Raw genomic sequence first — 57,671 nt, 5'->3', positions numbered from 1 at the left:
TCGCCGATCAGGTCCGTACCGGGGCGGGCCGCATCGATCAGGGCCAATAGCCGGTAGGCACAGTTTTCATCGAAAAAGTAATAATCGAAATTACGGTTGCGGATTTCCCAGGTGTGGGCTAACAGGCGCGCCACTTCCGCGGGGCGCAGGTTGAGCCGGTACTCCCACAGATCCCGGTGTTCGATATCGGAATACAGCCGGATCTTTTCATAGTAAGGCTCGACGGACGTCACCCCGGGGTAGCCACCGAAGATGCCTTTGTAGGCAAACAGCAACTCGTTGTCGTGGGCAGCGGCGTCGGCGGCGTAGGAGATGGTATTGGCCAGCAGCAGATTGGTGCTGGCATCGTCCTGCGGGGGGTCCAGCCGCAGAAAGGTGTGGCCGAACATGGAGGACGGGCTGTTCAGGTAAGACGCGGCAAACACCAGGGTGACATGTTCGGCGTTAAGGGTAGCGGTCCACTGATCAAAGGCCGGACAGGCCATGGGGGGCAGTTCGAGCTGAAACTGCTGTTGCAGCCACGCCGCCCGGGCCGGAAACTGGCAGCGGGCATGGCTGTCCCCCTCGCCGTCGGCCTGGATGGCTCGCAGGGTAGCGTCCAGTTCGTCCTTGGGGGAGTGTTTGCCAGCGGGGCTCAGGAAAAAATCAGGGTCATCGGCCTGACTGGTATAACCACCGGTCATTGCCTGCTGATAATGGCCCAGCGTCAGCCACACAGGATCGGTGTGCAGGGGCTGAATTGGTGATTCGGCAAAACAGTGGGTAGCAAACAGCAAACCGGGGGCAAGCAGCCCCGGGCGAAGCAGTGGGAGCATGAGCGGCCATCGTAAGCAGGTGGAGAGGAGCCGTGCCATCCTTGGCTGCTTGCCCGTCCGTAGTTAGCGCTTAGGCTGCGACGTACTTGCTCAGCACTTCATCTTGCAGCATCAGTGCGACAATGCTGTCCACGGCTTCACCGGAGGTGGTGTCGGCCGAGGGTACGATGGTGGCGAAGTTGTTTTGGAGCAAGCTGCGGAAGGCCTCACGGTCAGCTTGCTCGACCCCCAGAAGGACCGCCATGGTGTCCAGATTCTCACCGTTGCCGCGGGACATGTCGCGGGCGATCTTGTCGAAGTTGTTGTCCATGTACAGCGCCAGCGACTGGACCGACTCGTTGGTGTTACAACCCAGTGTGCCGGTGGTCATGCCAAAGGTCTGGTTACCGAAGGTGGCGTTGGTGGTGGCTGCCAGAATATGCGGCGCCGCGCCGGACTGACCCTTCCAGATCATGGCACCCACACCACAACCCGGCTGCGCGAACGCCATGGTAGAGACACCCAGAAGAATTGCACCTGCGATCAGTTTTTTCATTGTCCACTCCATCGAATTTTTGTTTTTCGTCGCTTAAGCACCGTGTGTTGATGCATTGTCTATCAGTGCGTTGACGGTCCTGACGGCTCTGCCCAGGGGGCAAAAATGACCGTAGTCCTGAGTATAGTGCACAACCGCGCCGTGTCACCTTAAGGTTTCGGCCCGGTGGTCAGCCCCCCAGATAGGCCTTGCGCACCTCCGGATTGGCCAGCAGGTTCTTGCCGGTATCGTGCAAACGGATTTTGCCGGTTTCCAGCACATAACCGCGGTCGGCCAGGGCCAGGGCCTGGTTGGCGTTCTGTTCCACCAGGAACACGGTGATGCCCTCGTCCCTCAGTTGGCCGATGATTTCAAAAATCTGTTTGATCACCAGCGGGGCAAGGCCCAGAGACGGCTCGTCCAGTATGATCATCTGGGGTTTGCTCATCAGTGCCCGGCCAATGGCGAGCATTTGCTGCTCACCCCCTGACATGGTGCCCGCCCGCTGATCCTCGCGCTCCTTCAACCGCGGGAACAGCTCGAACACGTGTGCCTGGCTTTTGCTGATTTCGGCTTTGGTGTTAAAAAAACCACCCATGTGCAGGTTTTCAGTCACCGTCAGCCCCGGAAACACCCGCCGGCCTTCGGGCACAATGGCGATTCCGGAGCGCATGATGCTGGCGGTGGGCTGGTGGGTAATGTCACGCCCCTGAAAGGTAATCCGGCCCGCGGACGCCTGCGGGGTGCCGCAGACCGTCATCAGCATGGTGGTCTTGCCAGCGCCATTGGCACCGATCAGGGAAACGATCTCACCCTTCTTGATTTCGACCGAGACCCCATGGAGAGCTTCAATCTTGCCGTAATGGGTGTGAATGTTGTCGAGTACTAGCATAGCAGTTCCTTAGGTCTCACCCAGATAGGCCTTGATAACGTCGTCATTGTTGCGCACCTCATCCGGGGTGCCCGCCGCCAGCGGTCGCCCCTGATTGATGACCGTTATCCGGTCGGAGATTTCCATGACCAGACTCATGTCGTGTTCAATCAGGACCACCGACACGTTGTAATCTTCTTTCAGGCTGTTGATGAGCTGGTTCAGCTCGCGGGTTTCGGCCGGGTTCAATCCGGCCGCCGGTTCGTCGAGCATCAGCAGCCTGGGTTCGGTGACCATGCAGCGGGCGATCTCCAGGCGCCGTTGCTGGCCATAGGCCAGGTTGCCGGCTTCCCGGTTGGCGAGATCCATCAGGCCGACCCGCTCCAGCCAGTAGGCGGCGCGGTCGAGGGCTTTGCGCTCCCGCTCCCGGTAGTCCGGCGTTTTCAGCAGTCCGGCCATAAAGTTGGTATTCAGGTGGCGGTGTTGGGCGACCAACAGATTCTCCACCACCGTCATCTTGGTAAACAGGCGCACATGCTGAAAGGTACGGACCATGCCCATGAGGGATATTTTATGGTCCGATTTGCCCTGAATCTCCTTGCCGTCAAAAATGATCTGGCCGCCACTGGGCTTGTAAAAGCCGCTCATGCAGTTGAATACCGTGGTTTTACCCGCTCCGTTAGGGCCGATAATGGAAACGATTTCCTGTTCCTGTACATCCAGCGAAACCTGGTCGACAGCGAGTAGCCCGCCAAAACGCATGGATAGATTGCGTACTTCAAGCATGGGTTGTTACTCCGCCTTCTTGAGTTTGATGGGGATGCGGCGCACGGGCATCAAACCCTGCGGACGCCAGACCATCATGGTGACCATGGCCGCGCCGAAGATCAGCATCCGGTACTCGGAAAATTCCCGGGCCAGTTCGGGCAGAATGGTGACCGCAATCGCGGCCAGAATAACGCCCAGTTGCGAACCCATGCCGCCCAGCACCACGATGGCCAGAATGATCGCCGACTCGAGGAAGACAAACGATTCCGGGCTGATAAAGCCTTGCTTGGACGCAAACACAGTGCCGGCAAAACCGGCGAAAAAAGCACCGATGGTAAAGGCAGACAATTTAATCGAAGTGCGATTCAGGCCGAGGGAACGGGCGGCGATTTCATCTTCACGCAAGGCTTCCCAGGCCCGACCGACCGGCATTTTCATGAACCGGCGAATGACCAGGGCAGTGAAGGTGGCCAGCACCAGGGCGATCAGGTACAGGAAGATGATTTTGTGGTTGCTGTCGTACGGGATATTAAAGAACTCGTGGAACGAGATATTGCCTTCTTCCTTCACCCGGCGCCCGAACTCCATGCCAAACAGCGTCGGATCGGGAATGCCCCCAATGCCGTTCGGACCACCGGTCAGCTGGGTCCAGTTGTTCAGCAAAATACGGATGATCTCACCAAATCCGAGGGTTACGATGGCCAGATAATCCCCCCGTAACCGCAGTACCGGAAAACCCAGCAGCATACCCGTAAAAGCCGCGAGACCGGAGCCGACAAACAGGGCTTGCCAGAACGTAAAGTCAAAATACTGGTGCAGCAGGGCGAAGGTGTAGGCGCCGACGGCGTAAAACGCCACATAGCCCAGGTCCAGGAGTCCGGCCAGGCCGACCACCACGTTCAGGCCCAAAGCCAGCATGACGTATATGAGCACCAGGGTGGCCAGGTCGACCGAGCCCCGGGAGGCAAAGAATGGCCAGGTCAGCGCCGCCATCAGCAGCAGGATCAGCGCAATGGATTCGACCCGTGCGCGTTTTTCCTGGGACATGGGTTCCCGGTTCGCCAGCGGGGAGAAGCTAGGCAGACGGCCGAGCCCTTTGAAAATAGTGTCCCGAAACAGCTGGAACACGAACACCGCCACAGCCGCCGCCACTATCGCGACCAGAGTGCTGGCGTCGGCGCCGGTCAGCACCACCCGGATGCCCGCGGCTTCCAGTTTCAGCCCGAGAATGGGGTAGGAGATGACGAGCGTAATAATTGCACAAAAAAGTGCATGCTTGACGTTTTGAGCGGCCATCATATTTTCTCAACCTCCGGTTTGCCCAGCAGCCCTGTGGGCTTGAACAGCAGAATCAGAATCAGCAAACCAAACGAGACCACGTCCTTGTATTCACCGCTCAGGTAGCCCGACGTCATACTTTCGGATACACCCAGGATCAACCCGCCCAGCATGGCCCCCGGGATGCTGCCGATGCCTCCGAGGACGGCGGCGGTAAAGGCCTTCAGCCCCGCAATAAATCCGAACAGTGGGTCGACCGAGCCGTAATACATGCCCAGCAGCAGGCCGGCCACAGCCGCCAGTGAAGCGCCAATCACGAAGGTGGCCGAGATAATCCGGTTGGTCTCGATGCCCAACAGGTTGGCCATGCCCAGATCTTGGGAAACCGCCCGACAGGCGCGGCCGATGCGGGAATGGGAGATGAACAGGGTCAGGGCCGACATGCAGACCAGGGTGGCCACAAATATGGTGATCTGCATATAGGAGATGGAGGTCTGGAACGAATCCGGGTCACCAAACTGGAAGCCGCCCTGGATCAGGGCGGGAAAACCCACGTTGCGCGAGCCCTGTGCAAGGTGCACGTAGTTTTGCAGGAAAATGGACATGCCGATGGCGGATATCAGCGGGATCAGCCGGTGGCGGCCCCGCACCGGTCGGTAGGCGACCCGCTCCACCGCCCAGCCCATCGAGCTGGACACCAGCACCGCGCACACCAGCGCCACCACCAGGATCAGCGGCAGCCAGGCAATCCCGAGGGTTGCGAGGCCGGTAATCGCAATCAGCGCGGTATAGGCGCCGATCATGTATATCTCACCGTGGGCAAAGTTGATCATGCCGATGATGCCATAAACCATTGTGTAGCCAATGGCGATTAAGGCATAGGCACTTCCGATGGCGAGACCGTTAATGAGTTGCTGAAGAAAATACAGAAAATCTGGCATAAGTTATAACTCCGACAGCATGACTGCGGCCCTGTCAGTTCAGAGGCTTCTGGTTAAGCCCGGAAAAACACCTTCCCCCGGATCGCGGTGGGAAGGTGTCTTCATGGTTATCGGTCAGTAGGGTTTACTGCTCAGTTTTGCGGAGTTTTACTGCCGTCGGAGTGCCATTCGTAGACCACGAACTCAAACGACGTCATGTCGCCCTTGTCGTCGTACTGAACAGGACCGATGGGGGTTTCAAAGGAGTGGCTGCGCAGCGCTTCGGCCACCGCCATCGGGTCGGCGGAGCCGGCTTTTTCGATGCCCTCGGCGATCAGCTGTACGGCCGCGTAGGAGGTAAGGACAAACGGCCCGGAGGGGTCTTCGTTCTTGCTGGCAAAAGCATCGACCAGGTCTTTGTTTCTGCTTTTTCGTCAAAGCTGGGGGGCAGGGTGACCAGCAGGCCCTCCGCCGCCTCGCCGGCGATGGTGTTGATGTCGTTGTTACCGACCCCTTCAGGGCCCATGAAAACCGCGTCCAGGTTGGCCTGGCGGGCCTGACGGAGAATCAGTCCCAGCTCCGGGTGGTAGCCGCCGAAGTAGACGTAATCGACATCGGCCTGTTTGAGCTTGGTGATCAGCGATGAGAAATCCTTGTCACCGGCGGTAATCCCTTCAAACAGGGCCACCTCGACGCCTGCTTCCTTGAGGGTGTCGCGCACTGCGGTGGCGATGCCTTCACCGTACTGTTGCTTGTCGTGGATTACGGCCACGGCGTCGGGGTTCTTGCTGGCAATGTGGTTGCCGGCAACGGGCCCTTGCATGCTGTCCAGGCCGATGGTGCGGAACACCAGTTCGTAGCCGCGCTCGGTGATTTCCGGGCTGGTGGACGCGGGCGTGATCATCAGTATGCCTTCGTCTTCATAAATATCCGACGCTGGCTGGGTGGAACTGGAGCACAAGTGGCCCACCACAAACTGCACCCCCTGGTTGACCAGCCGGTTGGCGACGGTCACCGCTTGCTTGGGGTCGCACACATCGTCGACTTCGACGCCGACCAGTTTCTCTCCCAACACGCCGCCTGCCGCGTTGATGCGTTCAATCGCCATGCGGGTGCCGGAAAACTGCATGTCACCGTATTGGGCAACGGGACCGGTCATGGGTCCGGCGATGCCAATTTTGATATCAGCAGAGGCGTAGCCAGCTCCCATCAGGGCGGTGGACACAGCAATTGCGGAAGCGAGTGATTTAATAGTTGTTTTCATTGAGTCTGTCCTACATTGGGTCAGGGTTATTTTTGGTATTCTCAGACCACTGCAGTCTGGGTCTCCTCAGTGTAGACCAGACTGCAAAAGCGATCATGCTCATGAAGTTGCGCAAAGCTTTGATCTGTAGAAGCATCATCCCTATATGCTTCGGAAATATCAATTGCCATGGCAAGATTGTTGACGGCATCTTCCCAACGGCCTATTTCGGCGTAGGCACACGCCAGCTGATAAAGGGCATGGCCATTGTCGGGCGCCAGTTTGAGCGCCCGCAAGCACAGGCTGATGGCCCACAGGGGTTCCTGCAATTCCAGCACCGCGTCGGCCTTGTAACTCAGGGCCTCCACATCGTCGGGACGAAGCTCGAGAATCTGGTCATAGACCGTTATCTTGTTTTGTTGTGAGGGCTCCTGGCTGGCCTTCAGCCACAGCGAGTGGACTTCGTTGGTGCGCTCGATGTCGGCCTGGTTCTGGTGAATGATGTCGGATTTTTGCTTCAGTTGTTCCTCGATATCTTTGAGACGCTGCTCATACACCACCACCAGTTCGTTGACCCGATCTTCCGCCAGATTTGTCAGCTGCTGACGCATATCTCTGATAGAATTCCAGCCGATCAACACGAGAATGGAAGTGGCTGCCGCGATCAGGTAAAAAAAGTAGGTCACGGTGTCGGTGGCATAAGACATGCTCTTGTCGGCGACGGACAGTTCTTTGTTAACGACCTTTTCAATCAATTCCGCACGGGTGTTGAGCAGGTCTGTACGCAACGACCTGACCTCATCGAGCAGGTAGCGCTCGATAAAGGGGTTGTAGAGGGGTTCGTCCAGCTCGGCGACCCGTTCGGCTACGTCAGCCTCGCGAGCCTCTTCGGGCGGCTCCTCAGACAACGCGGGTGTCGACAGCAACAGCGCACCGGCCAACAGCCAGGCCAGTAGCGGGGTGGTCAGCAAATGGGACCATTGCGCTAACAGAGGCGCCGGGTTACTCATTGAATACATCGTCCAGTCTGGGGGCATCAGAGCCGTGGTTTTGGCGCAGCGACCGGCGGCCGGTCCTATTTGCCTTTCTGTTGTTCAGAGATTCTAATTGTAGAAGTCATCTATAATGTTTATACCTGTTAATTTCGCGAATTCAAGAGCATATGCCGGAGTGGTCTATTGAATAATTACGAATTGGTACTTGTGTCCTTACGGCGTGTCATCCGGGCCACGGACCTTCATTCCAAGCGCCTGAGTAAGCACGTAGGCCTGACGGGACCCCAGTTGCTGATCATGCGGTCGATCCGGGATCTGGGGGAGGTGACCATCGGCACCATCGCCAATAAAGTCAGCTTGAGTCAGGCGACCGTGACCACGATTCTGGACCGCCTGGAATTACGCAACCTGGTCTATCGGGTGCGCAGTACCCGGGACCGGCGCAAGGTGCACGCCCACCTCACCGAAGAAGGCGAAAAAATTCTGGCGCGGGCTCCGCAACCCCTGCAGGAAGAGTTTACCAAGAAGTTCCAGGCCCTTGAGGAGTGGGAGCAAAGCATGATAGTTGCGTCTTTGCAGCGGGTGGCTCACATGATGGACGCCGACGATATCGATGCCTCCCCGGTGCTGGAGGTGGGCTCGGTGTTGCAGGAAGATGATTGGAAAGCACAGGACAAATGACTCGCCGTGCGCGGCGCCCGGGTGGAAACCGGGGCCGCGCAACCGCCGTGCTGATGCTCAGTGCACACTGGGGCGCTTTGGGGTTTTGTTGACGAAACACACCTGATACACGTCGCCATAATGCTTGGCAAAGTGCACCGTCAGCCCTTTTTTCAGGTAGTCCGGCAACTCATCGTAATCCCCCCGGTTGGCGTCGGGCAGAATCAGCGTCATTATTTTCTGCCGGCGGGCAGCAATCACTTTCTCGCGAATCCCTCCCACGGCCAGCACCTGCCCGGTCAGGGTCAGCTCACCCGTCATGGCCACCTCGGTGTGCGGCGCTTCCTGCCGGGCAATGGACAGCAGGGCCGTGGCCATGGTCACGCCGGCACTGGGGCCGTCTTTGGGGGTGGCGCCTTCCGGCACATGAATGTGCACAAACGACTTGTCGAAGAAGGCCGGGTCGCCTTTGTAGCGCTTCAGGTTGGAAGACACATAGCTGTAGGCAATCTCGGCCGACTCCCGCATGACTTCGCCCAGCTGGCCGGTGAGTTTGAAGCCACGCTGATTGGTATGAATGCGCGAGGCTTCCACACTCAACGTGGCGCCGCCCATGGCGGTCCAGGCCAGACCGGTGACTACGCCCACCCCTTTGAGGGCGTGTTCTTTGCGGAACGAGGGCTGCCCCAGGTACTCCACCACATCCGCCACGCCGACCCGTACCGGTACCTCGGGTGCTTCCAGCAGCTTGACGATTCCCTTGCGCACAATCCGGTGCAGCAGCTTCTCCAGATTCCGCACCCCGGCTTCCCGGGCGTAGCCGTCAATAATGTGTCGCAGCGCGGCGTCGCTGATGTTTAGTTGCTTTTTCAGCAGCTTGCTGCGTTTCAACAGGCGTGGCAGCAAGTGGTGCTTGGCAATGGCCAGTTTTTCTTCGGCGATGTAACCCGACAGGCGCACCACATCCATGCGGTCGAGTAATGGCCGCGGAATGGTGTCCAGCTGGTTGGCGGTACAGATGAACAGCACATTGGACAGGTCCATGCGCACATCCAGGTAATGGTCCAGAAACTCCCGGTTTTGTTCGGGGTCGAGGGTTTCCAGCAGGGCCGAGGCCGGGTCGCCCTGGAAGGAGGAGCCAATCTTGTCGATCTCATCCAGCATGATCACCGGGTTCGAAACCTTGGCGTCTTTCAGGGCCTGCACAAATTTGCCCGGCATGGCCCCGATATAGGTGCGACGGTGGCCTTTAATCTCGGCTTCGTCCCGCATGCCGCCGACGCTGAAACGATAAAATTCACGCCCTAACGCCTCTGCAATGGAATGGCCGATGGAGGTTTTACCCACCCCTGGCGGGCCGACCAGCAGCAGGATGGAACCCGATACTTCACCCTTAAAGCTGCCTTCTGCCAGGAACTCGATCATCCGGTCCTTCACTTCATCCAGGCCGTCGTGGTCCTTGTCGAGGATGCGGCGGGCTTCTTGCAGGTTAAAATGATCTTCGGAGTGCCGGCCCCAGGGCACCAGAGTCAGCCAGTCCAGGTAGTTACGGGTCACTCCGTACTCCGGGGAGCCCTGTTCCAGCATCTGCAGCTTTTGGACTTCTTCGTCAAACCGCTCAACCACATGGGCGGGTGGGTCCAGGTCGGCCATACGCGCCTCGAAGCGCTCAACGTCCGCGGTTTTGTCGTCTTTGGCGATACCGAGTTCCCGTTGAATCACCTTCAGTTGTTCCCGCAGGAAGAAATCACGCTGGTGCTTCTGCACCTTGTCGTTAACCTCATCGCTGATTTCGGTCTGCAAACGGGCCACTTCCTGCTCTTTGCGCAGCAACAGCAGTACCTTCTCCATCCGCCGCAGCAGGGGCACGGTGTCGAGAATATCCTGCAACTCCGTCCCGGGGGCGCTGGTCATGGAGGCACCGAAGTCGGTCAGCGGCGAACTGTCCTCCGGACCGAACCGCGACAGGTACTGTTTCACCTCTTCGCCGTACAGCGGGTTGGTGCGCAGCAGTTCTTTAATGGCACTGATGATGGCCAGGGTGTAAGCCTTCAGCTCATCGGCGTCTTCTTCCGGGGCGTCGGGGTATTCCACCTCGACCAGATAGGGTGGTTTGCGCCGCAGCCACTGCACAATCTTGATGCGTTGCAGGCCCTGGGCGACAAACTGGATTTTGCCGCTCTCCTGCTGTGCATGGTGTACCCGAACCGCACAGCCGATGGTTTCCAGCTGGTCGCTGGAGGGAATGCGCTGGTCAGGGCCGAGGTCTTCGCTGAAACAGATCCCCAGCACCCGGTGATCGGTTTCGCCGACCCGTTTAAGGGTCTCCTGCCACGGGTCTTCATTCACCATGACCGGTTGCACCTGGGCGGGGAAAAAAGGGCGATTGGACACCGGCAGGATGTACATCCGGCGGGGCAATGCCTGTTGCGGCAAAATCAGGCTTTTGCTGTTTTCGCCTTTACCAATGTATTCCGTAATATCGTCATCGTTAGTGTTACGGTTCTCGTCAGTCATACCCTCTCAACTTCCATCAGTAATGGATTGGGCGCATCACTCATGCAGAAGCGCATACATGGCTATATATCTGGCGGCGAAAGTCGGTAATTCAAGGACAAAGGCAATAATCGTGTTCACTTGCGGCGGATATAACCATCGGGCAGGCTTGAAATTTCGTAACTTGCCTTCACTATCAAAGTAATGCACAAGTCTGTGAATCAATCAGCTATCTCACTAGGAATGTACCATGAGCGACTCCCCCTATATATTCGACGCGACGGCAGAAAATTTTCAGGAATCGGTTATGGATGCGTCGTCCCGGACACCGGTTCTGGTCGACGTCTGGGCCGACTGGTGCGCGCCTTGCAAGCAGTTGCTGCCGATCCTTGAAAAGCTGGCGCGCGAATACAAGGGGCAGTTTCTGCTCGCCAAGGTAAATGCGGACGAACAGCAACAGCTGACCGCCAGTCTGGGGGTGCGCAGTCTGCCCACGGTGATACTGGTGAAAGACGGTCAGGCAGTGGATGGCTTCAACGGTGCCCTGCCGGAAGGTGAAGTCCGGGCGGTGTTGGACAAACACGTGGAGGCGCCTGTTGAAGACCCCTACGAAACCGCGCACAAACGTTGGCAGGAGGGGGATCTGGATGGTGCCCAGACGATCCTGGCCGAGCTGAATCAGGCCGACCCGGACAACATAAAAGTGTTGATTGATCTGGCGCAGCTGAAAGCCGAGCAGGGCGATCTGGAGACCGCCGAGCAGGTGTACGACAGCCTGCCCCCGGAAGACAAGCTGCAGCACCAGGCCAAGCAGCTGGCGGCGCGTATCAAGTTTCTGAAGCAGTCTGCCGAACTGGCACCGGTCAGCGAGCTGGAAGCCACCCTGGCCGCCAGCCCTGACGACGCCGACGCCCTGCACCAGCTGGCCCTGCACCATGTGCTGCAGGAGAACAACGCGCAAGCCATGGATCTGTTGATCCGCTTGATGCAGGCGGACAGCAAGTACAAGAACGAGGTGGCCAAAACCACCTTGATCGAATTGTTCGACAAGCTGGGCAGCGCCAACCCCGATGTGCGCACCTACCGGCGCAAGCTGTACACGTTAATGCATTGATGGTGCTCTTGAGGGGGGCAGACTGGCGTCAGCCCCCCAGACCCGTCCGGCCTCAGCCGTTGCCTTTCCGCATCGCGTCATACTCGTCTTCAAAAAAGAACTTCTCTTCGCCAAACGCCGGCTTCAGATCGGGCAGCCAGGTAGCGGTTTCGCTGTATTTGGCGAAGAACGGGCGCTGCACCCAGTCCGGGTTGCGGCCTTGCAGGAAGCGCAGTACGAACACCTTCTCGCCGTGGATTTCGGTGATGCCCTGAATCTCCACTTTGCCGGGACCGGCGCTCATACTCGGGCCGCGGGCGGTGCGGGCCAGACCGCTGACTTTTTTCATGGCCTCGCGGTAGATGTGGAACGCTTGGGCCAGGGGTACTTCAAAGTAGGCCTTGGCGCCGGTGTCCCGTTCTACAAACATGTAGTAGGGGATGATGCCCAGCTGCACTTCCTTGTTCCACAGTTTGGCCCAGTCGTCGGCGTTGTCGTTGACGTGCTTGATCAGTGGGCCCTGGGCGCGGATTTCGGCTCCGGTGGCGCGGATGCGGCGGATGGCTTCTTCGGCGATGTCGGTGCTGATTTCCTGCCAGTGGTTGTAGTGGGCCATGATGGCCAGGTGCTTGCCCGCATCCACCAGGCGGGCGAACAGCTCGATCAGCTCATCCGCGTCTTTGTCGGTGACAAAGCGATAGGGCCAGAAGGTCAGGGCCTTGGTGCCGATGCGGATGGTCTGGATGTGATCAAACTCCGGTGCCAGCAGCGGTTCCAGGTATTGCGCCAGACTGCGGGTTTTCATCACCATCGGGTCGCCGCCGGTCACCAGCAGATCGGTCACCTCTTTGTGTTCCTGCAGGTAGCCGTGCAGCTTGTCGGCTTCGGTGCTGGACATCTTCAGGTCTTTGTCACCGACAAATTGCGCCCAGCGGAAGCAGAAGGTGCAGTAGGAGTGACAGGTCTGCCCCTGGGCCGGGAAAAACAGCACGGTTTCGCGGTATTTGTGCTGGATGCCGTCCAGCACTTCGCCGCCCAGCGTGGGCATGTTCATGTCCATCTGGCCGGCGGGGTGGGGGTTCAGCTCGTCGCGGATATCTTTGGCGAGCGCCTGAATGGCCTTGCGGTCAGCGCCTTCCCGGTGCAGGGCGGCCATGCGGTCAAAGTGCTCGTCTTTGAGCATGCCCTTTTGCGGAAACACCAGCTGATAGATGGGGTCGTTGGGTACCCGGTCCCAGTTGATCAGTTCGTTGATGACGTATTCATTGACCCGGAAGGGCAGCACGCTGGCCACCACCTTCATTTCAAACAGCGTTTCGGCGGGCAGTTGCTGGATGACGTCGATTTTGTCGAACTGACGGTCGGTGTACACGGTGAAGCGCCTTTCTTCGAACTCGGCCGCCGGGATGCGGTTCGGAAATGTGACGATGGAGTTCATGGATCGTCCTCTTGTAATTGTGAATGTGGCTATACGGAAAAGAAAAAGGAGGGTAGTTAAAAACCGCTCGAAAGATCTGCAAAGTGAGCGCGAAGTATACAGCAGTATGCGGAAGTTTTCAGTACTAATGAACATTTTCGGTCGTGGCGCCCTGTTCGCGGAATCTGGCGTGTTTTCGGCGAAAAAAGGCCACTGTCAGTGATTTTTTATTGGCAAATTGTTTTGAGGTCTTTGGTTTTCCGGCGGGTCGGCGGACAAAACTAATACATTGGTCTGAGCGCTCTTGAGGGTTTGGTAAAAAAACGTCATTATTTGCGGTGCTTTAGTGTTATTGTCAGTTTTCGCGGTTAAATTTCGGTTTTTTTCGTTTTTTTGTAGTAAAAAGCACAACATTCACGGTTCGGCGGTGTGCAGTTTTTGGGGAGTGCCGCTGCAGGCCGGGCATCCCGGGGGTGCTGGGCTATGCTGTAAACACACAATAATTTCAACGCCCCAGTTCAAGGTGGCGACTGCCACAGCAGCCCGCCGTGGTGGGCTTATGTGCGAAATGCCAACGGGAGGATTTGATGTACCAGGACGATGATCCCACAGAAACCAGCGAATGGCTGGATGCGTTAGAATCCTTGATCGAGCACGAAGGTGTCGATCGGGCCAAGTTTATTCTGGAGCGTCTTTCCGAACGCGCCAGCCGGGACGGCACCGAGCTGCCCTACAGCATCACCACACCGTTCCGTAATACCATTCCAGTCAATCAGGAAGCCCGCATGCCGGGTGATTTGTTCATGGAGCGGCGCATTCGCTCGCTGATTCGCTGGAATGCGCTGGCCATGGTGCTGCGGGCCAATCGACGCCCTGGCGATCTGGGCGGCCACATTTCTACCTTTGCCTCTTCCGCAACCCTGTACGATGTGGGTTTTAACTACTTTTTCCACGGTGGCGGCGACCAACGCGAATCGGATCTGGTTTATTTCCAGGGGCATTCATCCCCCGGAATTTACGCGCGTTCGTTCCTCGAGGGCCGTTTCAGTGAAGAGCAGCTGGACAAGTTCCGTGAAGAGGTCGATGGCAACGGTCTGCCCTCCTACCCACACCCCTGGCTGCTGCCCGACTACTGGCAGTTCCCCACCGTATCCATGGGGTTGGGGCCGATTCAGGCGATCTACCAGGCCCACGTGATGAAGTACCTCCACAGCCGCGAGCTGATCGATATGGAAGACCGCAAGGTCTGGTGCTTTATCGGCGACGGTGAGTGCGACGAGCCGGAAACCCTGGGGTGCATCTCCAAGGCCGGCCGTGAGAAGCTGGATAATCTGGTGTTCGTGGTGAACTGCAACCTGCAGCGGCTGGATGGGCCGGTGCGTGGTAACGGCAAAATTATCCAGGAACTGGAAGGCATCTTCCGCGGTGCCGGCTGGAACGTCATCAAGGTGGTCTGGGGGCGCATGTGGGATCCCCTGTTCGATAAGGACGTCGATGGCGTGATGCAGCACACCATGGACGAGCTGGTCGATGGCGAAATTCAGAATTACACCAGTAACGGTCCGGTGTATACCCGTAAGCACTTCTTCGGCAAGAACCCCGAGCTGGCCAAGCTGGCAGAAGATCTGACCGATGAAGACATCAACAACCTGAACCGGGGTGGTCACGATCCCTACAAGGTGTATGCGGCCTACCATCGTGCGGTCAACAGCAACAATGGCAAGCCCACCGTTATCCTGGCGCACACCATTAAAGGCTATGGGTTTGGCGAAGCGGGTGAAGGCCAGAACACCACCCACTCGCTGAAAAAACTGGATCTGGAGACCCTGAAGGGCTTCCGGGATCGTTTTGCGGTGCCCATCAAGGACGACGAGCTGGAAAACGTGCCCTATTACCGGCCCGCTCCGGACAGTCCGGAAATGGTCTACATGCGCAAGCGCCGTCAGGATCTGGGTGGGTTTCTGCCGAAGCGCCGCAAAGACAGCCAGCCCCTGAAGATTCCCGATCTCGATATCTTCAAGAACGTGCTGGAAGGCTCCGGTGGGCGTGAAATTTCCACCACCATGGCGTTTGTGCGCATTCTCTCTGCACTGGTGAGAGACAAGCGCGTGGGCAAACGGGTCGTGCCGATTGTTCCCGATGAAGCCCGTACCTTTGGTATGGAAGGCATGTTCCGGCAGTTGGGGATCTACACCGCCGAAGGTCAGAAGTACGTGCCCCAGGACCGGGAACAGATCATGTACTACAAGGAAGATAAAAAAGGCCAGATCCTGCAGGAAGGCATTAACGAAGCCGGTGCCATGGCGGCCTGGATGGCGTGTGCCACCTCTTACAGCAACAACGGCTTTCCGCTGATTCCGTTTTACGCCTACTACTCCATGTTCGGGTTCCAGCGGGTCGGCGATCTGGCGTGGGCGGCGGGGGATATCCAGGCCCGTGGCTTCCTGATCGGCGGCACCGCCGGACGGACCACCCTGAACGGCGAGGGGTTGCAGCATCAGGACGGTCACAGCCATCTGCTGGCGCAGACCATACCGAACTGTAAAGCCTACGACCCCGCCTACGGTTATGAAATGGCGGTGGTGATCCATCATGGTATGAAGGAGATGTTCGAGGAGAACAAAAACCTGTTCTACTACCTGACCATGATGAACGAAAACTACGAGCAGCCGGCGATGCCGGAAGGGGTCGAGGACGGCATCATTCAGGGCATGTATTTGCTGGAATCGGTGGAAGCCAAGGGCAAGAAAAAAGCACATCGGGTCCAGTTGCTGGGCTCCGGTGCCATTCTCAACGAGGTTCGTGCCGCGGCTCAGATGCTGAAAGATGATTTCGGTATCGCCAGTGATGTGTGGAGTGTCACCAGCTTCAGCGAGCTCGGCCGTGACGGCCTGCACGTGGAGCGCTGGAACCGCTTGCACCCGGACGACAAACCCCGTCAGGCGTACATCACCCGCTGTCTCGACGGTCAGAAAGGCCCGGTGATTTCGGCCACCGACTACATGAAGCTTTATTCAGAGCAGGTCCGTGCCTTCGTGCCCGGCACCTATCTGACCCTGGGCACCGACGGGTATGGGCGCAGTGATACCCGCGAAACACTGCGCAGCCACTTTGAGGTGGATCGTTACCACGTCACCGTCACGGCCTTGACCGGGCTGGTACGTGACGGCGAAATCAAAGAGGACGTTGTTCTCGAAGCGATGCGTAAATACGGCATTGATCGCAACAAAACCAACCCCGCGCTGTGCTGAGGAGACCGCAATGAGTGAACAGGAAATTACAGTTCCCGATCTCGGCGGTGCAGACGAGGTCGAGGTTATTGAAATCGTCGTCAGTGCCGGCGATACCGTGGAGATGGAAGACTCCATTCTGACCCTGGAGACGGATAAAGCGTCCGTTGAATTGCCGTCTCCCCATGCGGGTAAAATCACTAAAATCACGGTGAACATCGGTGACAAGGTGAAAGAGGGCGACGTGGTGGGGCTCATGGAGGTGAACGGTGGCAGCGACGCTTCGTCGGCCGACACTGAGCAGGCACCGGCGGCAGCAGAACCACCTGCGGACGAGCAGCCGGCCGAAGCCGCGCCGCAAGAATCACAGGCCGCGGCTGCAGAGAGCGCTCCCAAGACGGCCGGGGCCCGTCAGGAAACGGTCAAGGTACCGTCCCTGGATGGCATGACCGACGTGCCGGTGATCGAGATCAACGTCAGCGCAGGTGATGTGATCGAAGTGGACGATCCGCTGGTTACCGTGGAGTCGGACAAAGCCACCATGGAAATCCCTTCGCCCTTTGCCGGGACCGTGGACAAGGTGCTGGTGGCCGAAGGCGGCACCCTGTCAGAAGGCGACGCCCTGGTGGAAATGACCGTGGCGGGCGAGGGAAGTGACGGGGGTGATGACGCGCCGGCCGACAGTGAACCTGCGCCCGCCGCTGAGCAGCCGGCACAGGTGGAGTCGGCCCCGGAGCAACCCTCGAGCCCCGCGCCTGCCGCACCCACGGCGGTTAAAACCGAGGCTGAAGTGGCGGCTGCAGGCACCAAGGTGCACGCCGGTCCTGCGGTGCGAAAAATTGCCCGGGAGCTGGGTGCCGACCTGACCCGGGTCAAGCCGTCCGGACCGAAAAACCGCATCTTGAAGGAAGACGTTGAACAGTACATCAAGCAGCAGCTGAATCAGGCCCAAAAAGGTTCCGTGGTGGCCACCGGCAGTGGCATCCCCGGGGTCAAGCTGCCGGACTTCAGCCAGTTTGGCGAAGTGAGCCGGGAAGCCATGAGCCGCATGCAGGTGGCCACCGCCAACAACATGCAGCGCAGCTGGCTGAACGTGCCCCACGTCACCCAGTTCGACGACGCCGACATCACCGAACTGGAAAACTTCCGCAAGAGCCAGAAGAAGGCGGGAGAGCAGAAGGGCATTAAAATGACGCCGTTGCCGTTCCTGCTGAAAGCCTGTGCCCGGGTGCTGCAGGAACTGCCCCAGTTCAACGTGTCGCTGGATCTGGAGCGCAAGGAAATTGTCCGCAAGCAGTACATCCATATTGGTATTGCGGTGGACACGCCGGCGGGCTTGCTGGTACCGGTGATCCGCGACGTGGACAAAAAAGGCCTGTGGGAATTGGCCGCGGAAGCAGCCGAGCTGGCGCAAAAGGCCCGCGACAAGCAGCTGAAGCCGGCGGAGATGCAGGGCGCGTGCTTTACCATCACCAGCCTGGGCGGAATCGGCGGCAAGGCGTTTACGCCCATCGTCAACACCCCCGAAGTGGCCATCCTGGGCGTGTCCAGGGCGCAGATGCAGCCGGTGTGGGACGGGGCCAGCTTCCAGCCGAGGCTGATGCTGCCTCTGTCACTGTCCTACGACCATCGGGCTGTGAACGGCGCCGACGGTGCCCGGTTCACCAATCTGCTGGGTGAGTTGTTGGGGGATATCCGCACGCTGTTGCTGTGACCCGTCACTGAGAAGTGAAAAAGGGCCAGGTTGTTGACCTGGCCCTTTTTTATTGGCTGGCCAACAATAGTTAAAAGTTGTACTGGCCCGCGAGCATGATGCGGTTGGCGTCGTTGCTCTTGCCGCTCTGGTTTTCACGATCGAAATAGGCGTATTCCACGCCCATCATCACGTTCTGCACCGGAGTCCACATGTAGTTGATCATGGCGTTCTGGTTGGTCTCGCTCTTGCCGGCAACGGCGGCCGCACCCAGATCTTTTTCCGCGTCATCCCAGTCCACGGTCACAATGCCGTAACCGATATTAACGCTGCGGCCATTACCGAGGTCCAGCCCCATGCCAATGGTGCCGCCATATCCGGCGATGGTTTCCAGGCTGGTGCCGTTCATGTAGCCGTCTTCGGCGCCGAAGTTTTCACCGGAGCGGTACAGGTACGCGTTGGCGCCGTCGCTGTAGTTGAGCGCACCCTGGATGGAGAGCGCGCTGGTCACGGCCATTTTACCGGCCACGAAGGCCGCATAGCCAATGGCGCTGTCGTCGTTGCTGCCGTTATCGGAGGTGACCTGGTGCGCCAGCAGGGCGGCGGAATAGGACATGCCGCCGGATGAGTCCTCTATACGAGCGGTAAAGGCGGGCAGGGCTTCACGGGTTGTGCCCCCGATGATACCGCCAGGTGCCATGTCTTCTGCGGAGAAGGACAGCGCTCCCGTCGTATAACGAACCTGTGCTTTCCGGCCCTGAAAACCGGCCGAGCCGGCGAGTCCATCAAAATCAAGCACCGAGGTGTTGCCCACAAAGCTGTTGAAGTTGGACCAGGTTTGCCCCATCAGCACACCCTTGTAGCTGCCGTAACCGTGACGCAGGCGCAGGGTGCCACCGCCGCCACCGCGGAAGTCGCCTTCGATGTTGAATTTTACCCCGTCCGCATTGCCCGCCCGTACACCGAAGCGTGTCTGAAAAGCGTCGGCGCCAAAGTGGCCTTCAATGTCCTGATTGGCTGAATTGAGGGCGCTGAAGGAGCCCGAACGCGTCGAGTTCGCGATGTCGGCGTTGATGTCATAAGAAGCATTGAAGCGTGCATAACCGTACAGCTCAGCGTCGATGCCCTGGGTGTTGAGTTCAAAGGCCCCCGCTTGCGAGGCCAGGCCCACGGCCAGAACGCCTGCGGTAGCGCGAATCGCCATTGTCAGATTGTTCGGTTGCATGGTTGTTGTCTCCGCACCTGTTTGTTGTTTTTAACCGAACTCAGCTTAGTTGCTCGCCGATGGCATTACAAAAAAACAGGGTGCCAGTTAGACTAATGTCTAATTGTATCATTTGGCTATGGGCGAAGGTTTGTCCAGTTTGTCAGACAGTTACGCTAACGGACTGGCGTAACATGCCGAACTGCCATTGTGCCTTGCATGACCCGCGGCACTGGGAGGGCCGGTCGCGGGGCGGATGCTGAACGCAAAAAACCCAGCCGAAGCTGGGTTTAGTGTTGAGTTAACCTGGCAGGAGAACTTAGAAGTTGTACTGCGCTGCGAACATGATGCGGTTGGCGTCTGCGCTCGTGCTGACACGGTCGTCTTCCGTGTCGTAGTAGCCGTATTCAACGCCCATCATCACGTTTTGGACAGGCGTCCACATGTAGTTAACAAACGCGTTCTGGTTGGTCAGGTCGCCAGCTTCGTACTCGACGATGGTGGTGCCGTAACCGATGTTCACGCTGCGGCCATTGCCGAGACTGATGGAGGTGCCGATCAGGCCGCCCATGCCGGAAATGTTATCCAGGCTACCGTTAACGAACTCGGCGTCATCTTTGGCACCGGAGCGATACAGGTAGCCGTTAGCACCGTCGGTGTAGTTGATCGCACCCTGAATGCTGATCATGTCGGACAGTGCCACTTTGGCGGCGCCGAACACGGCGAAAGCCGTCTTGGAATCGTCGTCGTTGCCATCGTCGGCGGTGTTTTGTTTCACCATTGCGCCTACAGCGTAGGACAGGCCGCCGGCTTTGTCTTCAAGGCGGGCGGTCAGTGCCGGGCTGCTGTCTCTTTTTAGCTCATCTCCAGTTGTGGGATGCTTAATGGAGGTCGTTTTAGGATCTTCAATGGAGAACGACAGGGCACCCGTTGTGTAACGCAACTGGGCGGTGCGCGACTGGAAACCGGCGTTACCGGCCAGACCGCTGAAGTCCAGAGTTGGGGTGCTGCCGACGAAGCTGGAGTAGTTCGACCAGGTCTGACCGGCGATCACACCCTTGTACGAGCCGTAAGCGTGCCGTATGCGCAAGGAGCCACCGTAAAAGTCACCTTCGATCTGTGCGGTAACACCTGAGGCGTGTTTGGCCCTTACGCCCAGCCGGCTTTGATTGGCTGATGCGCCAAAGTGACCGTCAATATTGTCGCTGGCGTCTGGAAAACCACCGGACTGAGTTGCGTCCGCGACATTCGAATCCATGTCATAGCTCATGTTCAGCCGCGCATACCCATACAGATCGGCGTCTACATCACCGGCGCTGAAACTGAATGCCTGGACCTGACCGGCTACACCGAATACAGCAACGGCCGCAGTTGCACGGATAGCCAGAGAAAGCTTGTTTGCTCGCATTATTGTCGTCTCCACGATACTTATATTTTTTGGTTGTATGTTTTAGCGGTTTTATCTTCTTGTTATTTTTTTAACGGGATCAGCTTAGATTGTAAGGAGTTACATTACAAATCATCCAGCTATATGGTTAGACCAAAGTCTAATAACGGAAGCCGGGCGGTGGGTAAACCGCGCTTTTTGGGCTGTGACATTCCCGGGTGGTAATTGCATACTGGCGGACATCTAATTATGCCCCCGGGATGCAGTAGTAAGGTACGATTGCGGGAGGTCCGTCATTCATCGCAAGTGTTGAGAGAGCCCCATGAACATAGAGCCAGTAAATCGTGAACTTTTCGATAACGTCATGGTACCCAACTACGCGCCGGGCGCGGTGATCCCCGTGCGTGGCCAGGGTTCACGATTCTGGGATCAGCAGGATCGCGAATACGTTGATCTGGCCGGAGGCATCGCGGTCACCTCGCTGGGCCATGCCCACCCGGGTCTGGTGGGGGCGCTGACGGAACAGGCGCAGAAGCTGTGGCATTTATCCAACGTCATGACCAACGAGCCGGCGCTGCGGCTGGCGCGCAGCCTGTGTGAACTGACCTTTGCCGAGCGGGTGTTTTTTGCCAACTCGGGGGGCGAGGCCAACGAAGCCGCGTTCAAGCTGGCGCGCCGCTACGCCTGGACACACTTCGGCCCGGACAAACATGAAATCCTCTCGTTCAACGGCTCCTTCCACGGCCGTACCCTGTTTACCGTCAGCGTCGGCGGCCAGGCCAAATACCTGGAAGGGTTCGAGCCGGCACCGGCTGGTATTGTGCACGCCGAGTTCAACAATCTGGAATCCGTGCGCCAGCTGATCTCCACAGAGAAAACCTGTGCGGTGGTGGTCGAGCCGATTCAGGGCGAGAGCGGGGTGATACCCGCGACCCCGGAGTTTCTGCAGGGCCTGCGGGAGCTGTGCGACCAGCACAATGCCTTGTTGGTGTTCGACGAGGTACAGACCGGCGCCGGACGTACCGGCAAGCTGTACGCTTACGAGCACTATGGGGTGACCCCCGATATCCTCACCAGCGCGAAATCCCTGGGCGGCGGCTTTCCGGTCGCGGCCATGCTGACCACCGCGGCCATCGCCGAAAGCCTGCCGGTGGGCACCCACGGCAGCACCTACGGTGGCAACCCGCTGGCCTGCGCGGTGGCCCAGAAAGTGATCGACACTGTCAGCCAGCGGGAAGTGATGAAGGGGGTGGCCGCCCGCTCGGAGCGTCTGCGCAACGGTATGATGGAGATTGGCCAGCGCTACGGGGTGTTCAGTGAGGTGCGCGGTACCGGATTGCTGTTGGGCTGCGTTCTGACCGAACAGTGGCAGGGTAAAGCGCGGGAGTTTCTCGACGCCGGGCTCGATGAGGGAGTCATGGTGTTGATGGCCGGTGCGGACGTGGTGCGCCTGGCGCCGTCACTGATCATTCCGGAAGCGGATATCGATGAAGCGTTGCTGCGTTTTGAGCAAGCGGTTAAAAAAGTTGTATAGTTAATAAACAATTAGTGCTGGGACACCCTCAGAGGAGAGTATCCGATGTGGTTAGTACGACCGGCAACGCATGATGATCTGGACGGTATTTTGGGGCTGCTGCAACTGGCGCAGGCCAACCCGGTATCGTCCACGCTCCCCGCTACGGCCGAGGGCGTCAGTGAAAAAATAGCGCAGTCAGTGCAGGCATTGTCCGGCGCGGTCAATCCCGACGCCGGCCAGCGCCTGCTGTTTGTCCTGCAAGCCAGCGACACCGGCGCCATACGGGGCGTGGCCGGCATTGACGGTCGCGCCGGCAATGGCCAGCCTTTCTATAATTACCGCCAGGATTCCCTGATCCACGCCTCCCACGCGCTGGGCATATCGCGACGGGTACAGGTGCTGTATCCGTCCCACTCCCTCACCGGGCTCACCCTGCTGTGCGCCTTTCTGATTGACCCCGATCTGGTTGGGACCGACGCCTTTGAACTGCTGTCCCGGGCACGGTTGCTGTTCATTGCCAGCCATCGCTCCTGGTTTACCGATGAAACGGTGGTGGAGCTGGCCGGGGTAAAGCACGATTCGGGGGCGGTGCCTTTCTGGGACAGTCTGGGGCGGCACTTTTTCAACATGGACTTTGATACCGCCGATGGTCATTCGGGGGCGTTGAGCAAAACCTTCATTGCCGAGTTGATGCCCCCCAACCCGATCTACGTCACCCTGCTGACGGAAGACGCCCAACAGGCTCTGGGCGTGCCCCATGATCGTGCCCGGCCGTCGTTTGAGCTGCTGCAGCGGGAAGGGTTTCAGTGCGGCGAATACATAGATGTGTTTGATGGCGGCCCGGTGCTGGAGGCTCGCACCAATGCACTGAAATCGGTGATCACCAGTCACCGCAAAGCGCTGCGGGCCAGCGAGCGCGAGGATGGCGACCTGTGTCTGCTGGCAACCGGCACCGGGGCGGCATTCCGTTGCACCCTGGCCAAGGTGGTCGATACCCTGGACGACGCCATACAGGCACCCCTGGCGGCCCTGAATGTGCTGGGCTGCCAGTCCGGGGCGGACGCCTGGGTGACGCCGCTATGAGGAGCTGCCCAGGCCCGCGGGTGACGGTTTCAGGAGGTGCCCCATGCTGGTAATCCGACCGCTGCAAATGACCGATCTTGACGATCTCTACCAGATGGCCGCCGAGGCGGGCAAGGGACTGACCTCCCTGCCGGCCGACCGGGAGTTGCTGGAACGCAAGATCCAACAGACCCGGGCCACGTTTGAACAGGACTGTGCGCCGGAAGCGGGGCTGTATCTGTTTGCACTGGACGACACCGAGCAGGGGCGCTGCGTGGGGGTCAGTGGCATCCAGGCCCGGGTGGGGCTGGACGAGGTATTTTACAACTACCGCCTCAGCAACATGGTCAATGCCTCCAAAGAGCTGGGGGTGCATGTGCAGACACCCACCCTGCACCTCACCAACGATATGACCGCCACCACCGAAATCTGCTCATTGCTGTTGTCGGCCGCGTACCGCAAGGGGGGCAATGGCCTGTTGCTGTCCCGCTGCCGGTTTATGTACCTGGACGATTTCCGCAGTTACTTTTCTGACAAAGTGTTTGCCGAAATGCGCGGGGTGTCCGATGCTCAGGGTCGGAGCCCCTTGTGGGATGCCTTGGGCAGCCGTTTTTTTGACATGGAATTCGGTGAGGCGGATTACCTGACCGGGGTGGGCGGTACTTCGTTCATTGCCGAACTGATGCCCAAATACCCGATCTACATCCCCCTGCTGCCGGCCGCCGCGCGCGCAGTGATCGGACAGGTGCACGAAAATACGGTGCCGGCCCTGAACATGCTGCAGGCCGAGGGGTTCAACTTCAACGGACTGGTGGATGTGTTTGACGGCGGCCCGGTGGTTGAGGCCTTTGTGCGCAACATTCGCACCGTTCGGGACAGCATGAACCGTCACGTATTGATCCGGCACCGGCCAGTGAATGTGGATGTCCCGCCCGAGGACCGGGTGATGGTGGCGAACCGGTCCTTTGGTGAATTCCGGGTAACCACGGTACCGGCGGCGTGTCTCAGCCCGGACACCATCAGTCTGTCACAGGAAATTGCCGATCAGCTCAGGGTGGAGTCCGGCGACTCCGTACGTTTGGTGCGGTTAAAGGAACGGGCTCGCGCTGACCGCTGAATTCAATGTCGTCCAGAGGTGTAACAACCATGGTAGAAAAGACGTATAAATTGCTGGGTGAACTCTATATCGACGGGTTCTGGCTGGAGGGGCATGGTCCGGCACTGGAGTCTTTGGATCCGGTGTCGGGAGACACCGTGTGGGACGGTGTTGGTGCCAGTATGCAAGACGTGGATGCGGCGGTACGGGCGGCACGCAAGGCCTTCCCCGAGTGGCGGCGGCGGCCGCTGGAGGAGCGTCGCGAGCTGGTCGAAGCTTTCGCCAGGCAGCTGGAAGCGCACCAGGAGGAGCTGGCCCATCAGATTGGCCGGGAAACCGGCAAACCCTTGTGGGAGTCGCGCACCGAAGTGGCTGCCATGATCGGTAAGGTGGACATATCCATCCGCGCCTATGAGGCGCGCACCGGCCATCATCAGCACGACGTGGCCGGCGGGCAGGCTGTGCTGCGGCACCGGCCCCATGGGGTGGTTGCGGTATTCGGGCCCTACAACTTTCCCGGACATTTGCCCAACGGTCACATAGTGCCCGCTGTGCTGGCGGGCAACACGCTGGTTTTCAAGCCCAGTGAGCTGGCGCCGGGGGTGGCGGAACTGACCCTCCGGTTGTGGCAGGCCGCGGGCTTGCCCGACGGGGTCATCAATCTGGTTCAGGGCGCCAAGGACACCGGCGTCTCATTGGCGGCACACGCCGGAATTGATGGGCTCTTTTTTACCGGCAGCTCCCGGGTCGGCCACACCTTGCACGAACAATTCGGCGGGCAGCCCGGCAAAATCCTGGCGTTGGAAATGGGCGGCAATAATCCGCTGATCGTACAGGGTGCCGCGGACCTGGATGGTGCGGTCCATCACACCATCCAGTCGGCGTTTTTGTCCGCCGGGCAGCGGTGTACCTGTGCGCGGCGCCTGCTGGTGCCCAAGGGCAAACGGGGAGACGAATTTTTGCAGCGCCTCGCGGAGGTGGCCGGGCGGCTCACCGTCGGCCGTTACGACGCGGAACCCCAACCGTTTATGGGGGCGGTGGTGTCGGTGGCCGCCGCTGAGCGATTGATGGAGGCCCAGCAAGCCCTGCTGGATCAAGGCGCCACCCCCTTATTAAGAATGACCCGGCTGGAGCCGGGCACGGGGTTGCTCTCTGCGGGGATTGTGGATGTGACGGACATCGACACGGAAGATGAAGAACTGTTCGGGCCATTGTTGAAGGTTTACCGTTACCGCAGTTTTGAAGACGCCCTCGAACTGGCGAAGAACACCCGGTACGGGTTGTCGGCGGGCATACTCACAGACGACCGGGCACTGTACGAGCGTCTGGCGGATGAAGTGCGCGCCGGCATTGTCAACTGGAACCGTCCACTGACCGGCGCCAGCAGTGCCGCTCCTTTTGGCGGTGTGGGTGCCAGCGGCAACCACCGGCCCAGTGCCTGGTATGCCGCCGACTATTGCGCCTGGCCGATGGCTTCGCTGGAAGCCCCACGCAGTGAGGTGCCGGATTCACTCGCCCCCGGGCTGAACATTGACTGAGAGCGCGTTATGAGTAACACCCAGAGCAAACGGGCCGTGGAAGTGAATTTTGACGGCCTCGTGGGCCCGACCCACAATTACGCCGGGCTGTCGTGGGGTAATGTGGCGTCAAAATCCAACGAATACGCGGTCGCCAATCCGAAGCAGGCGGCCCTGCAGGGCTTGGCGAAAATGAAATCGCTGGCGGATCGCGGCTATGTTCAGGGGGTGTTGCCGCCCCACGAACGCCCCCACATGCCCACGCTCCGCGCACTGGGCTATGCCGGTTCGGACGCCGCTATCCTGCAGCGGGTGTCGCGGGAGGATCCGGTGTTGCTGGCGGCGGTGGCGTCCGCCTCCTGCATGTGGACCGCCAATGCCGCCACCGTCTCGCCGAGTGCCGATACCCGCGACCATCGGGTCCATTTCACCCCGGCCAACCTGGCCGCCAAGTTTCATCGCTCCATCGAGCCGAAAATCACCGCCCGGGTGCTCAAGTCGATTTTTTCCGACGCCGCGTATTTTGCCCACCACGCGCCCTTGCCTCCGGTCAGTCAGTTCGGCGATGAAGGCGCCGCCAACCATACCCGTCTGTGCGCCAGCTATGGGGCGCCCGGAGTCGAGTTGTTTGTCTACGGCGATGTGGCGTTCGATGATCATTTTTACGGGCCAACGCTGTTTCCGGCGCGCCAGACGCGGGAAGCGTCCCAGGCCATTGCCCGGCTGCACGGGTTGAAAGACGGCTGTGCGGTGTTCGCCCAGCAGAACCCCAGGGCCATCGACGCCGGTGTCTTCCATAACGATGTCATTGCAGTGGGCAATGGCCCGGTGCTGTTTTATCACGAGCTGGCGTTCGCGGAGGAGCAGCGGGTGCTGGCCGAAGTCGAGAGCCGGTTGCAGGGTGCGGCCTTGCAACCGGTGCGGGTCAGTGATCAGGAGGTGCCACTTGCGGACGCGGTGGCCTCCTACTTGTTCAACAGCCAGTTGCTGGATACGGCCGACGGCATGTTGCTGGCGGTGCCGGGAGAGTGCCGTGAGGTTGCCAGCGTGAGCCGCTATCTGGATCGCCTGGTGGCCGGGGAAGGGCCCATTACTGCCGTGGAGGTGTTTGATGTCAAGCAGTCCATGCGCAACGGCGGTGGCCCGGCGTGTCTGCGCTTGCGGGTGGTGCTGACCGAGGACGAGTTGCAGGCCATGCACCGGGGGGTGTTGATGACCGACGCCCTGTATGAGCGACTCACCCTGTGGGTGGAAGCCCACTACCGGGATTCGGTCAGTCAGGCCGACCTGGCGGATCCGCTGTTGTTGGAAGAAAGTTGCAAAGCACTGGACGAACTGACCGGTATTCTCGGGTTAGGGACGATCTACGACTTTCAGCACTGAGGCTCGCTCTCAGCGTGAGGTGCTGGCAATGGACGACATCAACATGGCCAGGGTGTGTTCAATCAGCGCCTGGTTGTCGTCCCGCTGGCACAGCAAAATCACGCCATGCAGCGCACCGCGCAGATAGAGCGCCGTTTCCAGGGGATCGCGGATGCGCGCGCGATTCAGGGTGCCGTCGTCCAGGCCTGCCCGAATGGCCGCGATCAGGGTATCCATGACCCGTGATTCCGAACACTTCAGCTGCTCGGCGTGTTTCGGGTCGTCGCCATCGCCTTCGGCCGCCGCGGTGGTGAGGGCGGCAAAATAGTCCGGCTGTTCACGATAAAACTGGTAGTACGCCCGTCCTATGGCACTGAGCTGATCAAGCCCGGAGTGCGCGGATTGTTTGGCCGCCTCAAAACGTGCCCACAGCGCTTCAGCGGCCCGCAGGATGATGCCTTGCTGAATGGCCGCCTTGTCTTTGAAATATACGTACAACAACGCGCGGCTCAGGTTGGAGCTGCGGGCAATGTCATCCATGGAGGTGCGTTCGTAGCCTTTGGCGGCAAACACGGTTTCTGCGGCGTCCAGAATCGCATTGTAACGTGCCTGCTTTTCCTGCGCGCGCCGTGCGGCCAGTGATCCTGTCATAGTGCTTATACCCGTTCTGTCAGAAGGTCTGTTTTACCATAATCGGTTGATCTTTGCTTTTCGTTGACAAAGTGTCAAAGAGTGACATCATGTCGGAAGGGGTATCCGGTCGTCGCGCCAGAATAACCGGGTGGACGAGGTCAAGGGGGGAGGCATGGCGATTTTTCATCGACAGGTGTGGGCAGGGCTGGCAATCGTGGTGCTGATCGCCGGTTGTAGATCGGTGAGCACCGGAACGGACGCCCATACGGTGGTGCCGGTGGTGCGCACCGCCCTGGTGTATTCCGGAGAGCTGGTCGCGCCGCCGTTGCGGTTTTCGGGCATCGTCCGCGCCAGCCAGCGCGCCACGCTCACCTTTCAGGTCAGTGGGACCCTGCAGGAGCGTCAGGTCGAACTGGGTCAGCTGGTGCAAGCCGGCGAGCGTCTGGGGCGGGTGTACAACCCCGGGCTGGAACCCGCCAGAGATTCGGCCCGGGCCCGGCTGGAAGAACTGGCAACCCAGTTGCAACAAGCCCAGCGAGAGTGGGAGCGGTCACGGCGTCTGCGCGAACGGGGGGTGGTCTCTGAACAGACTCTGGAGCAGCTTGCCGCCCGCCGCGATGCACTGAAGGCAAGCGTGGCCACCGCCCGGGCCGCGCTGAGTGAGGCCGAGCGTCTGCTGGCGGAAAGTTACCTGATAGCGCCATTTGCCGGCCGGGTCGAAGCCCTGCTGGTGGAGCGCGGCGAGTTTGTCGGTGCCGGCCAGCCGGTGATGCGGTTGTCGTCACCGGCGGGGCGGGAGGTTGAAATTCGGGTGCCGGCGCATCTGCTCGGGCACGTCAGTGTGGGGCAACAATTGCCGATATGGACGGTCCATGACCGTTCCCGGGCGGCGGTCACCGGCACTTTGATGGAAATTGCCCAGGCCGGCTCGGTGCGCGGTGAATTGCACCCGTTGCTGATCCGGTTACCCGCGGAGCAGTTAACCTCGGGCACCCCCGTGGAAGTCGGTATCACCCCGCGCATTGCTGCTGCCAAAACGGTGCCCTTGCTGGCGTTGATGAAACGGCCCGAAGGCACCGCCGTCCTGCGGGTGACAGACGGGCTGGTGGAGTCGGTGCCGGTGACCGTGCAGCGGATGCTGGGTGAGCGGGTGGTGGTTGCAGCGGAGGCGCTGCAGGGCGGTGATCAGGTGATCTACGCCGGTCTGACCCGCGTGGTGGCCGGCGACCGGGTGGAGGTGCTGCGGTGACCGCCCGGCTGTTGCGTGCCCAGCGGCTGCTGGGCATGGTGGTGACCATGTTGTGTCTGCTGGGTCTGGCCGCCTACGCCACCATGCCGCGCCAGGAAGATCCCTCGTTTCCCCAGCGGGTTGGTTTGATTACTGTCGCCTACCCGGGCACCAGCGCCGACGCGGTCGAGCGTTTGCTGGTCAAGCCGCTGGTGGACGAATTGCGTCAGGTGGAAGAGGTGGAGTACACCAACGCCATCGCCCGTACCGGGGTTGCCATTATCCGGGTGCGCCTGGACGACACCATTTACGCCACCGACCCCGCCTGGGACCGGGTGCGTCAGGCTATGGAACGGGCCCGTCTGGAGTTTCCCGCCGGGGTCGGGGGCATGTCACTGGACGACCGGCTGATCGACACCCCGGCGATTGTGCTGGCGGTGGGCGGTTCGCCCTCGATAACCGAGTTGTCGAAAGCCGCTGACCGCCTCAAGGGGGCGCTGGCGGACGTGCCGGGACTGTCGCGCATCGAAATTACCGGTGACAGTGACGAGCAGATTACCCTGGCGCTGGACGATGCCGCGCTTTTTCGGCTCGGGATATCCCCGGCCGGGGTGCTGGACACCCTTGCACGCCGCAATCAGACCCTGCCCGGGGGGTTTGTGGTCATCAATGGCCGGCGCTTATCGATACTGCCCAACAGTGAGTTCAGCGACATTGATGCCGTCAGTGCCACGCCTCTGCAGTTGCCCGATGGCTCACAGGTGCCGCTGGCAGTCGCCGCCGAGGTCTGGCGGGGGCCGGTCGAGCCGCACAGCCCGGAAGCCTGGTTTGATGGCGAGCGGGTGGTATTGCTGTCACTGATGATGGCGGAAGATACCACCGATGCGATCCGTTTCGGCCAGCAGGTAAGGGCGCGGCTGGCGCAGGTACGGGCGGAATTTGCCCCGCTGACGCTGCAGGAAATGTTTTTCCAGCCCGACCAGGTCGAGCAGCGCCTGACTAGTCTGGCGTGGAGCCTGGTGTTGTCGGTGCTGATCATCGTCGCCGTGGTTTGCACGGGGATGGGCGTCCGCATGGGGCTGTTGGTGGCATCCATCCTGCCCATGGTGGCGCTGATCAGCGTGGGTTTGTACGACCTCGGGGGCGGGGTGCTGCATCAGATCGCCGTGATCGGCATGGTTATTTCTCTGGGCATTCTGATCGACAACGCCATAGTCATGGTGGAAAACATTCAGACCCGTCTGGACGCCGGGACGCGCCGGCTGGACGCGTTCAGCCACGCGGTCAGGGAACTGGCGGGGCCCCTCGGGGCGTCCACCGGCACCACGTTGGCGGCCTTTACGCCTCTGCTGCTGTCCAAGGGCAGCACCGCAGATTTTACCCGCGGCGTGCCGGTGATGATCATGCTGACCCTGTCGATCAGTTACCTGCTGGCCATCTCCGTGGTGCCCTTGCTGGCGGCGCGGTTGTTGCGCCCGGGCAGGGCAAGCCGGCGTGATCCGGTGGCCGGTCTGGCGCGGGTGCTGGGCGAGCTGGTGGTCACCCGGCCGCGACGCCTGATCCTTCTGGGGGCGGCGCTGGTTGCCCTGAGTCTGGGGATGACACCGTTCATGAAACAGCAGTTTTTCCCCAACGCCGACCGGCCTCAGGTGGTGGTGGAGTTGCACCTGCCCGAAGGCACCGATCAGCAACACACCGCCGCCGTTGCCGCCGAGCTGGAGCGCGCGATACGCACCCGGCCAGAGGCCTTGCAGGTTCATCGTTTTGTGGGTTTCACCGGTCCCAGCTTTTATTACAACCTGATGAGTTCGCCGCAGGCCCCCAACCGGGGGCGGCTGGTGATCGAGGCACCGACCCTGGCGCACACCGAGGGGCTGGTCAACTGGATCCGGCACCACGCGGCTACGGCCTTGCCAGAACTGGAACTGACGGTGGGCATTCTGGGGCAGGGGCCGCCCCGGGCGGCGCCGGTTGAGGTGCGCGTGTTCCACGTGGACGACGCCACCCGGGCGCAGGTGACCACGCGCATCTACCGGGAGCTGCGCCAGGTTGCCGGAGCGGTCGACGTGCGCCACGATCTGGATATAGGTGTGCCCAGTATCGGCATCATGGTGGATGATGCCAGTGCCGCGCGCTACGGCATCGATCGTGCCGACGTGGCCCGCAGCCTCTACGGGCACAGCTTTGGGGTAGTGGCGGAGCAGTACCGCCAGGAAAGTGATCCGATTCCGTTGGTGTTGCGTTCCCCCGAGGGAACCGCTCTGCCCCTGGCACGGCTGCTGTCCGCCAACATCTACGACGCCCGGGGCCAGTCGGTGCCGCTGGCGGCGATTGCCTCGGTGAGCACCAGCTGGGAGTCGGCCTCCCATTACCTGCGCAATGGGGCCCGGGTGCACACGGTGACCGCCAATTTGTTGCCCGGTTACAGTTTCAGCCAGGCGCTGGGTGGTCTCAAAGCCGCGCTGGCCGAACGCCCGCTGCCCGCTGGCAGCCGGCTGGAGTTTGGCGGTGATTCCGAAGGCTCGGATGACGCCAATCTGGCGCTGCTAACCTCGGCGCCCATTGGTATTTTGCTGCTGTTGTTCTTTCTGATCCTGCAGTTCAACTCTTTCCGCCGGGTCGGCATCATTCTGCTGACGGTGCCGCTGGCGACGGTGGGGATTTTCCCCGGGCTGGTGCTGTCGGGCTCGCCCTTCGGGTTCCAGTCCTTGCTGGGGGTGATCGCACTGGTGGGCATTGTGGTCAACAACGCCATTGTGTTGCTGGATGTGATGGACCGGCGACTGGCCCGGGGCGACGATGTGCGCGCGGCGGTGCGAAGCGCTGTGGAGCAGCGCACCCGTCCCATCCTGCTGACCACCGCCACCACCGTGGCGGGATTGCTGCCGCTGGCGTTCTCGTCGTCCACCTTGTGGCCGCCCATGGCCTGGGCGATCATTTCCGGGCTGCTGGCGTCCACCGTGCTCACCCTGCTGGTGGTGCCAGCGGTTTGCACCAGAGTGATTCCCGGCCCGGTTGCCGCAACCGCAAACGCGCCCGCCTGAGCCACCGGGCGGTTATCGGCAGACCCGCACCAACAGGCCCGCCCGCTGGCCGACCGGTACCTGACGGTTGGGAAACACAATCGCCTCCGGGCGCTCGCCGACCCGGTAACGTTCAGTTGCGTCCTGCCAGATCAGGGTGCCGGGCGGGTAACTGGTGAAGTTGGCGGCGTCATCGGGAATGTGCAGCACGAACCCGGGCCCGGTGTTAATGATTTCATGGATCACCTCGAACTCGGTCAGAGTCGGGCCGGGAGGAAGGGGCGGTGCTGGCTGATCGCCGATCAGCCGCCGCAGGGCCTGCCAGATGCCGCCCAGCCGGCGCAGATCGTTCTGGCCGAAGGGATGCACTTTGCCGAGCTCGATGGTCAGGCTTTCGGCCCCCAGATGGGATGAGGTAAACGAGGAGAAAGTGGTGCCGGCCCGGTTCTGCAGCAGCACAGTGTTGACCCCGGCTTCCAGCAAGAAGGCTTTTTGCCGGTCGGGTAATTGCCGGCCGGCGACAAATGGATAGAGGGCAAATTTCTCCCGCGCGGAAGGCCGGATGGCGGTGTGCAAATCGTAATGGGTGAGGGTGCTGCGGCCGCTGGCAAAGCGCCGGCACACGCTTTCCAGAGCCTCCGCCCGGCGGGCTTCGGCGCTGCCCGCGAAGGGTGCGCGCTGATGGGCACCGGCAAACAGACGGTTGAGGTTGTGCTCAATGAAACGCTCGCCGGCGACCATGGCTGGCGGGTTGCCCAGCAGTAACAGGGTGGCCCGCCGGGCTTGCCACGCGCCCCGCAGCAGCTCGTCCACCAAGGCGTTTAATACCTCGATGGGGGCGGTTTCATTGCCATGAATGCCGGCGGAAACAATCAGTGCCGGGTCGGTACTGTGGGGCTGCGGAGGCGTTATTTCCAGTACCCCGGTCGCCGCGAGCCGCAGACGGGTGCCATCCTTGAGGGTTGTCTGACCAGGCGGGGCTGGCTGCTGGGCATGGGCCAGGGTGTGGCTTAACCAGTGACGGTGACTGCCAAATAACGCCTTGCGTGCCGACCCGCCCATACCGCCCCCAGGTTCAGCTGCCTGCCGGATGCTGGTGTCGGAGCAGGCGGCTTTCCAGTCGCCGGAACGCGTATACCAGCAAGAAGGTCAGCGCCATGTACAACAGGGCGACCGCAATGAACGCCTCGAACGGGGCGTAAAACCGCGAGTAGATGTTGCGCGCCGCCCCGGTCAGATCGACGATGGTGACCACGCTGGCAATCGCGCTGGCGTGCAACATGAAAATGACCTCGTTGGAGTAGGCCTGCACCGCACGCCGGGCCGCACTGGGCAACACAATGCGCCGCAGGCGCAAAGCCCAACTCATCCCGTAAGCCTTGGCGGCCTCAATTTCACCGGCGGGGGTGGCCACAATCGAGCCCCGGATGATTTCGGTGGTATAGGCGGCGGTATTCAGCGTGAACGCCAGCAACGCCGGGTAGAAGGGCTCGCGGAAGATCAGCCACCAGAAGGTGTCCTGAATGCCGTGAATCTGGGCAATCCCATAGTAGATGATGTACAGCTGGATCAGCAGCGGGGTGCCACGAAACAGGTAGGTATAGAGCCACACCGGGCCGGATATCAGCCAGTTTTTGGAGGTTCTGAGGATGGCCAGGGGCAGCGCCATCACCAGCCCCAGCAGCAGCGACAGGAACACCAGCTGCACCGTGGTCACCAGGCCGTCCCAGTAGTGCAGCACGGTCAGGGCGTTAAATATGTCGTTCTGATTGAGCCACGTGGCGATAAATTCGGGCATGGTCATTCTCCCTTCACAACGCCGACGTTGGCCCGTTTGTCGAGCCACTTGATGAACAATTCAGAGCCTGCCGTGAGGGCCAGATACACCAGCGCTACCGGGATGAAAAACAGAAATGGCGAGCGCTCCGCCTTGGCGGCCTGCTCGGCCACGCGGACCATGTCGGTGAGGCCGATAATGGACACCAGCGCGGTGGTTTTCAGCAGCACCTGCCAGTTGTTGCCGATGCCGGGCAAGGCGTGGCGCAGCATTTGCGGAATCATCACCCGTCTGAAGGTGTGCCAGCGACTGAACCCATAGGCCTTGGCGGCTTCCACCTGACCGGTATCGACCGCCAGAAAAGCGCCGCGAAAGGTTTCGGTCATGTAGGCGCCAAAAATCAGCCCGATGGTGAGTACGCCGGAGATAAACGGGTCGAACTGGAAAAAGAAATCGATGTCGTAAGCGTCGTAAAGGTAATCCGACAGATTGTTCACCATCACCTGGCCGCCGTAATAAAACAGCAGCATCATCACCAGGTCAGGGACGCCGCGAATCAGCGTGGTGTAGGTGGTCGCTGCGCCTGCCAGCAAACGGTTTTGGGAAAGTTTGGAGGTTGCCCCGATCAGCCCCAGCGCCAGTGCCAGCGCCAACGACATGAAGGCGAGTTCAATGGTGACAATAGCGCCTTCAAGCAGTGACGGGCCATAACCTTTAAGATCGAGCATGCGGTGTTCCGGGTTTCAGGGGCGACTGCAGACGCAGCCACCCCTTGGCGGTGTTTACAATTTGATGTCGTAGGAAAAGTATTTCTTCATGATGGTGTCGTAGGTGCCATCTTCTTTCAGCTTGCGCAGGGCCGCGTTGACGCTCTCGGCCAGATCTTTGTCACGCTTGCGCATGGCCACGGCAACGCCGTCGCCCAGTTTGACCGCTTCGCCGACTTCCTTGAATCCGTCACGGGACAACAAGGTCTGTTCGCCGACCGGGTAATCGACAAACACCACGTCCAGACGCTGGCCTTCCAGATCCAGCACCATGTCATCGGCGGTGGTGTAACGCTTGACGGTAACCACGCCACTGAGTTCATTGGTCACAAAGGTGTCCATGGTGGTGCCGCGCTGCACGCCGACTACCTTGCCTTTCATGGCCTCTTTATCGGTGACATCGGTGTTGAAGTTTTCACGGGCAAACCAGCCACCCGGGGTGATGTAGTACGGCTCGGAGAACAGCACCCGCTCCGCACGCTCGGGGGTGATCGACATGGACGACATGATGGCGTCGAATTTGCGCGCCAGCAGACCGGGGATCATGCCGTCCCATGCCTGCACCACGAATTCGCAGTTGGCCTCCAGTTCTTCGCACATGGCGCGGGCCAGATCCACTTCGAACCCGGTCAGTTCGCCATCCGGGGTCATGTATTCGAACGGCTCGTAGGGCACGTCAAACGCGATACGAATGTCTTTCCAGTCTTTGGCCTGCACCGCGCCCGCCATGACAGCCAGTGCACAACCGGCCGCAACAATCAGTTTTTTCATTGCTTTCTACTCCAGTGGTTTGACACAGAATATGACAACCTGATCTGTAAGATAGCACCGGCTTGCTCCGTCGTCGCCCGCCAGCCTCTACAGACTTGAAATCGCACTCAAAATTTGGGGGTCAGAAACTGTTTCATGCGTTCGGAATCCGGGTTGTCGAACACTTTGTCCGGTGAACCCTGTTCCTCAATGATGCCCTGGTGCAGAAACAGCACCTGATTGGACACGTCGCGGGCAAAGGCCATTTCATGGGTCACCACGATCATGGTGCGGCCTTCTTCCGCGAGGCCCTGCATGACCTTGAGCACTTCCCCCACCAGCTCCGGATCGAGGGCGGAGGTGGGCTCGTCAAACAGCATGACTTCCGGCTCCATCGCCAGTGCCCGGGCAATGGCGGCACGTTGCTGCTGGCCTCCGGACATTTGCGCGGGATAGTAGTCTTTACGCTCGTAGATGCCAACCTTGTTCAGGTAGGCTTCGGCCCGTTCGATGGCCTCTTTACGGGGTATTTTAAGTACATGAACCGGGGCTTCAATGATGTTTTCCAGCACCGTCATGTGGGACCACAGATTGAAACCCTGAAACACCATGGAGAGCTTGGCGCGGATCAGTTCCACCTGGCGGTTGTCGGCGGGAATGCGGTCGCCCTTGCGGTTGTGGGTGAATCTGACCGGGTCGCCGTGCACGATGATGTCGCCTGAGGTGGGGGTTTCCAGCAGATTGATGCACCGCAAAAAGGTACTTTTGCCGGAACCTGAGCTGCCGATGAGCGAAATCACATCGCCTTTGCGGGTCTCCAGCGAAATGCCTTTGAGAACCTCAAGCTCGTTGAAGGTTTTGTAGATATCCCTGCAAATCAGAGGCGATTGTTCCGCCATGAATGACTCCTGCTGCTGTCAGATTGCGGCCATGTAACGGAACAGTACACGAAATTGGCAATCCAATGAATGATCCATTGCTTTGAGTGTGACGTCGGGGCTGCTGCGCCGGGGCTGGCGCGCGAAAAAGTGCCTGTTGTACGGGTTGCGGCGCCTAAAATCAATAGCCAGGCACGGAACCGCGCATGCAACACAGCCGTTATCGCAACCCTGGATGGACGGGTTACTGGACTATGGTGAAAGTCACACCTATACATTAGGGGATAGTTGCTCCCGGCTTTACCAAGGAATGTGTCGACGGTGGCTGAAGTTAGCGGTATTGGCTGCGCTACCGACAACACGTGATGGCCTCAATAACAACAATAGTCATGGAGATGTGGTAATGACAACTGATCACCACGGGCGCCCAGCGGGCGTCACCCCCCGCCGCCGTTTGCTGAAAACCCTTGCCTTCGCGGCCGCCATTGGCGGCATGACGCTGACCGGTGCGCCGGTTCACGCCGCGACCACCTGGAAAATACAGTCGGTATGGGATGCCGGAACCGTCGGTTACGACCTGTTCGAAGAATGGTGTAACAGCATGGAGGAGAAGAGCGGCGGAGAGCTGATCTTCAAGCCGTTCCCCGCCAAAGCGGTGGCCGCCGATAACAACGCCCTGTTCGATTCGGTGCGCAATGGCGTGCTGCAGGGCATGAATCCGTTCACGTTGTACTGGTCCGGGAAAATACCGGCGTCGGTGTTCCTGTCATCCTACCCGGCCGGGCCGGACCAACCGCACCAGTGGGACACCATGTTTTACGCTCTGGGCATGCTGGAAAAAACCCGGGAAATCTACGAAAAATTCGGACTGTTTTACGTCGGCCCGATCCAGCACGACGCCAACATCATTCACTCCAAGAATCCGGTCAACAGCCTGGATGACCTGAAAGGCATGAAAATCCGTCTGCCGGGCGGCATGGTCGCGGAGGTGTTCCAGCAATTCGGCGTCTCCACCGTCAGTCTGCCGGGGTCGGACATTTTCCCGGCACTGGAAAAAGGCACCATCGACGCGGCCGACTACGTGGGGCCCGCGGTCAACTACGAACTGGGCTTTGCCCAGGTGACCGACAACATTCTGTTCGGGCCTCCCGGCGTAATGTCGGTTTACCAGCCGGTGGATTTGATGGATCTGACGGTCAATCTGCGGGCCTGGAACAGACTCGACCCCAAGTTGCAGCAGCTGGTGGAGGATGAGGTCAGGAATTACTCCCAGCGCCATTACCAGACCATTCAGCAGCGCAACATCGAAGCCATGGAGAAATTCAAAGAAGCGGGCAGCAAGGTTTCACGGCTCAGTCAGGAGGACCTGCAGCGGTTCCGCAAGGCGGCCATCCCGGTGTGGTACAAGTGGGCCAACAAGGACAAGGACGCCCGGGCCATTTTTGACATGCAGCTCAAGTACATGATGAACGACACCATGGGCTATATCAGCGAAGACGACATCAAGGGTCTGTAACCGCGAGCCGGTCCGGGACAGTAACAAACGGGGAGGCCCGGCGCCTCCCCATGGCGTGACAGGGGTTGTGGTTGATGTCTGACCTTGAAGGTTTTGGGTTTGTAATGCCCCACTGGTTGTATTGGGGGTGGCTGGCCATTATGCCGCTGATCCTGATGGCTTTGGAGCGCAGGGCAGTAAGAAAGCGCGGCCAGCCGCCGGCGGCCCACCCGGTGATGGGGGAAACCCAGGCGGGGGTTGACCCGCTGATCCACCGGCAGTTCAGAGGCAACGGTTTCACCCGGGTGGTCGACTGGATCAGTGAAAAGTCGGGGGTGTTTGTTGCCTTCTGGACCATCAACGCGGTGTGTTTTTATTTCTTCGAAGTGATCATGCGTTACCTGTTTAACATGCCCACCATCTGGGTGCATGAGGCCAGTTACCTGTTGCTGGGCATGCAGTACTTGCTGGCGGGCGCGTTTGCCCTGCTGCACGGTGCCCACGTGCGGGTGGACGTCATGTACAACCTGTTGCCTGAACGTGGCCGGGTCGGCATGGACATTTTCACTTCGGTGTTTTTCTTCATTTTTGCGTTGGCCATGGTCATTACCTCCTGGACCTTTTTCCGCAATTCCTACGCCATGGGCGAAACCACCGTGGAAACCTGGGGGATTCAGCATTGGCCCGTGAAAGCGATGATGCTGCTTGGCTCGGTGCTGATCCTGCTCGCCGGGGTGTCCAAGCTGATTAAAGACATAGCGCTGTTTGCCGCAATGGGCCGGGAGCACCAGACATGACCGTGAACGCCCCGGCAGTGGCTCCCCAAGGTGGGTCCCTGATCGGCAAAATCAGCACCTGGGTAATGATCCTCGCCACTCTGGCACTGGGGTTAATTGTGCTGGTCGAGGTGATCAACATTGTGTTCTACGACCCCTACGAGGATGACTATTTTCTGTTCCGGCTGGCCGGCAGCCTCGCCGATACCGAGATTGCCCCCTTAACCTACCTGATGTTCGGGTCCTTGCTGGTGGCGCTGATGATGGGCTTGCCGCTGGCCTTTGTCACCGGGGGCCTGGGGGTGGCGTTCATTTATCTGGTGGGCGATGCGCTCATGCTGAACCTGGTGCCCAGTCGGATCTTCCCGATGATGACCAATTCCGATCTGGCGGCGATACCGCTGTTCATCTTCATGGCGTCGATGCTGGAACGGGCCGGGTTGATCGAAGAAATGTTCACCGTGGTGTACAAGTGGATGGGCGGGCTCAGCGGCGGACTGGCAATGGCCACCATTCTGGCGTCCACCATACTGGCGGCAATGGTGGGGGTGATTGGCGCGGCGGTGGTGACCATGGGCATCATCGCCTTGCCGGCCATGCTCAAACGTGGTTATGACCACCAGATCGCGTTGGGGTCGATCATGGCCGGTGGCACTCTGGGGATTCTGATTCCGCCCTCCATCCTGGCCATTCTGTACGCCGTGGTCGCCCAGCAATCCGTGGGTGAGTTGTATCTGGGAGCGGTGATTCCCGGGTTGCTGTTGTCCGGCATGTACATTTTTTATGTGTTGGTGCGTACCTGGATCAATCCCCAATTGGGGCCGCCGGTGGCAGAATCCGAGCGCATATCCCTGGGGCAGAAACTGCTGTTACTGAAAGACCTGGTCGCGCCGCTGATTCTGGTGATGCTGGTGCTGGGGCTGTTGTTCGGTGGGGTGGCGACCCCGGTGGAGGCCGCCGGTATTGGCTCGTTTGGTGCTGTGCTGGTGGCCTGGAAACACGGGGCCTTTTCCGTGTCGACCCTGCGGGAGGCCTCGGTGACCACCGCCAAGGCCACCGCCATGGTGTTGTGGATCATGTTCGGCGCGTCCATCTTCGTCGGTTTCTATATATTGCAGGGCGGGCAGAGCTTCATTACCGCCACCATTCTGGGCACCGGTCTGTCCCCCTACGGCATCCTGTTCTTGCTGATGATTCTGCTGGTGGTGCTGGGCATGTTTCTGGACTGGGTGGGCATCCTGCTGCTGGCGGTGCCCATCTTTATTCCCATAGTAAAGGCATTGACCTTCGATGGCCTGTTCGGGCTGCCGGCGGTGCCGGGGGAGGATGTGGTGCTCTGGTTCGGCGTGCTTTATCTGGTGAATATGCAAATGTCCTTCCTCAGCCCGCCCTTTGGCTACGCCCTGTTTTATATCCGCGGGGTATGCCCGCCGGACATCTCCATGGGCACCATCTTCCGGTCATCTTTGGTGTTTCTGGCTTTGCAGGCGCTTGGTTTGATGTTATGTGTGGTGTTTCCAGCTCTGGTGACCTGGCTGCCGAATTTGGTTTACGGCTGAGCAGCGCCAGAGAAAACTGAGTTTCAGATGAGGTAACTATGCTAGAAATCAAGCGAGTCGATATTGAGGATGCCCGGGTACTGATTGCGGGTGCGGCCGCCAAGGCGCGCGAGATTGGGGTGCCCATGTGCATTGCGGTCACCGATGAGTCCGGCAACCTGGTGGCGTTTGAACGCATGGACGGGGGGAAAGTCACCAGTATTACCGTCGCTCAGGACAAGGCCTTCACGGCCGCCGCCGCCAAGAAGGCCACCCACGAATACAATGCGGTCAACGTGCCGGGAAATCTGGCCTTTGGCATCCACACCGAAGTGGGCGGGCGCATCAGCTCGGTGGGTGGCGGCTTGCCGGTCATCGTGGATGGCGAGGTGGTCGGCGGTATCGGGCTCAGTTCGGGTACCCCGCAGCAGGATATGGACTGCGCGCAAGCCGGGATTGACCATTTCATGGCCAATCGCGGGTGATGACAGACTGCCCGCAAGGACGCCGCTTGAATCTGGATGAGCACCCGGCAAACACCGGGCGCAACGAGAGGTGAGCGAAGACGCTATGAGCAACGGCATAAGCTACGCTCAGCTGGCAGAGCAATTCCGGCAGCTTGTTGACCCGGAGTTCGTCATCAGTGATGACGAAACCATGAAGCCCTACGAGTGCGATGGCATGTCGATGTATCGTCAGATGCCCGCACTGGTGGTGCTGCCGGAAACCGTCACCCAGGTTCAGGAGGTGATGCGCCTGTGCGACCACCACGGTATTCCGGTGGTGGCGCGGGGCGCAGGCACCGGGCTCAGCGGCGGTGCCATGCCCCATGCTGAGGGGGTGGTGCTGTCGCTGGCCCGGTTTAACCGGATTCTGGCCATTGATCCGCTGGCGCGCACCGCCAGATTGCAGCCGGGGGTGCGCAATCTGGCCATCAGCGAGGCGGCCGCGAAATATGGTCTCTACTACGGCCCGGATCCGTCCTCACAAATTGCCTGCACCATCGGGGGCAATGTCGCCGAGAACGCCGGCGGCGTGCATTGCCTGAAATACGGTCTGACCGTACACAACCTGCTGAGTGTGGAAATGGTCACCGCGCAGGGGGAGCTTGTCACCCTGGGCAGCGACGGTCTGGATGTGTGTGGCATGGACCTGCTGGCGGTGGTCACCGGGTCGGAAGGCCTGATGGGCATAGTCACCGAAGTGCAGGTAAAACTGCTGCCCACGCCGGAGGTGGCGCAGGTGGTGATGGCCGGTTTTGACAGCGTGCAAAAAGCCGGCGACTCGGTGGGCGGGATTATTGCCCGGGGCATCATTCCCGCGGGCTTTGAAATGATGGACAGCTACGCCATCGTGGCCGCGGATGACTTCGCCAACGCCGGTTACCCCCGGGATGCGCAGGCGTTGTTGTTGTGTGAAGTGGATGGCACCGAGGAAGAGGTGCACGAACACATTGCGCTGGTCGAGCGCCTGTTCTGGGAGCTGGGGGCCACGTCGGTGCGCACCTCGCAATCCGAGCAGGAACGGGTGTTGTTGTGGAAAGGCCGCAAGTCGGCGTTTCCGGCGGTGGGGCGCATTTCGCCCGATTACTATTGCATGGACGGCACCATTCCCCGTCGTCATCTGGCCCATGTGTTGCTGAAAATGGAGCAAATGGCGACGGAGGCCGGCTTGCGCATCGCCAATGTGTTCCACGCCGGGGATGGCAACCTGCACCCGCTGATCCTGTTCGACGCCAACACACCGGGAGAGTTTGAACGGACCGAAGCCCTGGGCGGTAAAATTCTGGAGCTGTGCGTGGAAGTGGGCGGCTGCATCACCGGGGAGCACGGCGTGGGGGTGGAAAAAATCCGCCAGATGGCGGTGCAGTTCAGTGATCTCGAACTGGCGCAGTTTCACGGGCTGAAAGCCGCGTTTGACCCCCGGGGCATACTGAATCCGGGCAAAGCCGTGCCTACCCTGAGGTTTTGCCAGGAATACCGAACGTTGGAGTCGACCCATGGCTGATGTATCCAGGCAGTTGCAGGAGCAGGTGCTGGCGGCCCGGGAAAGCGGCACGCCGCTGAACATTGTGGGTGGCGATACCAAGGCGTTCATGGGGCGCGCCCATGAAGGCAAAGGCGAATCGGTGCTAGTGAGTGCTCACACTGGGATTGTTGAGTACCAACCGGTGGAGCTGGTATTGACCGCCCGTGCCGGAACGCCACTCAGTGACATCGAAGCGGCTTTAGCCGAGCACGGCCAGACGCTGCACTTTGAGCCGCCCCAGCTGGGGGTGGGTGCAACCCTGGGCGGAACCCTGGCCTGCAATCTGTCGGGTCCGGCACGGCCCTGGGCCGGTTCAGTCAGAGATCAGGTATTGGGCATCCGGCTGATCAACGGCAAGGGCGAGCACATGCGTTACGGTGGACAGGTGATGAAAAACGTCGCCGGCTATGACGTGTCACGCTTGCAGGCGGGGGCCATGGGCACGCTGGGTATCCTCACCGAGGTCAGCCTGAAGGTGATGCCGCAGGCGGCCCGGTCGTTGACGCTGGTGGCAGACATGGCCATGCCGGAAGCCGTGCGTTATATGAATGCCCGGGCGGCTGAGCCCAAGCCGATCACCGCCGCCTGCTGGCTGGATGGCAAGGTCTATCTGCGGCTTGCCGGGGCGGCAAGCGCAGTGGATGCCACCGCCAGGCACTGGGCGGGGGAGGTGCTGGAGGAGGGCGGCGGCTTTTGGCGGGCCCTGCAGCATCAGCAACACGAATTCTTTGCCGGCGAGGAGCCCCTGTGGCGGTTCTCGGTAAAATCCAGTGCCCCGCCGGCGGCGTTGGCCGGTCGCTGGCTGCTGGATTGGGCGGGGGCCCAGCGCTGGTATCGCGGAGAGGGTGACATGGAACACATGGAGGCGCTGGCCCGCGAGGCCGGCGGTCAGGTCAGCCTGTTTCGCGGTGGTGACCGCAGCGGCGAGGTCCTGCACAGCCAGCCGGCGGCGGTGAAAGCCATTCAGCAGCGTATCAAACAGGCCTTCGACCCCGCCGGTCTGTTCAATCCCGGGCGCCTATACAGCTGGTTGTGAGAGCAGGAATCCATGCAAACCAATTTAGTGTCAGAATTTGCCAATACGCCGGAGGGCCAGGAAGCCGAAGCCATCCTGCGGGCCTGCGTGCATTGCGGTTTCTGCACCGCGACCTGTCCCACCTATCAGGAGCTGAACGACGAGCGGGACGGTCCCCGTGGGCGTATTTACCTGATGAAGCAGTTTCTGGAAGGCGGTGAAGTCACTGACAAAACCCGCCACCATCTGGATCGCTGTCTCACCTGCCGCAGTTGCGAAACCACCTGCCCGTCGGGGGTAAAGTACGGCCGGCTGCTGGATATAAGCCGGGGCCTCATGGATAAGGAGTTGCCCCGGGCGCCTCAAGACAAATGGACCCGTTGGGTGTTGGCGCGGGTGCTGCCTGACCGGGCGCTGTTCGGGTTCCTGCTGCGTCTAGGGCAGGTGTGTGCCCCGGTACTGCCGGCCCGACTGCGCGCCAAAGTGCCGCCGCGAAAACGGGCGCGTCCCTGGCCGACGGCCCGCCACAACCGGGTGGTGCTGGCGCTGGCGGGCTGTGTGCAGCCCGCCGCCGCACCCAACACCAACGCTGCGGCGGCGCGGGTGCTGGACCGGCTGGGTATTACCCTGCTCGAGGCCCCACAGGCCGGCTGCTGCGGGGCGGTGAATTATCACCTCAGTGAGCATCAGCAGGGTCTGGACCGCATGCGCCGCAATATTGATGCCTGGTGGCCCTTGATTGAATCAGGGGCGGAAGCCATCGTCATGACCGCCTCGGGCTGTGGCGCCATGGTGCAGGATTACGGCCACCTGTTAAAAGACGATGCCGCCTATGCGGCGAAGGCGCGCACCGTCAGTGAACTGTGTACCGACCTGGGCGCATTTTTGCTGCGGCAGGACCTGGAGGCGCTTCAGGTACAGCACAACCCCGGTAAAGTGGCGTTTCATTGCCCTTGCACCTTGCAGCACGCCATGCAGCACAGTGGTGTGGTGGAGCAGGTGCTCACCCGAGTCGGTATCACCCTGGCAGATACCCGGGACGGGCATTTGTGTTGTGGCTCGGCCGGCACCTACTCCCTGCTGCAGCCGGAGCTCAGCCAGCAATTGCTGACCAACAAACTGGCGGCGTTGACCGGGGGTCAACCAGACCGCATTGCCACCGCCAACATTGGCTGCCAGATGCACCTTGAAACCCGCGCCGATATTCCCGTGCAGCACTGGATAGAACTGCTCGACCCTCCGCCGGGTTAATTGCCGTTTACCCGTCCAAACCAGTATCATCTGTTACCAATCAGTCAGGCCGGGGCGACCGGCCTGTTCTTTCCCGCTTATTACGGTGACTTATTTTCATGACCAAGAAGCGCGTGCTGACCGGTATTACCACCACCGGTACCCCACATCTAGGCAACTACGTTGGTGCCATCCGCCCGGCCATTCACGCCAGCCAGGACAGCAACAACGACGCCTTTTATTTTCTGGCCAACTACCACGCCCTGATCAAAAGCCAGGACCCGGTGGCGGTGCACCAGTCCACCGCTGAAATTGCGGCCACCTGGCTGGCACTGGGGCTGGATACCGACAATGCGGTGTTTTACCGGCAGTCGGACATCCGCGAAATCCCCGAGCTGACCTGGATTCTCAACTGCGTGTGCGCCAAGGGACTGATGAACCGCGCCCACGCCTACAAAGCGTCGGTGGACGCCAATCTGGCGGACGGCGAGGACGCCGACAAGGCCATCACCATGGGCCTGTTCAGCTACCCGGTGTTGATGGCCGCCGACATTCTGATGTTTGGCGCCAATGTGGTGCCGGTGGGCCGCGATCAGATCCAGCATGTGGAAATGGCGCGGGATATCGCCCAGCGTTTCAACCACATTTACTGCAAGGACAAGCCGCTGCTGACCCTGCCGGATTATCAGGTGGACGACCATGTGGCGGTGTTGCAGGGCCTCGACGGCCGTAAGATGAGCAAGAGCTACGGCAACACCATTCCCCTGTTCCTCTCGGAAAAACAGCTCCGAAAACACATCAATAAAATCAAGACCAATCTGCTGGAGCCGGGCGAAGCCAAAGACCCGGACACCTCCACCGTGTTCCAGATCTGGCAGGCCTTCGCCACCCCCGAACAGACCGAGAGCATGCGCGAGGCGTTTGCCGGGGGTATCGGTTGGGGCGACGCCAAAAAACAGCTGTTTGAGCTGGTGAACGGAGAGCTGGCGGAAGCCCGCGAGCGTTACAACGACCTGATGGCCCGCCCGGCGGATATCGAAGCCATCCTGCAGTCCGGTGCCACCAAAGCCCGCGCCATTGCCGCGCCGCTGTTGGAGCAAGTGCGCGAAGCGGTTGGGATTCATGGGTTGGGCTGACCGAGGTCTTTTGCGCTCGGACGCCACGGAAAAACCGGAGTGGTCATGTTACAGCCTGAAGTGGTGCCTGCGGAGCGCTTACGCACCCTGACCCTGAGCGTGTTTGCGCCCTTCGCCGCCGGCTACTTTGCATCTTACCTGTACCGGGCCATCAACGCCGTCATCGCTGACCGGCTGGTGGCCGATGTGGGGCTGACCGCCAACCAGCTCGGTCTGCTGACCAGCGCCTACTTTTTGGCATTTGCCCTGGTGCAGCTGCCGGTCGGTCTGTTGCTGGATCGCTTCGGGCCCCGGCGGATCGAGGCATCGCTGTTGCTGATCGCGGCGTTGGGGGCGGTGGTCTTCGCTCAGGCCGACAGCCTGATGGGGCTAACGCTGGGCCGGTTGCTGATCGGGGTGGGGGTGGCCTGTTGCCTGATGGCCTCCTTCAAGGCGTTTGCGCTCTGGTTCCGGCCAGACCAGTTGCCGATGCTGAATGGCAGTCTTATGGCGTTCGGTGCCTTGGGGGCCCTGGCGGCAACGGCGCCGGTGGCGTGGTTGCTGGAGCTGGCCAGCTGGAGGCAGCTGTTCATGGGGTTGGCAGGGATGACCCTGGCGATGGCAGCAATCATCTTTGCGGTGGTGCCGGAGCACCGGGAAACACCCAAAGACCTGCGTCTGGGTGCCTTGGTTGGTGGTCTGAAACAGGTATTGTGTGATCGTTTTTTCTGGCGCATCGCGCCCTTGGCGGCGGTGTTCAGCGGCTCTTCCATGGCCATCGCCACGCTCTGGGCAGCCCCCTGGCTGCGCGACATCATGTTGCAGGACAGCAGGGAGATCGCCACCGCGCTGATGTTCATGGCGACGGGTATGGGGGTCGGATTTCTGAGTCTGGGGTTCATTCTGGCCTGGTTAATCCGCTACGGCGTACGACCGGTGCCGGTAATTGCCGGGCTCATGGCCCTGTTCATGATCATGGTGGCGACCATGGCCTCGGGCTGGCGCATACCGGCGTTGCACCTGTTCATGACAGCCATGGGTTTCCTGGGCACCGCCTCCACCACCAGCTATTCGTTGTTGTCCGGTCATTTTGACCGCAACCTCACCGGGCGGGCCAGCACCGCGCTCAACCTGCTGGTGTTTCTGGCAGCGTTCGCGTTTCAGTGGGGTATCGGCGTTATTATTGGCTTCTGGGAGAGTGCAACGGCCGCCGTGTACCAGCCGCAAGGGTATCTGATGGCCTTGGGCGCGGTGGTTGTCCTGCAAGCGCTGATGCTCGCCCGGCTGCTACTGGATCACCGTAAGGCCGTCATCTGACCGATTTGTGAACGACGCCCGGATTCGCCCGCATGCGGTTTCGGTTGATCGCTAAAATTGGGTAGCATGCTACAATTCTTTCCGTTCACAGTCTGAGCTCTTTTCGCATCAGCGCATCTGTCGCTGGCAATCAACCCGGAGACAACTTCAGTGTCGCAACTGCAACTGGCCATTTTATTGGGGATGACGGTGGCTCTGGGGCCACTAACGCTGGATGCGTATCTGCCCGCCTTCCCGCAAATTGCCACCGACCTGGACGTGAGTCACGCCGATGTGGGGTTAACCCTCAGTATTTACGTTGCCGCGTTGGGGCTGGGGCAGTTGGTGGGTGGGCCCCTGTCGGATCGCTATGGCCGCCAGGCAATCCTGCTGGGCGGTTTATTGGTGTTTGCCGCCGCCGCAGTGATGGTGGCCCAATCCGGCAGCATCAACGAAATGCTGGGGTGGCGACTCATCCAGGGGGTGGGCGGAGCCTTTTGTGCGGTGTCGGTGCCGGCCATTGTGCGGGACCAGTTCCAGGGCACCGAGGCCGCGCGGCTGTTTGGTCTGATCGGCCTGATCATGTTTGTGGCCCCTGCGGCAGCGCCTTCACTGGGGGCCTTGCTGTTGCTGCTGAGTGACTGGCCGGCCATATTCCTGATGCTGGCCGGATATGCGGTGTTTCTGGGGGGGGTGCTGCGCTTGCGCCTGTTTCGGCGATTGCCCCCCAAAGAACGGGTCCAGACGCCCGTATCGACCCTGGTGACCAACTACGGGCTGGTCTTGCGGCACTGGGTCACCATGCGTTTTATCGGCCTGCAGGCGCTGTGCTTCAGCACCATGCTGGTGTTTATCACCCATTCGTCGTTCATTTATCAGGAGTGGTTCGGGCTTTCCAGTGGCATGTTTTCCGCCCTTTTTGCCGCCAATATTGTCGCCATGGCCTGTCTGAACATCTTCAACCGTTACCTGCTCACCCGCTTTGAAGCGGTTGCCATTCTGCGCGTGTCGGTGGTGTTGCAGTTTTCGGCCACCCTGGTGCTGGTGGCCTGCGCCTGGGCGGGGGCGTCCTACTGGGTCATCGCTGCGTGCATGATCGCGGTGGCCGGGTTCATGGGGTCGATCATCCCCAACAACATGGCCAACGCTCTGGAGTTCTTTCCAAAACTGGGCGGCACCACCGCCGCCTTGCTGGGAGCTACCCAGTTCACCGTCGCCGGTGGCATCAGCGCAGTGTCCACGGTGATTGGCGAAGGTTCACTGCTGGCCATCGTGCTCGTAATGGCCGTGTGCTCACTTGGCGCCACCCTGCTGGCGGTGGGGGCGCCAAAGGCGGTGCGCCGGGAAGAGGCGCGGATAGAAAAGGAGGTTTTGGCTGGGAACTCGTAGTGACTGGTATTTCACCGTGGATATAGATACGGTAACTAAAACTTGCTAAAAATATAAAAGCTGGACGCGACCATATAATAATGGTTCTGTAAGAAAACTAGAAAAATAAAACAATCTGTTTTGCTCGCTCGTTTTTATAGCTCTAGATTTGCGTCATAGGGAGGTGGTGAGCTCATATGGCAATTGATTGCCCGTATTTTAGTTATTGGGGAAAAGCCCAGGCTGACGTTAATAGCCAAATAAAATATCATCTGCTGCCCTACCATAGCTTAGATGTAGCGGCTGTTGGCCGTCGATTACTTTGCCCCAGTAAAACTCTTACAACAGATTTGGCAACCTTCCTTGAATTGTCGCCACAGCAGCTTAATGCGCTATTTGGTTTTGCTTTGGCATTACACGATTTAGGGAAGTTCGCCTCTGCCTTTCAGGGCTTGTATAGACCTGAAAACACCTCCCTTATAGACGCGAACAGCCGCTTTGGCTATGACGGGTCGCAATACCGTCATGACAGAATGGGATTGTATTTCTGGCACGAGATTGAACCCGGTTTTTTTGATCAGATCACGCTGGAGGAAACACCTTCTCGCACCGAAGATCGACAGTTGCGAAAAGCTGTCATGGTGCTGATGAACTGTGTGTTCGGGCATCATGGTCAGCCGATTGATACCAAAGACGTAACCTCAGTAAAGCACTTTACCGAACCACATAATGTTGAAGCTGCTCGTGCCTTTGTAAATGATGCGTACCGGCTGTTTCAGCCGGAATTCCCGCTAGATAAGTTTGGCTGTAAAAACTGGCGGTCCCGATTAGAACAGGTGAGCTGGCAGCTCGCCGGTATGGCGGTATTGGCTGATTGGGTGGGCTCCAATCGCGAATATTTCCCTTATAAAAATGTGATTGAGCCGCTTAGTAATTATTGGGCAGTGGCGCAACGCCAAGCCCAAAAAGCACTTAAAGCAGCTGCCTTAGATCAGGCTCCCAAGGTCGCACCCTTTCAATCAGTAGAGTACCACTTTGGATTTGAGCCTACGCCACTACAGGCTTGGGCTGAGCAAGTCGACCTTAATGACTCCCCGCAGTTGTTTATCCTCGAAGATGTCACTGGAGCGGGCAAGACGGAAGCGGCACTGACGTTGACACATCGTTTAATGGAAGCGGGGGCGGCTGACGGTTTTTATTTCGGGTTGCCAACGATGGCGACCTCTAATGCGATGTTTAGCCGTGTGGCCGATCACTATCAGCAAATGCTAACAAGTGACGGGGATTATCAGCCAAGTATTGTGTTGGCTCATGGTGCTCGTGAAATGAATGATCGCTTTCAAGAGGCGAAACTCAACGCAGGGCCCCAAGACCGCCATTACGATAAAACCGATCAAACGGCGACCGCACAGTGCAATCAATGGCTCGCTGATTCCCGCAAAAAAGCGCTGTTGGCACCCGTGGGGGTTGGTACGTTAGACCAGACTTTGCTGGCAGTGCTTCCCCGTCGTCACCAGTCGCTGCGTTTGTTGGGGTTGAATCGCAAGGTGCTGATTTTTGATGAAGTACACTCGGCGGATGAGTACATGTTTGAGCTGCTGGATGGGTTGCTCAAACTGCACTTGCATCAAGGTGGCTCTGTCATTTTATTAACCGCCACTTTGTCACAAAATCAGCGTCAGCGCCTTGCCAACATCTGGCTGAGCGCAGTGGGGATTCCAGTACTGGCTCTCGAGGAAACCGCCTTTCCGTTGGCAACACACATTACCATCGATCCGGAATTGCCCATAAAAGAGCAACCCCTGAAGAGTCGGCCTGAGGTGAGTCGAGAGGTTGCTGTTTCTGTGGTGCATAGCGAGTCTGAATGCCTAGATGTCATATTGGCTTCGGTAGCGCAAGGGCAATGTGTGGTGTGGATTCGCAATACCGTGAATGATGCGCTTGCAGCTCACGCCTTGGTGCAGGAGGCAATTGAAAACCCTGACGATTGCTTGTTGTTTCATAGCCGCTTTGTTCTTCATGACCGAAAAGTCATTGAAAATAAAGTGCTGGATATTTTTGGCAAGCAGGGTGGGAGTCAGCAGAGACAAGGGCGCGTGCTGATTGCCACCCAGGTCTTTCAGGAAAGTCTGGATGCAGATACCGATGTCATGATTTCTGATATCTGTCCGATCGATGATCTGATTCAACGGGCAGGGCGACTGCATCGTCATACTCGCAATAATCAGGGGCATTATCAGCAAGGTATTAGTGACCAGCGAGCTGCGCCGGTTTTGTATGTTCATGCCCCGGAATGGGAGGATTCTCCAACGGCTGACTGGCTTAGCCTACAGTTTCAGAATACCGAATATGTCTACCGATCACCGGGGCGATTGTGGCTTGGATTACGCACTCTTTTAACCAACGGCGCAATCAGGATGCCTGAGGATGCGCGCACCCTTATTGAATCCGTTTACAGCGTTGAGGCTTACGAACAGATCCCCGCGAGCTTGGTTGCGAAAGAGCATGAATTGATTGGCGCGCAACGTGCCAAGGCAGCCAAGGCATCGTCCCAGTTGTTAAACCTGGCAAAAGGATACAGTGACAAAAGTTCGAGGTATTGGACTGAAGACAATCATGATATCAGCACACGCTACCGTGATATTGAAACCGTTAGCGTGCTGTTACTGAAAGAAGATGAGGGGGGAGAGCTAACCCCATGGGTAACTGATCCTTATTTTGCTGTAGCCCTGAGCACCGTGAAAGTGGCTAAACGGAAATACGCCGATAAGCTCGCGTCACTCTCTGAACAACAAACGGAAGCCGTTCATCAAGCCTATCCGCAAGCAAAGTACCTACGGCTCTGGTTACCGGAGCAAGATTCGCAATTTACGTATAACGAGACAACAGGGTTTTGCGAACAGCAAACACAGGAGGTTTCATGAACATTGTTCAGCAAGCATGGCTGCCTTTTCGACTGAAAGATGGAACTGCGCAAGTTTTACCGCTGGCCAGTATACGCGATCCGGATGTGATCGACTTTGCACTCCCGCGGGCAGACTTTCAGGGCGCTGCTTACCAATTTGCGATTGCGCTACTACAGACAGCTTTTGCGCCAGACGATGAGGAAGAGTGGGGGGATCGATATCTGGAATCCCCAGAAGAAGCGGAGTTGCAAAACGCATTCAATCTGGTGGCTCATGCATTCAATGTGGTCGGCGATGGCCCGCTGTTTATGCAGGACTTTGAAACTTTGAGTGATCAAAAGCCAACAACCGTAGCTGGCTTGTTGATCGAAGCGCCGGGTGCGAATGGCATCAAACAAAACACCGATCATTTTATAAAGCGCGGCGTAGGTGAACAGATGTCGCTGGATATGGCGGTGATGGCACTGTTTACACTGCAAGTCAATGCGCCTGCAGGTGGAGTTGGCCATCGGGTTGGTCTTAGGGGTGGCGGTCCTTTAACGACTTTGGTAATGCCACATTCCGAAACAGCCACCTTATGGAAAAAGCTATGGCTAAACGTCATCAATCGTGAGGAGTGGGGTTACGAGGACCCTGATTTCACCGACGGGAGTGTGTTTCCCTGGCTTGCCTCTACGCAGGAAAGCCACAAAAAAGGCAGCGAAATTTATCATACCGATGTCCATCCACTGCACATGTTCTGGGCAATGCCGCGACGTATCCGGTTGCTGGTGGACCATAGCGACGGACAATGTGCAATCAGCGGGCTGCCTGCATCCACAATAGTTACCTCGTATCTGGCAAAGAATTACGGAAATAATTACAGCGGTACCTGGGAACATCCACTCACTCCTTATACCTGGGATAGCAAAAAACCTGAACAGGATCACTTGTCGCTTAAAGCTCAGCCGGGTGGAATTAATTATAAAACCTGGGATGTAATGGCGTTGACCAGCGACAAAGACGGCCAGCGATGTGCCGGTGTGGTTACTCATTACCAGAGAAATGCCAAGGAGGTCCACAAAAGTGAGCAACCGCGTTTGTGGGTATTTGGGTATGATATGGACAATATGAAAGCCCGGGGCTGGTATTCAGTGACTATGCCGCTGTTTCATGTCGATGTTGATGCTCAAGACGCCATTGTGGTTGAGATTAAGCGCTTGCAGAGCTTGGCCAGTAGCGCACTTTGGTATACCCGTGACCAGATAAAAGCTGCTTGGTTTGATAAGCCAAAAGATGCCAAAGGCGATATATCTTTTATTGATCTCGCTTTCTGGCAACGTAGTGAGTCTGTGTTTTTCACCGTAGTCGAACACATCACTCAGCAGGCCAAGAGAGGTGAATATATTAACCCGAAACAAGCGGGAGACTGGTTAAATAAGCTGCGTAGCACATGTATGGATTTGTTTGATGAGTATGCTTTGTCTGAATTGGGAGACCAGCGCTCAATGGCAAAGCGAATCAAAGCCAGACAAGCACTGATGAAGTGGCTGTTTGGAAGCAAGGACATTAAACGGTTTGTAGAAGACTACAAAATTGCCGGCATAAAGGAGGCGGTGTAATGGGAAAGGCAAATCAAGGGTCACTGACCATTCGCCATAATGATGCCATCAAGTCAGCGGTGTTGCGGTGGTGGCAGGGCATGATGCTCTCGGCAGACGAGCTAAAGGCAAAGCACATTCCACCAGCCCCATCCGGTTTGAAAGCAAGGCTAAAGCGATGCGAGTCAATCGATGCGGCCATGCTCAGTGAGGGGTTCCGCTCTTTGTGGTTCAGCTTGCCAACTGAGCTGACGGACAATGCGAGGCCAGCAGACATGGAGCGCTGGGCAACCATTGCCGCAGCGTTGGTTTATGTGCAGCAAAGCAGTGAGGTCAGGTTGGCTATGGCTGCGGGCGCTAGAGGTAACGGTGACAAATCGGTGGTCAGTGAGCTGCGTTTTGCTCAACTGCAAAGTGCCAAAACGCCGGACGAGTTTCTGCGACGTTTGCGGCGCATTTTGCTTCAACTCAAAGGCCAGGTGGCCGTGCTGGCTTTGGCACAAGACATCGAGCAATGGTTTGTCGAGCAACACTTATACCGCCCACGCAAAGCTGAGAACCGAATTGCGGTGCAGTGGGCCATGGATTATTACCGGGCTGCCGGAGGCAGTGCAGGAAAGTAATGGGGTTTTATGAAAGCCACGTTGTGATTGTTGTGGGCTGTACTTCAAATAGGGATTTTTAAGGACACTTTGATCATGAGTCAGTTTATTCAGCTTCATCTTTTAACATCTTATGCACCTTCAAACCTGAACCGTGACGACCTGGGGCGCCCCAAGACTGCAAAAATGGGTGGTTTTGAGCGCCTTCGCGTCAGTTCACAAAGCTTAAAGCGGCATTGGCGCACGTCTGATTTGTTTGAAGAGGCGATGGCGGGTCAGTTAGGGACTCGCACCAAACGTTTTGGACAAACGATATACGACGCTCTCGTCGAAGCGGACGTAAAAGAGAAGTCAGCGCAAAAATGGGCCAGTCAGATCGCCGGCCAATACGGGAAACTGAAAAAGGGCAGTTTGGAAATCGAGCAGTTGGCGCATATCAGCCCGGTAGAAAAAGATGCGGCGCTCTCATTAGTGGCTGTTTTAGCGTCGGAAGACCGCGAGCCAACGGAGGACGAGCTGCGTCAGTTGAAGTCGAAAAAAACCGGCGTTGATATTGCCTTGTTTGGGCGAATGCTGGCATCCACGCCGGAGTTTAATGTGGAAGCCGCTTGCCAGGTCGCGCATGCGATCAGTGTGCACAGTGTTGTGGTTGAAGACGATTACTTTACTGCGGTTGATGACTTGAATGATGGCCAGAGCGACGCAGGTTCGGCACACATAGGAGAGGCCGGGTTCGCAGCCGCGTTATTTTACAGCTACATCTGCATAAACAAAACCCAGTTGATTGAAAGCCTGAGAGGCGATGAGGCGTTGGCGGACAAGGCCATACAGGCGCTAACGGAGGCCGCCATCAAAGTATCACCAACCGGCAAACAGAACAGTTTTGGATCCAGGGCTTATGCAAGCTATGTGATGGCAGAAAAGGGTACGCAGCAACCGCGCTCGCTCTCCGTTGCGTATTTAAAGCCCATTCAGGATGCTGATATGGGGGGAGCGGCTGTAACTGCATTAGAGCAACAGGCTGAGAATTTTGACAAGGTTTACGGTCCCTGTGCAGACAGTCGTTATAGCCTCAATGCAATGACGGGTAAGGGGTCATTTTCCGAACTTTTGCAGTTTATTACCGAATAAGGGTGGATGATGAAGCCTTACTTGGTGTTCCGTCTTTATGGGCCTATGGCAAGCTGGGGCTTGCCGGCGGTTGGCGGTGACCGCCAAACCGCAGCTTCCCCAACACGCTCCGCCATCTTGGGCCTCTTGGGTGCGGCCTTGGGGGTCAAACGTGAAAACAAGGAGGAGTTACAGGCGCTGCAGGACAGCGTTTTGGTAGCCATCAAGCAAACTGTGCCGAGCACTCTGATGCGTGATTATCATACAACGCAAGTACCATCGAGTAATAATAAGGTGGTGCATCACACTCGCAAAAGTGAACTCTCGGCAGCGAAATTAAATACGATTCTATCGGGCCGGGATTACCGTTGTGATGGCTTGTGGGTGGTGGCGATCTCACTAACGGAGCAAGCGGCATTCAGTCTGGAAAACTTGCAAGCCGCACTGTTGAAGCCTGTTTATCCACTCAGTCTGGGGCGCAAATCATGCCCTCTTGCAGTGCCATTGATGCCCAAAGTGCTTGCTCCCTGCATGTTAAAAGAAGCATTGGACACAGAGTTTCCCGCATTAACGCATTCAGATAAAACGGATGACTTTTGGTTGGGAAGCGATGGCTGGGTAACTTACTTTTGGCAAGGCGATAAAAATGAAATGGGTGAGCAGAGTGTTCTTACGACGCATCCTTGGGATGAACCTGTAAGTCGGGAGCGTTGGCAATTCAAACAACGTTCAATGCATCAGTTGAGTCTGCCTGAGCGCACTCGGGGGGAAGAGCAGTAATGTTTTTATCTAAAGTAACTTTGTCTCCTTCACGGCGAATGGCCGAGATTTTGCTCAAACTCAATCAGAACGGTGCCTATTCATCCCATCAATTATTGTGGCAATTGTTTAGTAGCGAAAAAAAACGACAGTTCATTTATCGACAAGAATTGTCGCCCAACGGTCTGCCTGTATTCTTTGTTCTATCGCAGGAACAACCTGACCCACAGGATGATGTTTTTAAAGTCCAGGTAAAAACATTCGAGCCCAAGTTGTCCGCTGGGCAACGTCTGGTTTTTAAGTTGAGGGCCAATCCTACAATTTGCGTTACCGATGAGCAGGGGAGAAGAAAGCGCCACGATGTTCTCATGCATGCGAAAAAACAGCAGGGCCGCAAGGGTTGGGCGGAGGATGAGGTGAAACGCCACATGGACCTTGCTGCCCACGAATGGATTGCAAACGAGCAGCGCTTGGAAAGCTGGGGAATAAGTTTGGAGAGCCTGCCTGATATTGGCGCTTATACACAACATCGCAGTCAAAAAAAGAAAGGTCAGCAGATTCAGTTTTCGAGCGTTGATTACCAGGGCGTTGTTACTGTGGCGAACCCCTCGGTATTCTTATCTCAATATGCCCGCGGGTTTGGCCGTGCAAAAGCACTTGGGTGTGGGTTGATGCTAATAAGGCCCCTCTGATGGCGTTCATTCCACTTAAGCCCATCCCGATAAAAGACCGTAGTTCGATGATCTTTGTTGCCATGGGGAGGATTGATGTCCGCGACGGCGCATTTGTGGTTATCGACGAAATAAATGGCGAGCGGATGCATATACCGGTCGGCTCGGTAGCTTGTATTTTGTTAGAGCCGGGCACCCGTATCAGCCATGCTGCAGTGAAACTGGCCGCTACAACAGGCACCTTGCTTATTTGGGTTGGTGAAGCGGGCGTGCGAGTTTATTCCGTTGGTCAGCCCGGCGGCGCACGCTCAGACCGTCTGCTTTATCAAGCGAAGTTAGCCCTTGATGAGGAGCTTCGTCTGAAAGTGGTGCGCAAAATGTTTGAGTTGCGCTTTGGTGAGGCCGCCCCGCAGAGGCGCAGTGTTGACCAACTACGAGGCATTGAAGGTGCGCGGGTACGGAAAGCCTACAAAATATTGGCGCAGCAATATGGTCTTGAGTGGCACGGCCGTCGTTACGATCCTAAAGATTGGGGCAAGGGCGACGTGATCAATCAATGCATCAGTGCGGCCACTGCGTGTTTGTATGGTGTTACTGAAGCTGCCGTTCTGGCGGCAGGTTATGCGCCTGCCATCGGTTTTTTGCATTCCGGCAAGCCACTCTCTTTCGTTTACGATATCGCGGATATTATTAAATTCGAAACGGTTATTCCGGTTGCTTTTAAAGTGGCTTCCTCTCGGCCCAGGTTACCTGATCGAGAGGTGCGTCAGGCGTGTCGAGAAGAGTTTCGTAAAAGCAATACACTGAGAAGGTTGATTCCGCTAATTGAAGAGGTATTGGCTGCTGGGGAAATTTTGCCGCCAGAGCCCCCGGCAGATGCTCAGCCCCCCGCCATTCCTGAGCCCGAATCCTTTGGTGATTCGGGCCATAGGAGCATGTAAACATGAGCATGTTGGTTGTTGTCACTGAAGCCGTGCCACCACGCTTAAGAGGACGCTTAGCTGTCTGGCTATTAGAAGTGCGCGCCGGAGTTTATGTTGGCGATGTTTCTCGACGCATCCGTGAAATGATCTGGGAGCAAATTAATGTATTAGCGGAGGATGGGAATGTTGTTATGGCTTGGGCTACCAACACTGAGTCGGGATTCGATTTTCAAACTTATGGTCAAAACAGACGCGAGCCGATAGATTTTGACGGCTTGCGGCTGGTGAAATTCAAGCCAGATGAGGCGAAAAGCTAAAGAATTGTACGTTCTTTAAAAACTTGGTAGTTTGCTGGTGGCTTATTTTAAGCTTACAAATCAGCTGCATGCGATTAGAGTGTTCCCCGTGCCCACGGGGATGAACCGGACAACCGAACCGAGCGCTGCACCCCGGCCTGGTGTTCCCCGTGCCCACGGGGATGAACCGCAGGTGGCGGCATGACCAGGCGGTTTGTTGGCGTGTTCCCCGTGCCCACGGGGATGAACCGGTTGTCGAGATCTACCGCCCAGTAACTCAGGCGTGTTCCCCGTGCCCACGGGGATGAACCGATTTCCTCGACCTGCGGCCGGCCAACCTGCTGGTGTTCCCCGTGCCCACGGGGATGAACCGGGAGAGCAGGCATGACACCGGATTTCACCATAGTGTTCCCCGTGCCCACGGGGATGAACCGCCCTCGCACTCTGTCCCAACAGTGTAGGTAATGTGTTCCCCGTGCCCACGGGGATGAACCGTACCCGCTGGGTGGTGAATGGGCGCCTTACCAGTGTTCCCCGTGCCCACGGGGATGAACCGACCTTGATGCTGAAGAAGTGGCTCAGCACGTCGTGTTCCCCCGTGCCCACGGGGATGAACCGGGCAATTCTACGAATTTTTACATCGTCACTCTGTGTTCCCCGTGCCCACGGGGATGAACCGACGATTCCGTCCGTCGGGTGGTTCTTGTGTACGTGTTCCCCGTGCCCACGGGGATGAACCGCGCTACCGCTACGCCTGCAAGATTATGGCA

General features: G+C 58.7%; 45 protein-coding genes, 2 pseudogenes and 1 CRISPR repeat array (1 of these 48 cut by a window edge). Of the genes and pseudogenes, 29 read left to right on the top strand and 18 right to left on the bottom strand.

The features are described 5' to 3' along the window. The 8 genes and pseudogenes from BG841_RS03460 to BG841_RS03425 form a co-directional block, all read right to left on the bottom strand. A protein-coding gene (locus BG841_RS03460) for a DUF4105 domain-containing protein (protein WP_416202625.1) crosses the window boundary here: on the bottom strand, positions 1-683 show its start. The gene continues 1,042 nt to the left of window position 1, outside the view; the window shows 683 of its 1,725 coding nt (coding positions 1-683); it begins with the start codon at positions 681-683; its stop codon lies off the left edge, out of view. A gap of 202 nt (positions 684-885) precedes the next feature. Beyond that, positions 886-1,350, bottom strand: coding sequence for a DUF3015 domain-containing protein (locus BG841_RS03455; protein ID WP_070056379.1), 465 nt, complete (start codon positions 1,348-1,350; stop codon positions 886-888). Between the two features lie 169 nt (positions 1,351-1,519). Next, positions 1,520-2,221 carry an ABC transporter ATP-binding protein gene (locus tag BG841_RS03450; protein ID WP_070056378.1) on the bottom strand — a complete coding sequence of 234 codons (702 nt, stop codon included), beginning with the start codon at positions 2,219-2,221 and terminating at the stop codon, positions 1,520-1,522. 9 nt (positions 2,222-2,230) lie between these two features. Continuing rightward, entirely contained in the window at positions 2,231-2,986 is a 756-nt protein-coding gene (gene livG / locus BG841_RS03445) for a high-affinity branched-chain amino acid ABC transporter ATP-binding protein LivG (RefSeq protein ID WP_070056377.1), read from the bottom strand. 6 nt (positions 2,987-2,992) lie between these two features. Continuing rightward, a complete protein-coding gene (gene livM, locus BG841_RS03440; RefSeq protein WP_070058667.1) occupies positions 2,993-4,264 on the bottom strand; it encodes a high-affinity branched-chain amino acid ABC transporter permease LivM in 1,272 nt (423 codons plus the stop codon). Further along, on the bottom strand, positions 4,264-5,187 hold the full coding sequence (gene livH / locus BG841_RS03435; protein WP_070056376.1) for a high-affinity branched-chain amino acid ABC transporter permease LivH: 924 nt from the start codon (positions 5,185-5,187) through the stop codon (positions 4,264-4,266). Before livH ends, livM begins: the two co-directional genes overlap by 1 nt. Positions 5,188-5,318: 131 nt before the next feature. Beyond that, positions 5,319-6,376 (bottom strand): annotated as a pseudogene (locus tag BG841_RS03430) (branched-chain amino acid ABC transporter substrate-binding protein). Between the two features lie 95 nt (positions 6,377-6,471). Next, entirely contained in the window at positions 6,472-7,419 is a 948-nt protein-coding gene (locus BG841_RS03425) for a tetratricopeptide repeat protein (protein WP_416202611.1), read from the bottom strand. Between the two features lie 168 nt (positions 7,420-7,587). On the opposite strand from BG841_RS03425, the gene BG841_RS03420 reads away from it, so the two are divergent. Continuing rightward, entirely contained in the window at positions 7,588-8,085 is a 498-nt protein-coding gene (locus BG841_RS03420; RefSeq protein WP_070056375.1) for a MarR family winged helix-turn-helix transcriptional regulator, read from the top strand. Positions 8,086-8,142: 57 nt separating this feature from the next. On the opposite strand, the gene lon is transcribed toward BG841_RS03420, so the two are convergent. Beyond that, positions 8,143-10,581 (bottom strand): endopeptidase La, encoded by a 2,439-nt coding sequence (lon, locus tag BG841_RS03415; protein WP_070056374.1) that lies wholly within the window; start codon positions 10,579-10,581, stop codon positions 8,143-8,145. 229 nt (positions 10,582-10,810) lie between these two features. On the opposite strand from lon, the gene trxA reads away from it, so the two are divergent. Next, entirely contained in the window at positions 10,811-11,674 is an 864-nt protein-coding gene (trxA, locus tag BG841_RS03410; protein WP_070056373.1) for a thioredoxin, read from the top strand. Positions 11,675-11,726: 52 nt separating this feature from the next. Here the strand turns inward: trxA and BG841_RS03405 are convergent, their stop codons facing one another. After that, positions 11,727-13,091: a KamA family radical SAM protein gene (locus BG841_RS03405; RefSeq protein WP_070056372.1), complete on the bottom strand. Its 1,365-nt coding sequence runs from the start codon at positions 13,089-13,091 to the stop codon at positions 11,727-11,729. Between the two features lie 566 nt (positions 13,092-13,657). On the opposite strand from BG841_RS03405, the gene aceE reads away from it, so the two are divergent. Both aceE and aceF read left to right on the top strand, forming a co-directional pair. Further along, a complete protein-coding gene (gene aceE / locus BG841_RS03400; RefSeq protein ID WP_070056371.1) occupies positions 13,658-16,321 on the top strand; it encodes a pyruvate dehydrogenase (acetyl-transferring), homodimeric type in 2,664 nt (887 codons plus the stop codon). A gap of 10 nt (positions 16,322-16,331) precedes the next feature. Then, entirely contained in the window at positions 16,332-18,014 is a 1,683-nt protein-coding gene (gene aceF / locus BG841_RS03395; RefSeq protein ID WP_070056370.1) for a dihydrolipoyllysine-residue acetyltransferase, read from the top strand. Between the two features lie 70 nt (positions 18,015-18,084). Here aceF and BG841_RS03390 read toward each other — a convergent pair whose 3' ends face one another. Next, positions 18,085-19,218: a DcaP family trimeric outer membrane transporter gene (locus tag BG841_RS03390; protein ID WP_070056369.1), complete on the bottom strand. Its 1,134-nt coding sequence runs from the start codon at positions 19,216-19,218 to the stop codon at positions 18,085-18,087. 298 nt (positions 19,219-19,516) lie between these two features. Next, complete coding sequence (locus tag BG841_RS03385) at positions 19,517-20,605, bottom strand: DcaP family trimeric outer membrane transporter (protein ID WP_070056368.1); 1,089 nt, start codon at positions 20,603-20,605, stop codon at positions 19,517-19,519. 301 nt (positions 20,606-20,906) lie between these two features. Here BG841_RS03385 and BG841_RS03380 point away from each other — a divergent pair, with 301 nt between their 5' ends. The 5 genes from BG841_RS03380 to astB are packed head-to-tail and all read left to right on the top strand — an operon-like array spanning position 20,907 to position 27,158. After that, entirely contained in the window at positions 20,907-22,118 is a 1,212-nt protein-coding gene (locus BG841_RS03380; RefSeq protein WP_070056367.1) for an aspartate aminotransferase family protein, read from the top strand. Positions 22,119-22,163: 45 nt separating this feature from the next. Continuing rightward, positions 22,164-23,183 carry an arginine N-succinyltransferase gene (locus BG841_RS03375; RefSeq protein ID WP_070056366.1) on the top strand — a complete coding sequence of 340 codons (1,020 nt, stop codon included), beginning with the start codon at positions 22,164-22,166 and terminating at the stop codon, positions 23,181-23,183. Between the two features lie 43 nt (positions 23,184-23,226). After that, complete coding sequence (astA, locus tag BG841_RS03370; protein WP_070056365.1) at positions 23,227-24,279, top strand: arginine N-succinyltransferase; 1,053 nt, start codon at positions 23,227-23,229, stop codon at positions 24,277-24,279. 29 nt (positions 24,280-24,308) lie between these two features. Further along, positions 24,309-25,796, top strand: a complete 1,488-nt coding sequence (astD, locus tag BG841_RS03365; protein ID WP_070056364.1) for a succinylglutamate-semialdehyde dehydrogenase — start codon at positions 24,309-24,311, stop codon at positions 25,794-25,796. 9 nt (positions 25,797-25,805) lie between these two features. Continuing rightward, a complete protein-coding gene (gene astB, locus BG841_RS03360; RefSeq protein WP_070056363.1) occupies positions 25,806-27,158 on the top strand; it encodes an N-succinylarginine dihydrolase in 1,353 nt (450 codons plus the stop codon). A gap of 9 nt (positions 27,159-27,167) precedes the next feature. Here astB and BG841_RS03355 read toward each other — a convergent pair whose 3' ends face one another. After that, a complete protein-coding gene (locus BG841_RS03355) occupies positions 27,168-27,788 on the bottom strand; it encodes a TetR/AcrR family transcriptional regulator (protein WP_070056362.1) in 621 nt (206 codons plus the stop codon). A 154-nt stretch (positions 27,789-27,942) separates the two neighbouring features. Between BG841_RS03355 and BG841_RS03350 the strand changes: the two genes are divergently transcribed. Both BG841_RS03350 and BG841_RS03345 read left to right on the top strand, forming a co-directional pair. Continuing rightward, positions 27,943-29,019 carry an efflux RND transporter periplasmic adaptor subunit gene (locus BG841_RS03350; protein WP_070056361.1) on the top strand — a complete coding sequence of 359 codons (1,077 nt, stop codon included), beginning with the start codon at positions 27,943-27,945 and terminating at the stop codon, positions 29,017-29,019. Next, positions 29,016-32,042, top strand: a complete 3,027-nt coding sequence (locus BG841_RS03345; RefSeq protein ID WP_070056360.1) for an efflux RND transporter permease subunit — start codon at positions 29,016-29,018, stop codon at positions 32,040-32,042. Before BG841_RS03350 ends, BG841_RS03345 begins: the two co-directional genes overlap by 4 nt. Before the next feature lie 12 nt (positions 32,043-32,054). Here BG841_RS03345 and astE read toward each other — a convergent pair whose 3' ends face one another. From astE to BG841_RS03320, 5 genes are all read right to left on the bottom strand, one after another. Then, positions 32,055-33,083: a succinylglutamate desuccinylase gene (gene astE / locus BG841_RS03340; RefSeq protein ID WP_070056359.1), complete on the bottom strand. Its 1,029-nt coding sequence runs from the start codon at positions 33,081-33,083 to the stop codon at positions 32,055-32,057. Between the two features lie 13 nt (positions 33,084-33,096). Further along, positions 33,097-33,819 carry an ABC transporter permease gene (locus BG841_RS03335; RefSeq protein WP_070056358.1) on the bottom strand — a complete coding sequence of 241 codons (723 nt, stop codon included), beginning with the start codon at positions 33,817-33,819 and terminating at the stop codon, positions 33,097-33,099. Positions 33,820-33,821: 2 nt separating this feature from the next. After that, entirely contained in the window at positions 33,822-34,526 is a 705-nt protein-coding gene (locus BG841_RS03330) for an ABC transporter permease (RefSeq protein ID WP_070056357.1), read from the bottom strand. Between the two features lie 54 nt (positions 34,527-34,580). Then, positions 34,581-35,336 (bottom strand): transporter substrate-binding domain-containing protein, encoded by a 756-nt coding sequence (locus tag BG841_RS03325; protein ID WP_070056356.1) that lies wholly within the window; start codon positions 35,334-35,336, stop codon positions 34,581-34,583. Positions 35,337-35,443: 107 nt separating this feature from the next. Continuing rightward, on the bottom strand, positions 35,444-36,214 hold the full coding sequence (locus tag BG841_RS03320) for an ABC transporter ATP-binding protein (RefSeq protein WP_070056355.1): 771 nt from the start codon (positions 36,212-36,214) through the stop codon (positions 35,444-35,446). A gap of 382 nt (positions 36,215-36,596) precedes the next feature. Between BG841_RS03320 and dctP the strand changes: the two genes are divergently transcribed. From dctP to cas2e, 18 genes and pseudogenes are all read left to right on the top strand, one after another. After that, positions 36,597-37,709 (top strand): TRAP transporter substrate-binding protein DctP, encoded by a 1,113-nt coding sequence (dctP, locus tag BG841_RS03315; RefSeq protein ID WP_070056354.1) that lies wholly within the window; start codon positions 36,597-36,599, stop codon positions 37,707-37,709. 74 nt (positions 37,710-37,783) lie between these two features. After that, positions 37,784-38,485 (top strand): TRAP transporter small permease subunit, encoded by a 702-nt coding sequence (locus BG841_RS03310; RefSeq protein WP_070056353.1) that lies wholly within the window; start codon positions 37,784-37,786, stop codon positions 38,483-38,485. Continuing rightward, positions 38,482-40,023, top strand: coding sequence for a TRAP transporter large permease (locus BG841_RS03305; protein ID WP_070056352.1), 1,542 nt, complete (start codon positions 38,482-38,484; stop codon positions 40,021-40,023). The genes BG841_RS03310 and BG841_RS03305 overlap by 4 nt, the downstream gene beginning before the upstream one ends. Positions 40,024-40,061: 38 nt before the next feature. After that, positions 40,062-40,487, top strand: coding sequence for a GlcG/HbpS family heme-binding protein (locus tag BG841_RS03300; protein ID WP_070056351.1), 426 nt, complete (start codon positions 40,062-40,064; stop codon positions 40,485-40,487). Between the two features lie 85 nt (positions 40,488-40,572). Beyond that, positions 40,573-42,009 (top strand): FAD-linked oxidase C-terminal domain-containing protein, encoded by a 1,437-nt coding sequence (locus tag BG841_RS03295; RefSeq protein ID WP_070056350.1) that lies wholly within the window; start codon positions 40,573-40,575, stop codon positions 42,007-42,009. Beyond that, on the top strand, positions 42,002-43,066 hold the full coding sequence (gene glcE / locus BG841_RS03290) for a glycolate oxidase subunit GlcE (protein WP_070056349.1): 1,065 nt from the start codon (positions 42,002-42,004) through the stop codon (positions 43,064-43,066). The genes BG841_RS03295 and glcE overlap by 8 nt, the downstream gene beginning before the upstream one ends. 12 nt (positions 43,067-43,078) lie before the next feature. Further along, a complete protein-coding gene (glcF, locus tag BG841_RS03285; RefSeq protein ID WP_070056348.1) occupies positions 43,079-44,296 on the top strand; it encodes a glycolate oxidase subunit GlcF in 1,218 nt (405 codons plus the stop codon). A 98-nt stretch (positions 44,297-44,394) separates the two neighbouring features. Beyond that, positions 44,395-45,396, top strand: a pseudogene (trpS, locus tag BG841_RS03280) (tryptophan--tRNA ligase); the annotation flags it as partial. Between the two features lie 60 nt (positions 45,397-45,456). Beyond that, positions 45,457-46,707: an MFS transporter gene (locus tag BG841_RS03275; protein ID WP_070056346.1), complete on the top strand. Its 1,251-nt coding sequence runs from the start codon at positions 45,457-45,459 to the stop codon at positions 46,705-46,707. Positions 46,708-46,857: 150 nt separating this feature from the next. Then, positions 46,858-48,075 (top strand): multidrug effflux MFS transporter, encoded by a 1,218-nt coding sequence (locus tag BG841_RS03270; protein WP_070056345.1) that lies wholly within the window; start codon positions 46,858-46,860, stop codon positions 48,073-48,075. Between the two features lie 176 nt (positions 48,076-48,251). Beyond that, positions 48,252-50,978 carry a CRISPR-associated helicase/endonuclease Cas3 gene (locus BG841_RS03265; protein ID WP_070056344.1) on the top strand — a complete coding sequence of 909 codons (2,727 nt, stop codon included), beginning with the start codon at positions 48,252-48,254 and terminating at the stop codon, positions 50,976-50,978. Beyond that, positions 50,975-52,561 carry a type I-E CRISPR-associated protein Cse1/CasA gene (gene casA, locus BG841_RS03260; RefSeq protein ID WP_070056343.1) on the top strand — a complete coding sequence of 529 codons (1,587 nt, stop codon included), beginning with the start codon at positions 50,975-50,977 and terminating at the stop codon, positions 52,559-52,561. The genes BG841_RS03265 and casA overlap by 4 nt, the downstream gene beginning before the upstream one ends. Further along, a complete protein-coding gene (casB, locus tag BG841_RS03255; protein WP_070056342.1) occupies positions 52,561-53,163 on the top strand; it encodes a type I-E CRISPR-associated protein Cse2/CasB in 603 nt (200 codons plus the stop codon). The genes casA and casB overlap by 1 nt, the downstream gene beginning before the upstream one ends. A 75-nt stretch (positions 53,164-53,238) precedes the next feature. Beyond that, positions 53,239-54,273, top strand: coding sequence for a type I-E CRISPR-associated protein Cas7/Cse4/CasC (gene cas7e, locus BG841_RS03250; protein WP_070058665.1), 1,035 nt, complete (start codon positions 53,239-53,241; stop codon positions 54,271-54,273). A gap of 6 nt (positions 54,274-54,279) precedes the next feature. After that, positions 54,280-55,032, top strand: a complete 753-nt coding sequence (gene cas5e / locus BG841_RS03245) for a type I-E CRISPR-associated protein Cas5/CasD (protein WP_228141582.1) — start codon at positions 54,280-54,282, stop codon at positions 55,030-55,032. After that, entirely contained in the window at positions 55,032-55,703 is a 672-nt protein-coding gene (gene cas6e / locus BG841_RS03240) for a type I-E CRISPR-associated protein Cas6/Cse3/CasE (RefSeq protein WP_070056340.1), read from the top strand. Before cas5e ends, cas6e begins: the two co-directional genes overlap by 1 nt. Beyond that, entirely contained in the window at positions 55,703-56,623 is a 921-nt protein-coding gene (gene cas1e, locus BG841_RS03235; protein ID WP_070056339.1) for a type I-E CRISPR-associated endonuclease Cas1e, read from the top strand. Before cas6e ends, cas1e begins: the two co-directional genes overlap by 1 nt. A gap of 2 nt (positions 56,624-56,625) precedes the next feature. Further along, on the top strand, positions 56,626-56,922 hold the full coding sequence (cas2e, locus tag BG841_RS03230; RefSeq protein ID WP_070056338.1) for a type I-E CRISPR-associated endoribonuclease Cas2e: 297 nt from the start codon (positions 56,626-56,628) through the stop codon (positions 56,920-56,922). Positions 56,923-57,001: 79 nt separating this feature from the next. Beyond that, positions 57,002-57,641: a CRISPR direct-repeat array (repeat unit 29 nt; unit sequence GTGTTCCCCGTGCCCACGGGGATGAACCG). Between the last annotated feature and the right edge of the window lie 30 nt (positions 57,642-57,671).

It is taken from the genome of Marinobacter sp. X15-166B, assembly GCF_001752365.1.
Taxonomy (GTDB): Bacteria; Pseudomonadota; Gammaproteobacteria; order Pseudomonadales; family Oleiphilaceae; genus Marinobacter.
The sequence above is the reverse complement of the archived record's forward strand: the minus strand, read 5'-3'. Positions and strand labels throughout refer to the sequence as shown.

What these genes read in the sequence shown, in the direction of transcription:
- BG841_RS03310 (WP_070056353.1), top strand. Translation starts at nt 37,784, where the DNA reads ATGTCTGACCTTGAAGGTTTTGGGTTTGTAATGCCCCACTGGTTGTAT.
- aceF (WP_070056370.1), top strand. Translation starts at nt 16,332, where the DNA reads ATGAGTGAACAGGAAATTACAGTTCCCGATCTCGGCGGTGCAGACGAG.
- casA (WP_070056343.1), top strand. Translation starts at nt 50,975, where the DNA reads ATGAACATTGTTCAGCAAGCATGGCTGCCTTTTCGACTGAAAGATGGA.
- BG841_RS03265 (WP_070056344.1), top strand. Translation starts at nt 48,252, where the DNA reads ATGGCAATTGATTGCCCGTATTTTAGTTATTGGGGAAAAGCCCAGGCT.
- casB (WP_070056342.1), top strand. Translation starts at nt 52,561, where the DNA reads ATGGGAAAGGCAAATCAAGGGTCACTGACCATTCGCCATAATGATGCC.
- BG841_RS03385 (WP_070056368.1), bottom strand. Translation starts at nt 20,605, where the DNA reads ATGCGAGCAAACAAGCTTTCTCTGGCTATCCGTGCAACTGCGGCCGTT.
- BG841_RS03335 (WP_070056358.1), bottom strand. Translation starts at nt 33,819, where the DNA reads ATGCCCGAATTTATCGCCACGTGGCTCAATCAGAACGACATATTTAAC.
- BG841_RS03390 (WP_070056369.1), bottom strand. Translation starts at nt 19,218, where the DNA reads ATGCAACCGAACAATCTGACAATGGCGATTCGCGCTACCGCAGGCGTT.
- glcF (WP_070056348.1), top strand. Translation starts at nt 43,079, where the DNA reads ATGCAAACCAATTTAGTGTCAGAATTTGCCAATACGCCGGAGGGCCAG.
- astB (WP_070056363.1), top strand. Translation starts at nt 25,806, where the DNA reads ATGAGTAACACCCAGAGCAAACGGGCCGTGGAAGTGAATTTTGACGGC.
- BG841_RS03300 (WP_070056351.1), top strand. Translation starts at nt 40,062, where the DNA reads ATGCTAGAAATCAAGCGAGTCGATATTGAGGATGCCCGGGTACTGATT.
- BG841_RS03355 (WP_070056362.1), bottom strand. Translation starts at nt 27,788, where the DNA reads ATGACAGGATCACTGGCCGCACGGCGCGCGCAGGAAAAGCAGGCACGT.
- BG841_RS03320 (WP_070056355.1), bottom strand. Translation starts at nt 36,214, where the DNA reads ATGGCGGAACAATCGCCTCTGATTTGCAGGGATATCTACAAAACCTTC.
- astE (WP_070056359.1), bottom strand. Translation starts at nt 33,083, where the DNA reads ATGGGCGGGTCGGCACGCAAGGCGTTATTTGGCAGTCACCGTCACTGG.
- BG841_RS03295 (WP_070056350.1), top strand. Translation starts at nt 40,573, where the DNA reads ATGAGCAACGGCATAAGCTACGCTCAGCTGGCAGAGCAATTCCGGCAG.
- cas7e (WP_070058665.1), top strand. Translation starts at nt 53,239, where the DNA reads ATGAGTCAGTTTATTCAGCTTCATCTTTTAACATCTTATGCACCTTCA.
- cas6e (WP_070056340.1), top strand. Translation starts at nt 55,032, where the DNA reads ATGTTTTTATCTAAAGTAACTTTGTCTCCTTCACGGCGAATGGCCGAG.
- aceE (WP_070056371.1), top strand. Translation starts at nt 13,658, where the DNA reads ATGTACCAGGACGATGATCCCACAGAAACCAGCGAATGGCTGGATGCG.
- BG841_RS03405 (WP_070056372.1), bottom strand. Translation starts at nt 13,091, where the DNA reads ATGAACTCCATCGTCACATTTCCGAACCGCATCCCGGCGGCCGAGTTC.
- BG841_RS03325 (WP_070056356.1), bottom strand. Translation starts at nt 35,336, where the DNA reads ATGAAAAAACTGATTGTTGCGGCCGGTTGTGCACTGGCTGTCATGGCG.
- BG841_RS03330 (WP_070056357.1), bottom strand. Translation starts at nt 34,526, where the DNA reads ATGCTCGATCTTAAAGGTTATGGCCCGTCACTGCTTGAAGGCGCTATT.
- BG841_RS03375 (WP_070056366.1), top strand. Translation starts at nt 22,164, where the DNA reads ATGTGGTTAGTACGACCGGCAACGCATGATGATCTGGACGGTATTTTG.
- lon (WP_070056374.1), bottom strand. Translation starts at nt 10,581, where the DNA reads ATGACTGACGAGAACCGTAACACTAACGATGACGATATTACGGAATAC.
- BG841_RS03275 (WP_070056346.1), top strand. Translation starts at nt 45,457, where the DNA reads ATGTTACAGCCTGAAGTGGTGCCTGCGGAGCGCTTACGCACCCTGACC.
- cas1e (WP_070056339.1), top strand. Translation starts at nt 55,703, where the DNA reads ATGGCGTTCATTCCACTTAAGCCCATCCCGATAAAAGACCGTAGTTCG.
- BG841_RS03455 (WP_070056379.1), bottom strand. Translation starts at nt 1,350, where the DNA reads ATGAAAAAACTGATCGCAGGTGCAATTCTTCTGGGTGTCTCTACCATG.
- livG (WP_070056377.1), bottom strand. Translation starts at nt 2,986, where the DNA reads ATGCTTGAAGTACGCAATCTATCCATGCGTTTTGGCGGGCTACTCGCT.
- BG841_RS03425 (WP_416202611.1), bottom strand. Translation starts at nt 7,419, where the DNA reads ATGAGTAACCCGGCGCCTCTGTTAGCGCAATGGTCCCATTTGCTGACC.
- astD (WP_070056364.1), top strand. Translation starts at nt 24,309, where the DNA reads ATGGTAGAAAAGACGTATAAATTGCTGGGTGAACTCTATATCGACGGG.
- glcE (WP_070056349.1), top strand. Translation starts at nt 42,002, where the DNA reads ATGGCTGATGTATCCAGGCAGTTGCAGGAGCAGGTGCTGGCGGCCCGG.
- BG841_RS03450 (WP_070056378.1), bottom strand. Translation starts at nt 2,221, where the DNA reads ATGCTAGTACTCGACAACATTCACACCCATTACGGCAAGATTGAAGCT.
- astA (WP_070056365.1), top strand. Translation starts at nt 23,227, where the DNA reads ATGCTGGTAATCCGACCGCTGCAAATGACCGATCTTGACGATCTCTAC.
- cas2e (WP_070056338.1), top strand. Translation starts at nt 56,626, where the DNA reads ATGAGCATGTTGGTTGTTGTCACTGAAGCCGTGCCACCACGCTTAAGA.
- cas5e (WP_228141582.1), top strand. Translation starts at nt 54,280, where the DNA reads ATGATGAAGCCTTACTTGGTGTTCCGTCTTTATGGGCCTATGGCAAGC.
- BG841_RS03350 (WP_070056361.1), top strand. Translation starts at nt 27,943, where the DNA reads ATGGCGATTTTTCATCGACAGGTGTGGGCAGGGCTGGCAATCGTGGTG.
- BG841_RS03380 (WP_070056367.1), top strand. Translation starts at nt 20,907, where the DNA reads ATGAACATAGAGCCAGTAAATCGTGAACTTTTCGATAACGTCATGGTA.
- dctP (WP_070056354.1), top strand. Translation starts at nt 36,597, where the DNA reads ATGACAACTGATCACCACGGGCGCCCAGCGGGCGTCACCCCCCGCCGC.
- livM (WP_070058667.1), bottom strand. Translation starts at nt 4,264, where the DNA reads ATGGCCGCTCAAAACGTCAAGCATGCACTTTTTTGTGCAATTATTACG.
- trxA (WP_070056373.1), top strand. Translation starts at nt 10,811, where the DNA reads ATGAGCGACTCCCCCTATATATTCGACGCGACGGCAGAAAATTTTCAG.
- livH (WP_070056376.1), bottom strand. Translation starts at nt 5,187, where the DNA reads ATGCCAGATTTTCTGTATTTTCTTCAGCAACTCATTAACGGTCTCGCC.
- BG841_RS03305 (WP_070056352.1), top strand. Translation starts at nt 38,482, where the DNA reads ATGACCGTGAACGCCCCGGCAGTGGCTCCCCAAGGTGGGTCCCTGATC.